This window comes from Tepidamorphus sp. 3E244 (assembly GCF_046159835.1).
Taxonomy (GTDB): Bacteria; Pseudomonadota; Alphaproteobacteria; order Rhizobiales; family Tepidamorphaceae; genus JACKJK01.
In genome coordinates, this window is record NZ_JBJXCY010000001.1 from 410,055 (window position 1) to 465,772 (window position 55,718).

Below are 55,718 nucleotides of genomic sequence, written 5' to 3' on the forward strand. Positions count from 1 at the left end.
CTGGAAAACCTGAAGGGCACGACCTTTCGCAACCTCGACGAGGTTGAGGTTGTTGGGATGTACCCGAGCTACGCCGCTGCCTACGACGCTTGGAAGGGCGCTGCACAGCGCAGCGTGGACAACGCCCACGTGCGGTATTTCATCGTTCACGTGCACCGCTTGCTTGACCCCGAAACGGACACGACTCGCTCCTAGACTGCGTCCGGCAAACGGTTTTCACCGTCCTGAAAACGTCGTGCGCGCGAAAACCGTGCGTGACGCAGGGCTCACACTTCTCTAAAACCTGCGAACAATGAAAAACGCGTCGTTAAACAGCAGGATATTCCGCGAGAAGAACGAGCGGACACGGGGCGACGACACGCTCACCGTGGCGCCGTTGTCAGCCGGTGTGGTCATTCGCCGGATGGTGCGCGACCACCTGCTGCCCATGCGCAACTACCTGTTCATGTCCTTCGGCGCCATGGCGGGTGTCGCTGCGGCGACGGGTGCGCTGCCCTTCCTGATGCAGCTCACGTCCGACCAGATCGTCGTCGCGAAGAACATGAACAGCCTCTATTACCTGCCCGTGCTGGTAATCGTGGTTGTCTGCGTGAAGGCACTTGCCGAGTACGTTTCCGCGATCAGCGAGGAATTTATCGGCCAGCGCATTACGGCATCCCTGCGCGAGAAGATGTTCCACGCGCTGATGCATGCCGACCTGTCCTGGATCCAGCGCACCCATACAGGTCGCTTCACTGCGTCCGTGCTGGGCGATGTCGGCGCAGTCCAGGCGGCAGCCGGTGTCACCATCGTGGGTATCGGCAAGAACCTGCTGAAATGCGTCTTCCTGATCGCCGCCATGTTCTACATGGACTGGGTGCTGACCTTTGCCGCGGCCATCGGCCTGCCGTTTGCCTTCCGGCAAATGGGCAAGCAGCGCAAGAAGATGATCCGCTCCTCGACCCGCGTCTTCCAGGAAAACGGCGACCTGACGTCGTTCATACAGCAGGCGCTGAGCGGCATTCGCGTGGTGAAGGCTTATGGGCGCGAGGACGCCGAGACCAATCGCGTGCGCGAGGTGATCGACCGCACGGTGGAATTCGCCATGCAGGCGCGCCGCGTCAGCGCGGCCTCCGGCCCCATCACCGAGGCCCTGTCGGGCATCGGCATCGCGGCGGCCATCTTCTACGGCGGATACCGGGGCATCACCGGCACGATGACGCCGGGCGAGTTCATGGGCTTCATCACCGCCGCCATGCTGCTCTATCAACCACTGAAGGCGCTGGCGCAGCTTCAGACCACCTTCCAGGTCGGCGTTGCCGCAGCGTCCCGCGTGTTCGCGGTGATCGACCAGATGGCCGAGATCCGCGACGGGGACGACGCCGCGCCGCTGAAGGTCAGTGACGGCGCGATCCGCTTCGAGAAGGTCTCCTTCGGCTACAACGCCTCGACGCTGGTGCTGAAGGATTTCGACATCGACATTCCGCCCAAGCAGAAGGTGGCGCTTGTAGGTCCCTCGGGCGCGGGCAAGAGCACGGTCCTCAACCTCATCCTGCGCTTCTACCAGCCATCTGCCGGTGAAATCCTGATCGATGGCGAGAACGTCAACAACGCGACCGTTGCCAGCGTCCGCGCGGCTTCAGCCCTCGTCACCCAGGATCCGTTCCTCTTCGACGACACCATCGCGGCCAATATCAGCTACGGCACGGACGATGTGACGCGCGAGGGCATCGAGAATGCCGCCCGCATGGCCGCCGCGCACGAGTTCATCATGGAAATGCCGGAAGGCTACGAGACGCGCGTCGGCGAGTCCGGCAACCGCCTGTCCGGGGGGCAGAAGCAGCGCATTTCCTTCGCCCGCGCCATGCTGCGCGATGCGCCGATCCTGCTGCTGGACGAACCGACGTCCTCGCTCGACAGCGAGGCGGAATCCAAGCTCCAGTTCGCGCTCGACAACATGGTCGACGACCGCACCGTCATCATGATCGCGCATCGCCTCTCCACGGTGAAGAAAGCCGACATCATCTACGTGCTGGAAGACGGCCGCATCGTCGACAGCGGCAAGCACGAAGACCTGCTGGCGCGCGGCGGGCTGTATCGCCGTCTCTACGAAAAGCAGTTCGGCGAACTCGAGCCGGTGGAACTCGCAGATGACGAAACCGCCACTCGCCTCGCGGGCGAGTAGGCGCCATGGCCGGAATGCTCAAGAAGCTGGGCCGCTCGGCGGCCTTCCAGAACTTGGCGGGCAGTGCCGTCGCCAACTACCTGCGCCTCGTCCATGTCACCAGTCGCTACGTGATCGACCCGCCGGACCTCTATGACAACATGGTCGACGAGGTGCCGTTCATCTTCGCCATGTGGCACGGCGAACATTTCATGGCCCCCTTCGTGCGCCGGCTGGACTACAAGGTGGACGCGCTGATTTCGCGCCACCGCGACGGAGAGATCAACGCCATCGCCGCCCACAAGCTCGGCATCGGCACGGTGCGCGGTTCCGGCTCGCACGACCGCTCGATCCACCGCAAGGGCGGCGTGCCGGCGTTTCGTGAGATGCTGACGCGTCTGGAGCAGGGAACCATCATCGCCCTGACCGCCGACGTACCGAAGGTCAGCCGCGTCGCGGGACCTGGCATCGTGCGGCTGGCAAGCCATTCCGGGCGGCCGATCATTCCCGTCGCGATTACGACGAGCCGCCATCGCCACCTCAGCAACTGGGACAGATCGGTCATCAACCTGCCGTTCAGCCGCATCGCGATTGCCGGTCGCCCGGCCATCCACGTGCCGAAGAACTGCGACGACGAGACGCTCGAGGAAAAGCGGCAGCTCGTCGAACTCGAACTGAACGCGGCGACGGAACGCGCCTACCAACTGGCCGCAGGTGAGGCATGAGCAAGAAGCGCCGCAGGCCATCGGGAAAGCTGCTCGGGCTCTATCGCCTGCTGACGCGCATCCTGACCCCGCTGGCCGGGCTGATCGTCACCTGGCGCACCAAGCGCGGCAAGGAAGATCCCTCCCGGCGAGGTGAGCGCTTCGGCATGGCGGGGGTCTCGCGGCCCAAGGGTCCGCTCCTGTGGGCCCATGCGGCGAGCGTCGGTGAATCAGTCTCCATGCTGCCGCTGATCCGCAGGCTGCATGACACGTTCCCCGATCTGAACATTCTGGTGACGACGACCACGGTGACCTCGGCACGCATCGTGGAGCGCAGTCTTCCCGCCCGCGCCATCCACCAGTATGTGCCCATCGACATGCCGGTCTTCGTCAACCGGTTCCTGTCACACTGGCGGCCGCAGCTGGTGTTCTTCGCCGAATCCGAACTCTGGCCGAACATGCTGACGACGGCAGCCCGCGCCGGTGCGCACATGGCGCTGGTGAATGCCCGCATGTCACCGCGTTCGTTCTCGCGCTGGCAGCGCTTCCCCAATTCCATCGGCGCGCTTCTCTCCTGCTTCCGCGTGGTGCTGGCGCAGTCGGCGGGCGATGCGGACCGGCTGCGCGAACTTGGCGCGCGCAACGTCATCCAGTCCGGCAACATCAAGTTCGATGTGCCCGCGCCGCCGGCAGACCCGTCCGAACTCGCGATGTTCCGGGCAGCCTTTGCTGCGCGCCCGCGCTGGGCGGCGATCAGTACCCATCCCGGTGAAGAGGAAATCGTCGAGGAAGCGCACAAGGAACTCAGTGCGCGCCGCCAGCGCCTTGTCACGATCATCGCGCCGCGCCATCCCGAACGCGGGCCGGAGATCGCCAACATGCTGACCGCGCGTGGCCACTCGGTCCAGCTGCGCTCCAAGGAACCGCAGCCGCGCCGCGACGCCACGTTCTACATCTTCGATACCATCGGCGAACTGGGTCTGGTGTTTCGCACGGTGCCGGCCTGCTTCATGGGCGGCTCCATGGTGCGCCACGGAGGGCAGAACCCCATCGAGCCAACCAAGCTCGGCTGTGCTGTCGTGCACGGCCCGCACGTGGGCAACTTCAACGAGGTCTACGGCGCGCTCGACATGGGCGGCGGCGCGGAAACCGTCACCGGTGCGATCCAGCTAGCGCAGGCCATGGGCCAGTTGATCGACAATCGCCAGAAGGCACAGCTGCGCGCCAATGCCGCGCAAACGGCGCTGGCGCCTTATTCCGGCGCGCTGGACGCAACCTTCAAGGCCATCGGCCCGATGCTGCGTGCAGTCCTTGCGCCGAAAGGCGAGCAACCGCCGCAGCAACAGGGGTAGCGCGCGTGCAGCCACCGGCATTCTGGAACCTGAAGAAGCCGAACCTGGCCGCACACATGCTCTCGCCGCTGGGCCTGCTCTATGGCTGGGCCGGTGAGCTTCGTCACCTCGTTACAATTCCGCAGCGCCCGCTGGTGCCGGTCCTGTGCGTCGGCAATCTCACGCTGGGCGGCGCCGGCAAGACGCCTGTGGCGATTGAGATTGCCCGCAGGCTGAAGAGCGACGGATGCACGCCGGGCTTCCTGTCGCGCGGTTACGGCGCGCGCATCGTCAAGCCGGTGATGGTCGACCCGAAAGGTGCGTCTGCCAGCTTTGGCGACGAACCGTTGCTGCTCGCGCGTCACGCAAAAACGGTCTGTTCGCCGGACCGGCCTGCCGGTGCGCAGGCGCTCATCGATGCCGGCTGCGACGTGGTCGTGATGGATGACGGCTTCCAGAACCCGACGCTTGCCAAGGACCTCTCCATCGTCGTGGTCGATGCCCGCGCAGGGCTCGGCAATGGCCTTGTTTTCCCCGCCGGTCCCTTGCGCGCCGACCTGTCCCGCCAGCTTGGCCGGGCAGGCGGCATGATCGTCATTGGTGAGGCGAAAGACGCCGATCCCCACCTGCGCATGGGGGAGCGGCGCGGACTGGTGGCCATGCGCGGGCATATCCAGGCCGAGCCTCACGCCGTCGCCAACCTGCGCGGCAAACGGTTGGTGGCATTCGCTGGCATCGGCCTGCCGGAGAAGTTCTTCGCGACATTAAGCGGGCTGGAACTGGACGTCGTCGAGACGCGCGTCTTCCCCGACCACCACGTCTACAGCCTTCGCGATGCGGAAGACCTGCTGGCGCTGGCTGACAAGCGCGATGCGGTCCTCGTCACGACTGAGAAGGACGCGATCCGCTTTCAGGCGAGCGAGGAGCCGGTCATCGCGCGCCTTGCCGCGCAGACGCAGGTTCTCCCGATCACGGTCGGGTTCGACCGGACCGGAGCGCACAATCTCGACAAGTTGCTGAAATCGCTTCGCGCGAACTTCGCTCCGAAGGAGGAGACCGCGCCGCAGGCCTGAAGCCGCAAGGCCGTCAGTTGCCGCGAACGGACTTCTCGCGCTCGCTGGCAGCCTTGGCATCGACATAGGCTTCCTGCCGCTCGCCGCTCCAGTAGCGAAGTTCATCGAGCGGGATGGCCATGCCGGTCACCGCACAACGCACGAACTCACCGGATTTCAGCACCTGGTAGTCGCTGTCGGTGTAACGGAGCTGGGCTTCGCTTCCCGGCTTCGGGTTTTCCATGCGGTTCACGCGTGTGTCCTCTTGGCCATTGCGGCGCGATCTTAAACGTCACGCCGTTGCATTGCCAGTTTCCAAAATCAGTCGAACAGGCTGCCTTGTCCGCCGCGTGGCGGCACCGCACGGCTCGCAGGCTTCGGCCTGGCCTTGGGCGTCGGCGGCGTGTCTGTGGTGCCAGCGACGTCCGCCGTGACCGATCCATCCGCGAATTCGATGGCGATGCGCCTGGCCTTAGCGGCGGCGTCCGCACCGCGTACGAGGTCGCCGTTCAGGTCGCGCACCAGCGCGAACCCGCGCTCCAGAGTGGCCCGGTGGCTCAGCGTCGCGAGCAGGCTCGACACCTGGTCGAGGCGCGCACGCCGCACCTCGTCCTCGCGCCGTGCTGCGCGCGCAAACCGGCCCGTCGCGTTGTTCAGCCGTTCGCTGCCGCGCTCGATCCCGCGTCGCACGCTGACGGGCGAAAGCCGCGTAGCGCAGGCGGTGAAGCCCTGCCGCTGCTGACGCAGGTAGACGCTCTGGGCGCGCGCGAACTGGGCCGACACTTCCGCGAAATGGCGCGTCGGCAGTTGCGTGATGCGGTCGAGCCGCGGCATGGCGCGCGACAGTGCCGTGACCGCCTGCATCCGCTCGCGCAGCAATCGCCGGGTCGCGGCAGGAAGCTGCGTGCTTGCGGTATCGAGCCGCTGGCGGGGAATGGCGAGCAGGTCTTCAAGCTTCGGCAATCCGCGCGCAAGGCCGAGCACGTTGGCGCGCCGCTGTTCCAGCATCTGTACCGAACACCGCCGCAACCGCGCCGCGCGGTCGTCGATATTGGCAAGAAGCTCCGCGCGCACCGGCACCGCCATTTCGGCTGCCGCCGTCGGCGTCGGCGCGCGCCGGTCGGACGCGAAGTCGATCAGCGTGGTGTCCGTCTCGTGGCCGACCGCCGAGATGAGCGGTATGGCACTGCCTGCGGCTGCGCGCACCACCACTTCCTCGTTGAAGGCCCACAGGTCCTCAAGGCTGCCGCCGCCACGCGCGACGATGAGGATGTCGGGCCGCAACCGCTCGCCCGCGCCGTCGGTCTCGGCAAGCGCGTTCATGCCGGCGATGCCACGCGCGACCTCTTCCGCCGCACCTTCGCCCTGCACCCGCACCGGCCAGACCAGCACCCGAACCGGGAAGCGGTCCGCGATGCGGTGGAGGATGTCGCGGATGACCGCGCCTGTCGGCGACGTGACGACGCCGATCACGCGCGGCAGGTAGGGCAGGGCGCGCTTGCGCTCGGCATCGAACAGCCCTTCCGCGGCAAGTTTCTTGCGGCGCTCCTCAAGCTGCGCCAGCAGCGCACCAACACCGGCCGGCTCAATGGAATCGATGACGATCTGGTATCCGGATTTCGCCGGGTAGGTGGTCACCTTGCCCGTGGCGATGACCTCCAGCCCTTCTTCCAGCCAGCGCTCCATCTTGCGGTAGCTGCCGCGCCACACGATGGCGTCGATCTTGGAATTCTGGTCCTTCAGCGAGAAGTAGCAGTGGCCGGAAGAATGCGGCCCGCGAAAGCCGGAAATCTCCCCCCGCAGCCGCACGTGGCCGAAGGTGTCCTCCATCGTGCGCTTGATCGCCTGCGAAATCTCCGAAACGGAGAATTCGGGCAGGTTGCTGATGGGTGCGGGCACGGCGAGTCCTCAAATCCTGGTTGAATCGGTTGCGATTGGTGACCGAATCCCGGTTTCGATGCTACATGACCTGCCAGAGATCGCACGGACAAGTCAGCAGGAGCAAATCGCATATGGCAGCCATCGATGTGTTGTTGATCGGGGGCGGCGGGCGTGAGCACGCGCTGGCCTGGGCGATTGCCAAAAGCCCTATGCTGGGCAAGCTGTTCTGTGCGCCGGGCAACGCGGGAATTGCAGCCGTTGCCGAGTGCGTGACGGTCGACGTGAGCGACCACGCATCGGTCGAGAATTTCTGCAAGATGATGAGCATCGGCCTCGTCGTGGTCGGCCCGGAGGCTCCGCTTGTTGCGGGCCTTGCGGATGACCTGCGTGCGGCCGGTATCCCGGTGTTCGGCCCCTCGAGGGAAGCCGCCCAGCTTGAAGGCTCCAAGGCCTTCACCAAGAGCCTGTGTGATCGCCACAACATCCCCACCGCCCGCTACCGTCACTTCAACGATATCAGCGATGCGCGCGCCTGGGTCGAGCAGGAAGGCGCCCCCATCGTCATCAAGGCGGACGGGCTGGCCGCCGGCAAGGGCGTGACGGTCGCGACCACCGTGGGCGAGGCGCTGACCGCGCTGGACGACTGCATGGCCGGTGGCGGCGAGGTCGTCATCGAGGAATGTCTCGTCGGCGAGGAGGCAAGTTTCTTCGTGCTCAGCGACGGGACGTCGATCCTGCCGCTTGCCACCGCGCAGGACCACAAGCGCGCGTTCGATGGCGATGAAGGCCCAAACACCGGCGGAATGGGGGCCTATTCGCCGGCCCCGGTCATGACGCCGGACCTCGTGAATAAAGCGATTCAACGCATCGTCGAGCCGACCGTGAAGGGCATGGCGGCGGAAGGCATGCCGTTTGCCGGCGTGCTGTATGCCGGGCTGATCCTCTCCGACGAAGGCCCGAAGCTGATCGAGTACAACATCCGCTTTGGCGACCCGGAATGCCAGGTGCTGATGGCGCGGCTCGACAGCGACCTGCTGGAGATCCTGCTTGCCGTGGCCAAGGGCGAACTCGACGGCGTGACGGCGAACTGGCGCGACGATACGGCGCTCACCGTCGTCATGGCCGCGAACGGCTATCCCGGTTCCTACGAGAAGGGTTCGAAGATCGAAGGCGTCGAGGCGATCGACGAGGACGAGGCCATTGTCTTCCACGCCGGCACCGCGCGAAACGGGGAGGATCTCGTTGCCACCGGCGGGCGCGTGCTCTGCGTCACCGGGCTTGGCAAGGACGTGACCGAGGCCGCCGCGAAGGCCTATGCTGGGGTCGGGAAAATCCACTGGCCGGGCGGCTTCAACCGCACCGATATCGGCTGGCGCGAAATCGAACGCGAGAAGAGCAAGCGTTGAGCGAAGAAAACGACGACTTGGCTGACCTGTTTCCGGGCTTCGACAGCGCTTACGTTGAAACCGGCGAGGCGCGCATCTTCTGCCGCACCGGTGGCGAAGGGCCTCCGCTCGTGCTGCTGCACGGCTACCCGCAGACCCATGTCTGCTGGCACAGAATCGCACCAAAACTGGCCGAGCATTTCAGCCTCGTGATCCCGGACATGCGCGGCTACGGCTGGAGTTCGCTCCCCGAGGCTGCCGACGACCATGAAACCATGTCCAAGCGCGCGCTGGCGCGCGATGTCGTCGCACTGATGGAAAAGCTTGGCCACGCGCGGTTTTCCATCGCCGGTCATGATCGTGGCGGGCGTGTCGCCTACCGGCTGGCGCTGGATCATCCCGGCCGCGTGGAACGCATCGCGCTGCTCGACATCGTGCCGACGCTGGCGCAGTGGGAGTCGTTCGGTTGGCGGGAATCCATCAAGACCTACCACTGGCCTTTCCTCGCGCAGCCCTATCCGCTGCCTGAAACGCTCATCGTGCCGAGCGCGGTCGCCTACCTCGACATGACGCTGGCAAGCTGGACCGGAACGAAGTCGCTGGAGGCGTTCGACGCCGCCGCCATGGCGCACTACCGCGCGGGCTATGATGTTCCCGAGCGCATCCACGCCATGTGCGAGGATTATCGCGCGGGCGCGACCTACGACATGGCAGCGGACCGCAAGGACCGCGAGCAGGGCAAGCGCATTTCAGTCCCGCTGCTGGCCATCTGGGGCGAGAGCGGAATTCCTGCTGGCGGCGGCGATGATGCCTTGCTCAACATCTGGCGGCAGTGGGCCGAGGATGTGCGCGGCCATGCCATCGACAGCGGGCATTTCCTTGCGGAAGAAAACCCGGATGCGACCCTCGATGCATTGATGGAGTTTTTCAGCGCATGAGTGACGACAAGCTGGACCGGCAGGAGGCCTTCAGCGGCACGCGCGCCGTCGCCAGGGGCTTCGAGATCGACGTGCAGGAACTGGAAGCCTATCTCGCCGACCGCGTCGAGGGCTTTGCCGGGCCGATCCGCCTGTCCCAGTTCAAGGGCGGCCAGTCCAACCCGACATACGTGGTGGAAACGCCGGCGCGCACCTACGTGCTGCGCAAGAAGCCGCCGGGCAACCTGCTGCCGTCCGCTCACGCCGTCGACCGCGAATACCGCGTCATCGCCGCGCTGCACACGCAGGGCTTCCCGGTTCCGAAGGCCTGGTTCCTGTGTGAGGACGAGAACGTCGTCGGCACTGCGTTCTACCTCATGGACAAGGTGGACGGGCGCGTCGTCTGGGAGCCGCATTGCCCCGGCATGGAGGCAGGCGAGCGCGCGGCGGTCTACGACGCGATGAACGACACCATCGCCAAGCTGCACGGCTTCGACCCGCATGAAATTGGCCTTGGCGATTTCGGCAAGCCGGACAATTACCTCGCCCGGCAGGTCGCGCGCTGGTCGAAGAACTATGTCGCCTCGCGCACCGAGAACGTGCCCGAGATGGACGCGCTGATGGACTGGCTGCCGGACAACCTGCCAGAAAGCGGCCCGGCGCGGCTCGTCCACGGTGACTATCGGCTCGATAACCTCATCCTTGCACCCGACGCGCCGCGCGTCGTCGCCGTGCTCGACTGGGAACTGTCGACGCTGGGCGATCCGCTTGCCGATTTCACCTATCACCTGATGCAGTGGGTGATGCCGCCCACCGATGACGGCTCCGGCACCGGCAGTCTCGTCGGCCACGACCTGGAACGCCTCGGCATCCCGTCGCTGGAGGACTACGTCGCCGCCTATTGCGCGCGCACGGGCCGCGACGGCATCCCCGATCTGGACGCCTATTTTGCCTACAACTTCTTCCGCCTTGCCGCGATCCTGCAAGGAATCGTTGGCCGCGTGCGCGACGGGACGGCAGCCAACGCCAATGCCGCCGCGATGGCGCGGCAGGTCGGGCCGCTGGCCAAGTCCGGATGGCACTGGGCGCAACGCGCCGGGGCAGGAGCATGAGCAAGGGCGTTGCGCTGGCGCTGTCGGGCGGTGGCGCGCGGGGCTTTGCGCATATCCCCGTCTGCGAGGCGTTCGACGATTGCGGCGTCACGCCGTCCTGCATCGCCGGCACGTCCATGGGCGCACTCATCGGCGCGCTCTATGCCAGCGGCATGAAGGCGAGCGATGTCCGCGAACAGTGCATCGCGATGTTCGCCAAGCGCTCTGACGTCATGTCGCGGCTGATGAAGGTGCGCGGGCGCGGGCGGCTGTTGTCGATCAGCTTCACCAAGTCCGGCGCGCTCGACCCCAAGCTGCTGCTGGAAGCCTTCCTGCCAGAGGACCTGCCGCCGCGCATCGAGGACCTGCCCATCCCGTTCAAGGCGGTGGCGGTTGATTTCACCACCGGCAACGAAGTGGTCTTCGAGAAAGGCCCGCTGCTCTCGGCAATCGCCGCCAGCATCGCGTTTCCGCCGGTCATGCGCGGCGTGGTCGATGGCGAGCGCGTGCTGCTCGACGGGGGCATCGTCAACCCGACACCGCACGAAGTGGCTGGGCGTTGCGGCGACCCGGTCATCGCGTCCGACGTCGTGACGCTCCCCAACGCGGTGCCCGGCGAGGTGCCACCACCCATCACGGCGCTGATCGGCTCGGCGCAGATTATGATGCGCGCCATAGCGCAGGCCCGCTACGCGGCACATGTGCCCGCGCTTGTCGTCTATCCCGACATCCGCAACATGACGATGTTCGACTTCTTCCAGGTTGCCGACATCATCGCAAAGGGCGAGGCCGCCGGAGAGGAAGTGTGCGCGTGGCTGCGTGAGAACGTGAAAGCCGATGCCTGATCGCGCGCGCCACACGCGCTTGTGTTTCGCTGTCACTGGAAAGCCGCGATTGGCGGCCCTATTCATCGTGCCATGACAATCGCAAAGCCCTTTCTCGCCGCCGCCGCGCTGGCGCTCGTTTCAACCGTAGCCGTGGCCGACTCCGCGTCCGACTGGTCGCAGGGCGGCTATGCCCGCGTGCGCCTCATCAACGCCGGCAACCCGGAGCCAGGCGTGTGGCGCGCGGGGCTGGAGATCGACCTCAAGGACGGGTGGAAGACCTATTGGCGCTCACCGGGCGAAACCGGCGTGCCGCCGATCTTCGACTGGACACCCTCGGACGGTGTCGCCTCGGTTGAGGTGCATTGGCCCACCCCCGTCCGGTTCGTGGATTCGGGTCTCACCTCCATCGGCTACAAGGGCGACGTGGTGCTGCCCATCGAGATTCGCACGACGGGCGACACGCCGCCGAAGCTGGACCTGGCGCTGAGCTACGCCGTGTGCAGCGACATCTGCGTGCCCGAGGAGGCGACCGTCACGCTCGACCTGTCCGGTGGCGCCAGCCCGCGTGGCCGGGTCGAGGTCGAGGCATCGCTCGCCAAAGTGCCGGAACGCACCATGTCCGGCACGAATATCGCCGTGGCGCGCCCCGGCAAGACGCGGCAGGACCCCATCGAGATCGAACTTGTGTCCGGCACCAGCCCTGAGCGGGTCTTCGTCGAAGGTCCGGAAGACTGGTACCTCCCAGCCCCGGAGGCCGCCACGAACGACGGCACGGTGACCCTGTCGCTGCCGACCGGTGGAATCCCCGACGCGGCAGACCTCGACGGCGTGAAACTGACGGTCACGGCGCTTGGTCCCGATGGCGCGTGGGAAGAGACCGTCGAACTCACCGCGCGCTGAATTTCACAACGCCCCACCTGACATTCTCCCGCGCCGCCATATGTGCTGGTGCAGGATGCGGCCCCTGTGCGGCCGCCAATTTGGGGGAGGACCTTCCACATGATCGCAGTTGGTGACCGTTTGCCGCAGGCGCAGTTTTTCGTGAAGACCGAAAACGGGCGCGAAAAGCGCAGCACGGATGATGTCTTTGGTGGCCGCAAGGTCGTGTTGTTCGGCGTTCCCGGTGCCTTCACCGGCACATGCTCCAAGGCGCACCTGCCGGGCTTCGTGAACAACGCCGAAACTTTCCATGCCCATGGCATCGACGAGATCGCCTGCGTGTCGGTGAACGATGCCGACGTGCTGCACGCCTGGTCGCATATCGGCGAGGCGGACGGGAAAGTGACGATGCTGTCTGACGGCAATGCCGAGTTCACCAAGGCGCTCGGCCTCGACATCGACATGTCCGGCGCCGGCATGGGCACCCGCTCCAAGCGCTACTCGATGGTGGTCGACGACGGCGTCGTGAAGAAGCTCAACATCGAGGAATCCCCCGGCAAGGCTGAAGCCTCCAGCGCCGAAACGCTGCTGGCGCAGCTTTAGGGCTCAGTCCCCGGCGGCCATCCCGGCAAGCTTCGCGACCGTGTTCAAGTTGCGCGCCGTGCCGCGTTCGGCCGCCGGAATTTTCAGCTTCGAACGCCCCATCCCGCTGGGGTAGTGCACGTAGATCTCGTGCTGCCCCAGCTTCATCACCGCATCCTTGCAGCCCTTCGCCTCGTCCAGCCACGCCTGCTTCGGCGCCTCGTCGAGGAAGATCGCCGTCGTGTATTTCGGCTCTTCGTCAGGGAACGGGTTGTCTTTCAGGATGCGCGCCATGTCGGCAGCGGTGCGGATGAAGACATCGACCCGCTTGCCGGCATAAGCCTCGAGGCGCGTTTCCAGCGCGTCGCGCGCCTTGGCGGCGCTCAACTTCGTGTCGAAGACGACGTTTCCGCTGGCGATATAGGCGCGCACGTTTTCAAGGCCCGCGTCCTCGCACATGGCCTTGAGGTCCGGCATGGGCAGCTTGCCGGTCCCGCCGACGTTCACCGCTCTCAGCAAGGCGACATGACGGGTCATCGGCGCGGCGTCCTCAAGGCTTTGCCCGGCTGGGCTGCGCTCATGCGGGTTTTACAGGCTTCTTTTTCTTAGGCTTGAACGGGGCCATGCCCTCGTTGGCTAGCTGGTCGGCGCGCTCGTTTTCCGGGTGCCCCGCATGGCCCTTCACCCAGTGCCAGTCCACGTCGTGGCGGTGGATCGCCTCTTCAAGCCGCTGCCAGAGATCGACGTTCTTCACCGGCTTCTTGTCGGCGGTCTTCCAGCCGCGCGCCTTCCAGCCGCGCAGCCACTGTGTGATGCCGTTGCGCACGTAGGAGGAGTCCGTGAACAGGTCCACCGTGACCGGCCGCTTCATGGCCTCCAGCGCCATGATGGCCGCGGTCAGTTCCATGCGGTTGTTGGTCGTCTCCGCTTCGCCGCCGCACAGCTCCTTCTCGGTGCCGTTGTAGACGAGAAGCGCACCCCAGCCGCCCGGTCCGGGATTCCCGGAGCAGGCGCCATCGGTGTAGACGCTGACCTTCTGCTGGTCGCTCATGCCTCCAGTCCGTATTGAGATGCATCGTCCACGCCGCGATGGAAGCGCAGCTTGCGCAGGTATTCCATCGGGTCCTTGGGCTGCACCATCGCGCCGGGAGGCGTGTTCAGCCAGTCGTACAGCCGCGTGACGAGGAAGCGCATGGAAGCGCCGCGCGCCAAAACAGGCAGCGCCTCGACTTCCGCTTGCGTAAACGGCCTGACGTTTGCGTAAGCCGTCATCAGGGCCCGTGCCTTGGTGACGTTGAAGGACAGATCCGGCTCGAAGCACCACGCGTTCAGGCAGATCGCGACGTCGTAGGCGAAGGCATCGTTGCAGGCGAAATAGAAGTCGATGAAGCCCGAAAGCTGTTCGCCGATGAAGAACACGTTGTCTGGAAACAGGTCCGCGTGAATCACGCCGCTCGGCAACCCGTCCGGCCAGTGGGCCTCAAGCTCGCCGAGCGCCTCGTCCATCTCGCTTGCAAGCCCCGGCGACACGCTGTCGGCGCGTGCGCGGGCATCCTCGAAGATCGGTCGCCAGCCGGAGACCGACAGCGCGTTCTCGCGGTTGCCGGAATAGTCCGCGCCAGCCAAGTGCAGCTTGGCCAGCATCGTGCCCAGTTCGCGGCAATGCTCGGTGCGCGGGCGGCGCACCCACATGCCTTCCAGGAACTCGATCAGCGCTGCGGGACGCCCCGCCAGCTTGCGCAGCATGGCGCCGTCATGGGCGTGGATCGGCTGCGGGCAGCGGATACCGCGCTGGGCGAGATGCTCCATCAGGCCGAGGAAATACGGCAGGTCGGCTTCCGCCACGCGCTTTTCATAGAGCGTGAGGATGAACTGGTCGCGGTCCGTGCGCAGCAGGAAGTTGGAATTCTCCACCCCTTCCGCGATGCCCTTGAACGATAGTAGCCCGCCAATGTCGTAGGCCGCGACGAAAGCGGAAACCTCTTCGTCGGAAACGTCGGTGTAGACGGCCAAGGCGCTACTCGGCGGCTTCGCGCAGGGCGCGCGGGAGATTGAAGATGACGTCTTCGTCAGCGGTGGAAATGGTTTCGAGGTCGAGCTTGCGGCGTTCGCCGAAGGCATTGATGACCTCGTCGACGAGGACTTCCGGTGCGCTGGCACCCGCTGTCAGCCCGATCGTGTCGGCCGCGTCGAAGATCGACCAGTCGATGTCACTGGCCCGCTGCACCAGTTGTGCGTGCTTGCATCCAGCCTTCAGCGCCACTTCCACCAGTCGCTGCGAGTTGGAGCTGTTCGGCGCGCCGACGACGATCATCGCGTCTGCCAGCGGCGCAACGGCCTTCACCGATTCCTGCCGGTTTGTGGTGGCGTAGCAGATGTCTTCCTTGTGCGGCGGCGCAATGGCCGGGAACCGGCGCGACAGCACCGCGACGATCTCGGCGGTATCGTCCACCGAAAGGGTCGTCTGCGTCAGGTAGGCGATGTTTTCCGGGTTGTTCGGCGTGAACGCCTCCGCATCCGCAACCGTCTCCACCAGGTGGATGGTCCCGGGCGGAAGCTGCCCCATCGTGCCGACCACTTCCGGATGCCCCGCATGGCCGATCAGCACGATCTCGCGACCGTACTTTTCATGCACCATCGCTTCCTTGTGGACCTTGGAAACCAGCGGGCAGGTCGCATCCAGGAAGAACATGTTGCGGTCGGAGGCTTCCGCCGGAACCGATTTCGGCACGCCGTGGGCGGAGAAGATCACCGGGGCCTGCGTATCGGGAATCTGGTCGAGTTCCTCCACGAAGACCGCGCCCTTGGCCTTGAGATTTTCGACCACGAACCGGTTGTGGACGATCTCGTGGCGCACGTAGACCGGTGGCCCGAAACGCTTCAGCGTCAGCTCCACAATGCGGATGGCGCGGTCGACGCCGGCGCAGAATCCGCGCGGCGAGCACAACAGCAGCTTCAGGGGTTTGCGGTCGGTCATTCGGTGTCCGGGCTTGGCAGGCGGGGCGGCAGCGGTTAACGCTGTCGCTGCATCGCCTTATCGGGAAGCGACGCGGACTGGTATAGTCGGCGGCGCATTCGCGAGCGAATGTCGGGGGTATAGTGTCGCCGAGCGTTGCGCTGTCAAGCACCGCCGGGAAACTGGATCGCAAGCGCGCCATTTTCTCGCCGGGATAAGCGCGCACAGCAACGCCACGAGCGCGCGTTCACCGCGCGAGCGAAGCGACAGAAGAAGCGCAACTTGGAGACTGTCGGGCGTTCATGCGTAGCTTTTCCAAATCTTTTCGTTCCAATGCACCCCGTCTTGGTGCCGCAGGCCTTGCCTGCGCACTGTTCGGCCTGCTTGCCGCCTGTTCCAGCCCGCCGGCCCAGGGCATCAGCAATGCCAGCAGCAACCTCGCGCAGCGGCTGAACCTCAATTCCACCTCCTCCAGCGATCCGATCCCGAAACGTGCCGAACTGGAAGATGCACGCGGCTGCCCGCGCGCCGTCATCCGCGACGGGACGCAGACGCTGCGTGTCTACGAGCGCGGTGCCGACGGCGACCCGGAATTCATTCGCTATCAGGGCTCGATCATGAAGATCGCCCGCGAGTGCACCTGGTCGGGCGACGAGATCGTCTCCATCAAGTTCGGTGTCTCCGGTCGCGTGGTCATTGGGCCGCGTGGCGGCGAGGGCACCTATTCGTTGCCCCTGCGCGTCGCCTTTGTCGCTCGTGGGGAAGCGCCGATGTGGGGTGACCTGTTCACCCAGTCCGTCACCATCGGGCCGGGCCAGACGAGCGCGGATTACGTGATGGTCCAGCAGACGCCGGGCCTGACAATACCCGCCGGTGCCGATGTCACCCGCTACCTGCTCTATGTCGGTTTCGACGGCCAGGGCGGCTGATCGCACGACTCAGGTTGACTAGCCCTTTCGCGGGCATATGATCTTCTCCGCCGATAATTATCCTGCGGGAGACGCTGACCTTCGGGTCAGGGCCGAAGGCGCAACCGCCCCGGAAACGCTCAGGCAAAAGGACCGCTGGATCATACGGCCTCTGGAAAGCAATCGGGCGCGCCCGATTCACCGACGGGGGTAAGCAGCCGGCGTTCTGCCGGTCGAGCGAATTCTCTCAGGTTCCGTGACAGAGGGGGTGCTGGGCCAGCGCGCATCTGCGCCGGTTCGCGCATGGCCTTGAAGCAACGGAACGGGAGAACCCTATGGCAGGGGCAACCGACGGCGGCGATCTTCTCAAGACACCGCTTCACGCAGTCCACGTCGCGCTTGGCGCGCGCATGGTGCCGTTTGCCGGCTACGACATGCCGGTGCAGTACGAAACGGGCATCATGGCCGAACACAAGGCAACGCGCGAAAGCGCCGGCCTGTTCGACGTGTCCCACATGGGCCAGGCGGTGCTGCGCGCCGAGAACGGCAGCCACAAGACCGTCGCCTCCGCGCTCGAAGCCCTCGTGCCCGCGGGCATCCGCAGGCTCGATCCCGGCCACCAGCGCTACACCCAGTTACTCAATACCGATGGCGGCATCATCGACGACCTGATGGTGACCCGTGGCGCATCGTCTGAGGATGACGGCACGCTGTTCCTCGTGGTGAACGCGGCCTGCAAGGCGGGCGACTACGCCCATATCGAGGCCAACCTCACCGGCGGCGTGCGGCTCGACCCGCTGGAGGGGCGCGGACTGATCGCGCTGCAGGGGCCAAAGGCGGCCGAAGTCCTGAGCGCCCATGTGCCGGGCGCTGCCGACATGGCCTTCATGGACGCGCGGCCTGCCAAGTTCGACGGCATCGACATCCATGTCTCCCGCTCCGGCTACACCGGCGAGGACGGCTACGAGATTTCAACCGCCGGGCGCGATGCCGAGGCGGTCTGGGCCGCGCTCGCGGCATCCGATGCGGTGATTCCGGTCGGCCTTGGCGCGCGTGACACGCTGCGTCTGGAGGCGGGCCTCTGCCTGTATGGCCACGACATCGACGAGACGACCTCCCCGGTTGAAGCGGGTCTCACGTGGTCCATTGGAAAGCGCCGCCGCGAGGAGGGCGGGTTTCCCGGCTTCCAGCGCATCTACCGCGAATTGCAGGACGGCCCGTCGCGCAAACGCGTCGGCATCTTGCCGGAGGGGCGCGCGCCGGCCCGCGAGGGCACCGTCATTGCCGACGAGAACGGCAACGAGATCGGCACCGTCACCAGCGGCGGCTTCGGGCCGACCGTCGGCGGCCCCGTCGCCATGGGCTACGTCAAGACGACCTTCGCCAAGCCGGACACGCCATTGCAACTGATGGTGCGCGGCAAGGCCCAGCCGGCGAGGGTGGTGAAGCTGCCCTTCGTGCCGCCCGGTTTCCACCGCGGATAATTTCAAAGATCAACGAAAACTCGAGGGGTTGAGCAATGCTGCGTTTCACCAAGGACCATGAGTGGGTGCGTGTCGAAGGCGATGAGGCGACGGTCGGCATCACCGATTTCGCCCAGTCACAGCTTGGCGATGTCGTCTATGTCGAGCTGCCGGACGTGGGCCGCAGCGTGACCGCCGGCGGCGAGGCCGCGGTGGTGGAATCGGTGAAGGCCGCCAGCGAGGTTTATGCGCCCCTGACCGGCGAAGTCAGCGCCGTGAACGACGCGCTCGGCGAAGCGCCCTCCACCGTGAACGACGATCCGCAGGGCAATGGGTGGTTCATGAAGATCAAGATGTCCGACAAGTCCCAGCTCGACGAGCTGATGGACGAGGATGCCTACAAGAAGTTCGTCGAAGAGCAGGAGTAGCGCGTGGCGCATATCTACACCGCCGGGATCCGCTGGGCGCTGGAGGGCGCGGACTTCGCCTCCAACGACTATTCGCGCGGCCACACCTGGTCTTTCGACGGCGGCGTCGAGGTTCCGGCGTCGTCTTCACCCAGCGTCGTGCCGGTGCCGAAGTCGCGCGAGGATGCGGTCGACCCGGAAGAAGCCTTCGTCGCCAGCCTGTCGAGCTGCCACATGCTGTGGTTTCTCGATCTCGCGCGCCGCGCGGGCTTCGTCGTCACGGCTTACGAGGACAATGCCGACGGCGAGATGAAGAAGAACGGTGAGGGCAGAATCGCCATCACCTCGGTCACCTTGCGCCCCAAGGCGACCTTCGAGGGTGACGCGCCGGATGCCGCCAAGCTCCACGCCCTGCACCACGATGCGCACGAGGCGTGCTTCATCGCCAATTCCGTGAAGACCGATATCTGGCTCGAACCGAGAACCTGAAGGAAGCCAGCCGATGCGCTACCTGCCGCTGACCGATGCCGACCGGGCCGAGATGCTGGCCGATGTGGGCGTCGATTCGATCGACGCGCTGTTTGACACGATCCCGAAGAAGGCACGCCTCGACGACCTGCTGGACCTGCCGCGCACCAAGGGCGAACTGGAGGTCGAGCGACTGCTCGGCGCCATGTCGGCGAAGAACGTCGCCGCCGGCTCCGTCCCCTTCTTCGTCGGCGCCGGGGCCTATCGCCACCACGTGCCCGCAAGTGTCGATCACCTGATCCAGCGCTCGGAATTCCTGACCTCCTACACGCCGTACCAACCGGAAATCACGCAGGGCACGCTGCAATACCTGTTCGAATTCCAGACGCAGGTCGCGCGCCTCACCGGCATGGATGTGGCCAACGCCTCCATGTACGACGGCTCCACCGGCACCGCCGAGGCCGTGCTGATGGCGCACCGCGTCACCCGCCGCAACAAGGCGGTGCTGTCCGGCTCGCTGCACCCGCACTACCGCGACGTGGTGGAAACGGTCTCGCGCATGGCCGGCGACGAGGTCGTGGCGCTGCCCGCCGACCCGGCGGGGGCCGAGGATATCCTCTCGCAGATCGACGACACGGTCTCCTGCGTCGTCGTGCAGACGCCCGGCGTCTTCGGCAACCTGACGGACCTGACCCCTATCGCTGAGAAGGCGCACGAGCACGGCGCATTGCTGATCGCGGTGTTTACGGAAGTCGTCAGCCTCGGCCTGATCCAGCCGCCCGGCGAGATGGGTGCCGACATCGTCGTCGGCGAAGGGCAGGGCATTGGCAACGGGCTGAACTTCGGCGGGCCGTATGTCGGCCTGTTCGCCACGCGCCAGAAATACGTGCGGCAGATGCCGGGCCGCTTGTGCGGCGAGACGGTGGATGCGGAAGGGCGGCGCGGCTACGTGCTGACGCTCTCGACCCGCGAACAGCACATCCGCCGCGACAAGGCGACGTCCAACATCTGCACCAATTCGGGCCTTTGCTGCCTCGCCTTTACCATCCACCTGTCACTCATGGGCGATCTCGGGCTGACGCGCCTTGCCGAGTTGAACCACGCAAACGCGGTACAGCTTGCCGATGCGCTGGACGGGGTGAACGGTGTCGAGGTCCTTTCCGAGACCTTCTTCAACGAGTTCGCGATTCGGGTGCCGCGTGACGCCGCGCAGGTGATCGAGCAGCTTGCATTGCGCAACGTGCTGGGCGGGGTGCCCTATTCGCGCATCGACCCGAATGCCGGGCTGGACGACGTGATCCTCGTCGCCGCCACCGAGGTCAACACCGATGCCGACCGTGTCGCCTACACGGTCGCACTGAGCGAGGTGCTGGGATGAGCATGAACAACCAGGGACGCCCCTCTGCCCCGACGCAGGGCGACAGCAGCGCGCCCGACACCTACACCGGCAATGCCGCGCTGATGATCGAGGAGCCATTGCTCTTCGAGATCGGTCAGACGGACAATTGCGGCGTCGACATTCCGCCAGCCCCTGAAGTCAGGTCCCGGCTCGGCAAGCTGAAGCGAAAGCAGAAGGCCGGACTGCCGGCCCTGAGCGAGCCGGAGGCCATGCGCCACTATGTGCGGCTGTCGCAGAAGAACTACGCCATCGACATGGGGCTCTATCCGCTCGGCTCCTGCACGATGAAGCACAACCCGCGCCTCAACGAGAAGATGGCGCGGCTGCCCGGTTTTGCCGACGTGCACCCGTTGCAGCCGGTCTCCACCGTTCAGGGCGCGATCGAACTGATCGACACGCTCGCTGAATGGCTGAAGACCATGACCGGCATGGCGGCCGTTGCCATGAGCCCCAAGGCCGGCGCGCATGGCGAACTGTGCGGGATGATGGCGATCAAGGCAGCGCTGGAATCACGCGGCGAAGGTGACACGCGCACCGTGGTGCTGGTGCCGGAATCCGCCCACGGCACCAACCCGGCGACCGCAGCCCTGCTTGGCTACTCCGTGAAGGCCATCCCCGCCCGCAAGGACGGCACCGTCGATCCGGCATCGGTGAGGGAACTGCTGGATGACACGGTCGCCGGCATCATGCTCACCAACCCCAACACCTGCGGGCTGTTCGAGCGCGACGTGATCGAGATCGCCGACGCGGTGCACGAGGCAGGGGCCTACTTCTATTGCGACGGTGCGAACTTCAACGCCATCGTCGGCAAGGCGCGTCCCGGCGACCTCGGCATCGACGCCATGCACATCAACCTGCACAAGACGTTCTCCACGCCTCATGGCGGTGGCGGGCCGGGCGCAGGCCCGGTGGTGCTGTCGGAAGCGCTGGCACCCTTCGCGCCGGTCCCCTTCGTCAGCCGGGCGGAAGACCTGTTCGGTCTCGTCGAACACACGAAGGACGAGGCCAAGCCCTTTGGCCGCATGACCGCCTTCCACGGGCAGATGGGCATGTTCGTGCGCGCGCTGTCCTACATGCTGGCGCATGGTTCGGACGGCATGCGGCAGGCCTCCGAGGATGCCGTGCTCAACGCCAACTACGTGCGCACGAAACTCTCCGACGTGATGACCCAGCCCTTCGGCAACCAGGTCTGCATGCACGAAGTGCTGTTCGACGATTCCTTCCTGAAGGATACCGGCGTCTCGACCCTCGACTTCGCCAAGGCGATGATTGACGAGGGCTACCACCCGATGACGATGTATTTCCCGCTGGTGGTGCATGGCGCGATGCTGATCGAGCCGACCGAATCGGAATCCAAGGCCAGTCTCGATCTGTTCATCGCCACCATGCGCGACCTCGTCTCGGCCGCGAAGGCAGGCAAGACCGGGCGCTTCTCCGGCGCGCCCTACTACGCGCCGCGCCGCCGCCTCGACGAGACGCAGGCCGCCCGCAACCCGCGCCTCAAGTGGACGCCGCCGGAACCGGCGCAGGAAGCGGCCGAATAGAGAAGGCGGAAACGAAAAAGGCCCCGGTGTTTCAACCGGGGCCTTTTCAAACTTGTCGATGGTCGGCGTCCTTACTGGAGCCGTGCCTTGATCTCGGAGATGGAGTCGGTGATCTGCTTGTTGGCAGCCGTACCGGTCATCTTGTCGGCGAGGATCTTCTCGGCCGCTGCAACGGCAACTTCGGCGGCAACCGAACGCACGTCCTGGACGGCCTGTGCCTCGGCCTGCGCGATCTTCGTCTCGGCCATCTTCTGGCGGCGGGTGATGAGTTCCTCGACCGCCTGCTTGGCTTCCTCGGCCATGCGCGCTGCGTTGGATTCAGCGGCGGACACGATGTCGGCTGCTTCCTTCTCCGCATCGCGCTGCTTGCGCTGATACTCGGCCAGGAGCGCCTGCGCCTCCTCGCGAAGCTTGCGGGCTTCCTCAAGCTCGTCGGCGATGCGCACAGCGCGCTTGTCGAGCGCCGAGGTGATCTGGCCCGGCACGCGGACATAGATCACGATGCCGAGGAAGATGATGAGGCCGATCAGTGCCCAGAATGTTGCATCCATGGTGCTGTCCTTATCCGGCGCCTAAGCGCGAACGTCCGCGACGGTCTTGCTCAGTTCCGCCTTGGTGGCCTTGCCGCCGCCAAGTGCCGAGACGATCTCTGCCGCAGCTTCGGTCGCGATCTCGTCGACATTGCTCATCGCCTGCGCCTTCACCTCGGCGATTCGCGCCTCGGCTTCCTGCATCCGCGTCGCAAGCGCGTCCTCCGCCTCGGTGCGCTCGGCATCGATGGACGACTGGACACGGTCTCGCGTGGATTTGGCGATCTCGTTGGCGCGCTGGCGCGCCTCGGCAAGCGACTGCTCGTAGGCTGCGATCGCCTCGTCCGTCTCGGACTTGAGGCGCTCGGCTTCCGCCAGGTCGCTGGCAATGCGGTCGTGACGCTGCTCGAGAGTCTGCGCGATGCGCGGCAGCACCATCTTCGACATCAGGTAGTAGAACAGGCCGAACGTGATCGCCAGCCAGACAAGCTGGGAGGCGAAGGTCGAGCTGTCGAACGGCGGGAAGGTTGCCCCGTGTTCGCCACCGTGGTCCGCGGCGGTGCCGACGGCGGTGTGCGTGTCGCCTTCGCCGTGGCCGGCTTCGCCCACCTGCGGCTCGCCTGCCGGCGGCAGGGCTTCGCCCGCGGCCGGTTCGTCGGTCTGGGTCAGTTGAATGTAATCGCTCGCCATCTCGGCCAACCGTTGCTGGATTTCATGCACGTCTCTCCCGCACGGCTGGTGCCGGGCGGCGAGTCGCTGGAATCAGGTCCGGCGCACGCCCGTTTGATGGGGCGCGCCGGAGCCGGTGTCGAATTCGCCGATTAGACGAACAGCAGGATGAGCGCGACGAGCAGCGAGAAGATGCCCAGCGCTTCCGTGACGGCGAAGCCGAAGATCAGGCGGCCGAACTGGCCGTCAGCAGCCGACGGGTTGCGCAGTGCGCCCGCCAGGTAGTTGCCGAAGATCTGGCCCAGGCCGATGCCCGCGCCGCCCATGCCGAGGCATGCGATGCCGGCACCGATGTACTTTGCTGCTTCCGCTTCCATTTTGTTGCTCCTTGACGAATGAACCGTGTTGGTTGGTAACCGCTGTTTCGAGATGACGCCGCAACCGGCGCCGGTGAAAGTCGTCTCGCCGCCCCGCCTAGTGGCTCGGGTGCAGCGCGTCGTTGAGATACATGCAGGTCAGCACCGCAAACACATAGGCCTGCAGGAACGCGACCAGGAATTCCAGCGCCGTCAGGCCGACCGTCATGGCCAGCGGCAGGATCGAACCGACGATGCCGACCGCGCCCGCCGTGCTCAGCGACACGATGAAGCCCGCGAAGACCTTCAGCGTGATGTGACCGGCCAGCATGTTGGCGAACAGACGCACCGAAAGGCTGATCGGGCGCGACAGGAACGAGATGACCTCGATCATCGTCACCAGCGGGATCAGGAGTGCGGGAACGCCATCGGGCACAAACAGCTTCAGGAAGCCGAGACCGTGCTTGTAGAAGCCGTAGATTACCACGGTCAGGATCACGACCATCGCGAGCGCGAACGTCACGATGATGTGGCTGGTGACCGTGAAGAAGTAGGGGAACATGCCGAGCAGGTTCGCCACGAGGATGAACATGAACAGCGAGAACACCAACGGGAAGAAGCGCAGGCCCTGGCTGCCGGCCGCGTCTCGCAACATGCTGGCGATGAATTCGTAGGACATCTCGGCAATGGACTGGAGCCGCGTCGGCACCATGCCGCGCCCGGAGGTCGCCAGCATGAAGAAGGCAGTCGTCACGGCCACGGTCGCCACCATGAACAGTGCCGAGTTCGTGAACGACAGGTCCAGGTCGCCGACCTCGATCGGAACGATTTTCTGGATCTGGAACTGGTGGATCGGATCGTTGGCCACGCGCCCTCAAGCCCCTGTTCGCGTCGGAGGAACGGTCTGCCCGCTCACCCTCATATTCATTCGCCCTTTTCCGGCGGCTCGTTGAGCCGCGAAGCCGGGTCATCGACGAGTTTGGCTGCGCGAAGAATGTTGAGAATCCCCGCACCGAACCCAAGCATCAGGAAGACGATCAGCCCCCACGGAGCCGTGTCGAACACGCGGTCGATCAGCCACCCGAGCCCCGCACCGACGAGAATGCCGGCAACGAATTCCGAACTCATGCGCAGCGCTTGACCGAAGCCGCTGGCCGACGATCCGCGCCCCTTGGGTTCCGGGCTGGATTTGCCCTTCGCCTTGGACAGTGCTTCGCCGAGCCTGTCGAGACGGTCGTCTCCACCGGTGCGGCCTGCGCTGTCGCGCTCGTTCGTCTGCTCTGGCATCGCGCTTCGGTCTGGCCCTGCGCTTTGCGCTGATGCAACCGCCCGACCACATTCTAACCGTGATCTGCGACGCTTGCTCGGGAAAGGGTCCTAGTGGTCCCTCGCCCCCCTGAAACCGCGCGCAACATAAAGAGCGGTCTGGACGGTGTCAAGAACCGCCACAATGGACCTAAGTCTATGAAACCTTTGAATAAATGCCTGTTTTTGCACCGCCGTTGTGCGGCATGGGCGCACAGGACCCAAATCCTTATCCCGCTTCGCGAAGCTGTTCGGCTTCCGAAAGGTCCACCGAAACCAGCTGGCTGACCCCGCGCTCGCCCATTGTGACGCCGAAAAGCCGGTCCATCCGGGCCATCGTGATCGGGTTGTGGGTGATGAGCAGGAATCGGGTCTCGGTGGAGCGGACCATCTCTTCCATCAGGTCGCAGAAGCGCTCCACGTTTGCATCGTCCAGCGGCGCGTCAACCTCGTCCAGCACGCAGATCGGCGAGGGATTCGTCAGGAACACCGCGAAGATGAGCGCGGTCGCCGTCAGCGCCTGCTCGCCGCCCGAAAGCAGGGTGAGGACCTGCGGCCGCTTGCCCGGCGGGCGCGCGATGATTTCAAGCCCCGCTTCCAGCGGATCGTCGGAGCCCTCGAGCTTCAATTCCGCCGTGCCGCCGCCGAATAATGTCGTGAACAGCCTCTGGAAATGGTTGTTCACCGTGGAGAAGGAGGCGAGCAGGCGTTCGCGGCCTTCCTTGTTGAGACTGGCGATTCCCTGCCGCAGCCGGGCGATGGCCTGTTCCAGGTCGGCCTTTTCCGAGACCAGCCCGTCATGTTCCTTCTGGGCTTCCTCGGATTCAATCTCGGCGCGCAGGTTGACCGCGCCGAGCCGGTCGCGGTCGCGCTTGAGCTGTTCCAACGTGCGTTCCAGCTGGCCGCGCTCGGGCAGCGTGTCGTCCGGCCCGTAGCCGGTCATGGCGAAGACCTCTGACGGTGCACATTCCAGTGTTTCGAGGATGTGCTCCTCGATGTCGGCAAGCCGCTGCCGCAATCCTTCCAGCGTTGCTTCGCCGCGAGCCTGCGCCTCGCGCGCCTCCGCCACGGCGGCATCGGCTTCGCGCACGCCCCGGTCGGCCTCGCGCAGCACGCTTTCGGCTTCGGCCAGGGCGTCGGCGGCACCGCGCCGCTTGCCTTCGCTCTCGCCGATCTCGACATTCAGCCGGTCGCGCTTTGACTTGATTTCCTCGGGGATGCGGGCGAGTTCGTCGCGCTCGGCGGAGAGTTCCTCGGCCCGTTTCACCAGCGCCTCGTTCTGGGCATTGGCATCGTCGCGCCGCTTGGTCCACTGGGCGCTTTCGCGCTCGATGGCAGCAAGGCGCTGCGCCCGCATGGCGGTTTCGCGGGCATGGCTCTGGGCCGCGGCCCGCGCCTCGGCATATTTGCCGCGCGCGTCGTTCACCCGTTCTTTTAGCGTCGTGATGCGCCCTTGCAGGGCCTCGTCGTCCTCGAAGCCGGTCAGCGCATCGATGGCGGATTTCTTGGCGGTTTCCGATTCGGCGATGCTGGAATTGATCCGTACCTGCGCTTCCGCCAGCGCCGAGAGCCGTGCCACGTCCTGCGCGGCTGCGCGCTCGGCCTTGGCGAGCGCTTCCTGCGCGTCGCTCAGCGCGCTCTGCGTGCTGCGCCGGGTGCGGCGGGCTTCTTCTTCCGCGGCGCGCGCTTGCGCCAGTGCGCTGGAGGCTTCCTGCGCCTCGGCCTTGGCATCGTCCAGTTTCGCGCTTGCCGAGGTGATCTCGTCGGCGAGTTCCGCCAGCCGGTTCTGCTGTTCCAGCCGCACCGCCGCTGGCGTCTTGGCTTCAGCCGCTGCCGTGTAGCCATCCCAGCGCCACAGGTCGCCCGCGCGGCTGACGAGTCGCTGGCCGGGCTTGAGCAGCTTCTGCATGGCAGGCCCGTTGTCTGCATCGACGACGCCGATCTGGCTCAGCCGGCGCGCCAGCACCGCCGGACCGCGCACGTGCTTGCTCAGCGGCTCGCACCCATCCGGCAGGGCCGGGTCGGTTTCACCCGGCGCAACCTGCCGCCAGTGGATGACCGCGCCTTCGTCCGCAGGCACCGACAGGTCGTCGCCCATGGCAGCGCCAAGCGCCGTCTCGTAGCCCGGCGCGGCGGAGACCGAATCGATCACCGGTGCAAACAGGTCGGCACCGTCAACGGCGAGGATCTTGTCGAGCGTGCGCTTCTCCGCATCCAGCGAACGGATCGACTGCTCGATCTCGCGCACCGGTTCGGCTGCATTGCGCTCACGCTCTTGTGCAGCCGTCACGGCGGCAGTCGCTTCCTCGGCGGCGCGCTCGCTGGCTTCCAGCGCGGCGCGGGCCTGTTCCACGGCCTCCGCCGGATTGCCCGCCTCGCTGGCAGCGCGCGCCTGCTTCTCGTTGAGCGTGTTGGTTTCGGCCTCGATATCGCCGATCTGCCCGGCAAGCCGCGTCAGCCGCTCGCTTTCGGTGCGGATCACGCGTTCAAGCTGCTCGCGCCGCGCGGTGAGGTCGGCGGCATCGGCCTGAAGCTGCGAGAGTTCCGCTTCCAGTTCGCGCAATTGCGCCTCGGTGCGCGTCTCCGCCTCGCGCAGGGCTTCGCCGCCATCGCCGGTCTGCGGCTCCTGCGCCTTCAGGCCCTCGGCTTCCGTGCCGAGCCGCTCCAGCGCTTCACCCGCATCGGAAATGGCGGAGGCCTCGCGCTCGCGGTCGCGGCGAATTTCGACGATGCGCTGTTCCAGTTCGCCCTGGCGGGCCGCCGCGCGGTCGGCCTCTTCCTGCAACTGGTCGCGCATCAGCGTGACGTGCCGCAGGATGGCGGCTGCCTTTGCCTCGTTCTCGCGAAGCTGCGGCAGTGCGTTTTGCGCGTCGGCGCGGGCGGTTTCCGCCACTGCTGCTGCCTTCATGCGCTCGCCAACGGCGCGCACCGCCTCTTCCTGCGCCTTCCCGTGGCGGGTGATCTCGTCGCGCGCATCGGCCCAGCGCAGGTGAAGGACGCTGGCTTCCACCTTGCGGATCTCACCCGACAGCACGCGGTAGCGGTTGGCTTGGCGGGCCTGCCGCTTCAGCGATTCCAGCTGGCTGGCGATCTGCGAAATGACGTCGTCGAGGCGTTCAAGATTGGACTCAGCTGCCCGCAGCCGCAGTTCCGCCTCGTGGCGGCGGGCGTGGAGACCCGCGATGCCAGCGGCATCCTCGAGAATGCGGCGGCGCTGCGCGGGCTTGGCGGCGATCAGTTCGCCGATCTGCCCCTGCCGCACGAGGGCAGGCGAATGCGCGCCGGTCGCAGCATCGGCAAACAGGATTTGCACGTCGCGGGCGCGCACGTCCTTGCCGTTGATGCGGTAGGCGGAGCCAGCCTCGCGCTCGATGCGCCGGGAAATTTCAAGCTGGTCGGAATCGTTGAACTGCGCCGGTGCGAGGCGGTCGGAATTGTCGAGCAGCAGGCTCACTTCCGCCGTGTTGCGTGAAGGCCGCGTGCCCGAACCGGAGAAGATGACGTCGTCCATCCCCGAGCCGCGAAGGCTCTTGTGGGAGTTCTCGCCCATCGCCCAGCGCATGGCCTCGACGAGGTTGGACTTGCCGCAGCCATTCGGCCCGACGATGCCGGTCAGCCCCGACAGGATCGGGACCTCGGTCGGATCGACGAAGGTCTTGAAGCCAACGATGCGGAGCCGGTCGAACTTCATCGCCCGTCGCCCCGCATTGTCAGGCAAAAGCGGCGCGCACGGATGCGCACGCCGCCCGTTTCATCAGGAAGCGTTAAGTGCCGCGTCGATCTTTGAACGGAATTCGTCGATGGGCAGGTTCCCACTGACTTTTTCCCCGTTGATGAAGAAGGTCGGCGTCGAGTCCACGCCAAATTCGGTGGACGCGCGTTCCTTCACCCAGTTGACCCCGTCCAGCAGTGACTGATTCTCCCGGCACGCGTCGAATCTCTCCTGTGAAAAACCCGCCTGTTTGGCGACGCGCTGCAGGCCGGCGACCGGATCGTCGGCGATCCAGCTGCGCTGCAGCTCGAACAGGGCATCCACGAAGGGATAGTAGCGGTTCTCGTCGGTGCAGCGCGCGATCATCGAAGCGAGCGTCGCGACGGGATCGAGCGGGAACTCGCGGAAGACGAAGCGCACCTTGCCGGTGTCGATGTATTCTTCCTTGATCGTGGGATAGGTGTTGTCGTGGAAATCGCGGCAGTGCCCGCAGGTGAACGAGGCGTACTCGTAGATCGTCACCGGTGCACTTTCCTCGCCAAGGGCGCGGTCGCCGAGCGGGCCGGCCACGGCCAGCTGGTCGGACGCGGTGCCGCCGCCCGTCGCGGGGGACTGCGCCTGGGTGGTGAAGTAGTAGCCGCCTGCGGCTGCTGCTGCGATGACGACGGCGCCGCCGATGATCAGGGTCCTGCGATCCATGCGAATGTCTTTCCGTGTTCGAAGCCGCGCTGGCGCGCGGCGGTCCATTTGATGGGGATATAGCAGGAATTGGGGCGTTGTTGCGACAGGGCGAACACGATTGCGTCAGTCGTCGGCCTGCCGCACGAACCCGCCCAGTTCCGACAAGGCATCGCTCAGGCCCTCGTCGGAAAACCCGCTGACCTTCTCCCGGTGCTCCGGCTGCCGGGGCAGGGCGTCGCCCTCCGGCTCGCTGGCTGCGGTTTCGCGCCGGTGCACGACCACCTTCTCGATGGCTTTGTAGCCGAAGAATGCGTTGACGCGTTCCGCCACCAGCGTGGTCTCGTGGCTTGCCCGCAGCACGTGTTCGGGGGGAACGCGCAGGTGCAGGGTCGCTGCCGCCTTGGCCGAACCGTCCTCCGGGTCGGGTGCCTGCCGGGGCCACTGGATGCGGTCGGGCGCGCAGATCTCGGCAATGTCCTCGCCAACGATGACGCTCCACTGGGCGATGAGGTCCGAGGAGGCGAAGCCGAACTTGCGGGCGGACGGCGCGACGAGGCCGGGCACGATCTGCCCCACGGCGCGCACGCCGAGCTTCTTCTTGACGTTGCCGCTCTCGTTCCTGCTCATGGCCCTGCTATCTGAAGCGAATGGCGCGCGTTGCGCCACTTGCGAATCCTACCAAATCCGACCGTGGCCCGCACCCGTATCCCGCCGATGCCCGAACCCGCCACAAAAGCCCGCGCCGACCTGCTCGCCTGGTACGACCGCCATGCGCGGGTTCTGCCGTGGCGCGTACCGCCGGGCAAGACGCCGGACCCGTATCGCATCTGGCTCAGCGAGATCATGCTGCAGCAAACGACGGTGCAGGCGGTGAAGGGCTATTTCGAGGCCTTCGTCGCGCGCTGGGGCGATGTCGCCGCTTTGGCTGCCGCACCGGAGCAGGACGTGCTCTCCCAGTGGGCGGGGCTTGGCTATTACTCGCGCGCGCGCAACCTGCACGCAGCCTCCAAGGTGCTGGCCGCGACCGGTGGCAAATTCCCAGAAACGCCCGAAGGCCTGTCGGACCTGCCGGGCATCGGGCCGTACACGGCATCGGCCATCGCGGCGATTGCCTTCGATCACCCAACCGTCCCGCTGGATGGCAACATCGAGCGCGTCACCGCGCGCTATTTCGCCATCGAAGAGCCGCTGCCGGGTTCCAAGAAAGTGCTGCGCGAGGCCGCACAGGCCTTCAACGGGACCGAGCGTCCCGGCTGCGTGGCGCAGGCGCTGATGGATCTCGGCGCGACGATCTGCACGCCGAAGCGACCGGCCTGCGTGCTCTGTCCGCTGAATGAGAATTGCGAGGGCTTCCGACTTGGGATTGCCGAAACCCTGCCGCGCAAGGCACCGAAGGCGGAGCGGCCCACCCGGCGCGGCGCGGCCTTCGTCGCGAGCAGACCGGACGGGGCGCTGCTGGTGCGCTCAAGGCCCCGAAAGGGCCTGCTGGCAGGAATGAGCGAGGTGCCGGGCAGTGAATGGACGCAAGGCTTCAAGCCGGAAGCCGGTCTCGCCCATGCGCCAATCGATGCGACATGGCGCAAGCTCACCGGCCCGGTGCGCCACGGCTTCACGCATTTTCAGCTGGAACTGGACGTCTATGCCGCGAGCGTTCCTGAAAGCACGCCCGCGCCCGATGGCATGCGCTGGGTCGCACCCGGCGACATGCACCGCGAGGCGTTTCCCACGGTGATGCGCAAGGTGCTGGCCCACGCTGGCGTGGAATAGTCCTCTAAGCGGCTTTCGCTCGGGAGCGGAATTCGCTGCGCAGCGCGTCGATCGGCAGGCGCTTGCCGCCCTGCTCAAAGTGCCAGAACGTCCAGCCGTTGCACGCTTCCAGACCTTGAACGTGGGCACCGGTCTTGTGGATCGACCCGGTGAAGCCGTTGACGTCCAGCGTGCCATCGATGCGAACCATCGCCGCGTGGCGGCCCTTGGCGTCGCTCAGCGTCATGCCCGGCGTCACCAGCCCGTTCTCGATCAGCGACCCGAAGGCCACGCGCGGTTCGGCGCGCTTGCCAGCGGTCATTTGAAGCGAGCTTGCATCATGCGGCTCGATCTCGGCGATGCGCTTGTTGGCGACCTTGGCATAGGCCTTCTCGCGCTCCAGCCCGATGAAGTGGCGGCCAAGCTTCTTGGCCACCGCACCCGTCGTACCGGTGCCGAAGAACGGGTCGAGCACCACGTCGCCGGGCTTGGTGGAAGCCATCAGCACGCGCGCCAGCAGAGCCTCGGGCTTCTGCGTCGGGTGTGCCTTGTTGCCGTCCTCGTCCTTCAGGCGTTCGCCGCCAGTGCACAGCGGGAACAGCCAGTCGGAGCGCATCTGCACCCCGTCATTCAGTTCCTTCATCGCTTCGTAGTTGAAGGTGTAGCCCTTGGCATTGGCATCGCGCGACGCCCAGATCATCGTCTCGTGGGCATTGGTGAAGCGCATGCCACGAAAGTTCGGCATCGGGTTCGATTTGCGCCACACGATGTCATTCAGCACCCAGAAGCCCAGGTCCTGCAGGCTCGCGCCGACGCGGAAGATGTTGTGATAGGAGCCGATCACCCACAGCGTGCCGGTGGGCTTCAGCACGCGGCGGCAGGCCAGCAGCCAGGCGCGCGTGAAGGCGTCGTAGTGCTCGAAGCTGGAAAACTTGTCCCAGTCGTCGTCCACAGCATCGACCTTGGAATTGTCCGGCCGGTGCAGCGCGCCGTCGAGTTGAAGGTAGTAGGGCGGATCGGCGAAGACGAGATCCACCGATTTTTCCGGCATCTTCGCCATCTCGGCGATGCAATCGCCCACGTGAATCTTGTCGAGGAACGTGTCGAGGGCGGGATGAAGGCCGCAATCCGAAGACGGACCGCCAGCCTTCGCCTTGGAGAGCGAACGCATGAACAACTGACCCTTACGCAATACAAAACAGGTACTGCCCGACAGGGTAAATGGTTGTGGTAAAGCGGTGATTAACCGCGACGCGCCGCAACCAGCGCCGCGACGGGGGCGAAGGTTTCGCGGTGGAGCGCGCAAGGACCGAGCCGCGTCAGCGCGTCCATGTGGGCCGGCGTGCCGTAGCCCATGTGCCGGTCGAAGCCGTAGCCCGGAAAGGCGCGCTCGGCCCGCGTCATCAGCCTGTCGCGGGCGACCTTGGCGACGATGGAGGCCGCCGAGATGGCGGCGTGGCGCGCATCGCCCTTGATGATGGCGATGGACACACTCTCGCGACCGGGCAACTGGTCGCGCCCGTCGACGAGGATGGTGCGCGGGGCGCGGTTTAGGCCCGAGACAGCCCGGTTCATCGCCCACAGGGTCGCGCCGCGAATGTTCAGGACCGCGATCCGGCGCGGTGAGGCGGCGCACACGCTCACCGTCGCGCAGGCCATGATCTGCTTGAAAAGCTCTTCGCGGCGTTCGGCTGTCAGGACCTTGGAATCGTCGAGGCCGTCCGGCACGCAATCGGGGTCGAGGATGACGGCCGCCGTCACCACCGGGCCTGCGATGGGACCGCGACCGGCTTCATCCACGCCGGCCGTCTGCGCGCAAAGTTCCGGCACCGGGTCGCATTCGCGCCGGATATCACGGAAGAAATCGCCAGTGCGGGCAGGTGCGGTCATCCCCGCACTGGGCCAGACTCGCTTTCGATTTTCAAGATCAGCGCTCTTTTCGGGATCGGCAAAAGCCGATCAGAACAGCGCCAGCTGCGCCCCGCGCTTCAATGGCTTCTCGAACAGGTCCGTGCGCAGGCTCACCCGCTCCCGGTTCATCTTGTTCCTGTCCGTCGCGATCTCGAAGCGCCGTCCGATGGACCATGCGACCGGTCCGGTGCCGCGCATCCGGCTGCCGAAATCGGCGTCGTAGTCCTTGCCGCCGCGCATCTGCCTGACCAGCGACATGACCTTGCCCGCGCGGTCCGGCACGTTGCAATTGAGCCAGTCGACGAACAGGTCGCGCACCTCAAGCGGCAGACGCAGCATGACGTACCCGGCCTCGCGCGCACCGGCGGCGGAGGCTGCCGCCAAGATCGACTCGATCTCGCTGTCGTTGAGCCCCGGAATGACCGGCGCGACCATGACCGTCGTCGGAATACCGGCCTCCGTCAGCCGCAGGATAGCCTCCAGCCGTCGTTGCGGGGTGGATGCACGCGGCTCCATGTTGCGGGCAAGCTCGCGGTCCATGGTGGTGATCGACAGCGCCACCTTGGCCAGACCCTTCTCCGCCATCGGCCCGAGGATATCGATGTCGCGGGTTACCAGGTGGTTCTTGGTGACGATGCCGACGGGGTGGTTGTGCCGCGCCAGCACCTGCAGGACCTTGCGCGTGATGCGGTGCGTCCGCTCGATGGGCTGGTAGGGGTCGGTGTTGGTGCCCATGGCGATGGTGCGCGGCTCGTAGCCTTCTGCCGCCAGTTCGGTTTCCAGCAGTTCTGCCGCGTTCGGCTTGGCGAACAGCTTGGTTTCGAAATCCAGCCCCGGCGACAGGCCCATATAGGCGTGCGTCGGGCGCGCGAAGCAATACGAGCAGCCGTGCTCGCAGCCGCGATACGGGTTGATCGACCGGTCGAAGGAAATGTCGGGCGACTGGTTGCGGGTGATGATCTTGCGCGGGGTCTCGGTCGTCACCTGCGTCTTCACGCCGGGCAACTCGGCAAGGCTCTCCCAGCCGTCATCGAAGCTTTCCAGCCGGAACCGCTCGTAGCGACCGGACGCATTGGTCCCGCTGCCGCGCCCGCGGCGCAGGTGGGGCTCGATCCGTGCGGCAGGCCCGCCCGCCGCCGGGCTGGAACCGCCGGGGGAAGTGGTGCCACGGGTGCCGGCGGCGGTGCGGTCTGCGTCGGCCGGGGGGAGGCCGGAAAGGGATTGCCTTGCGCTCATTGCGATTCCATCTCGTTGGAACGAGAACATAACAGGAACATAAACGCTATACAAACAGTTTCGTGGCGGCGGGCTTGCCGGTGCTGCGACGCAACATGCTATAAGTTCGACATGCTGAGCATCGTCATCCCGACACTGAATGCCGAACGCACCCTGGGCGCGTGCCTCTCTGCACTCGTCAACGCGGCTGCGGACGGAATGGTTGCCGAAGTGGTGATCGCCGATGGCGGATCGACGGATATGGGTCCGCGCATTGCCGACGAGATGGGCTGCGAACTCGTGACCTGCGAGCGCGGGCGCGGCCAGCAACTGGCAGCCGGGGCCGGTGCCGCGCGCCGTGGCGACTGGCTGATGTTCCTGCACGCCGACACGGTGCTGGAAGACGGCTGGCACCACGAGGTGAAGTCCTTCATCGAGACGAGCCAGATGCGCGGTCGTGAGCAGGCGGCGACCTTCTCGTTCCGGCTGGACGATTTCGGCTTCGCGGCACGCTGGCTGGAGCGGATGGTGTCGCTGCGCTGCGCGCTCTTCGCGCTGCCCTATGGCGACCAGGGCCTGCTGATGCCGCGCCGCATGTATGAAAGCCTCGGCGGCTACCGCGAACTGCCGCTGATGGAGGATGTGGACCTCGTGCGCCGCATCGGGCGCTCGCGCCTCGTCATGCTGCGCTCCGGTGCGGTGACCAGTGCCGAGCGCTACCGCGAGAACGGCTATGTCCGCCGCTCCCTGCGCAATCTCGGCTGCCTCGCACTCTACTATTTCCGCGTGCCGCCGCGCGTCATCTCCCGCATCTACGGCTGATCACTTCCATGTTGGGCCGCGAACGCCGCCTCGTCATCATGGCGAAGGAGCCACGCATGGGCCGCGTGAAGTCGCGGCTGGCGGCATCCATCGGCACCGTGCCGGCGACCATGTTCCAGCGCGTCACGCTGGACCGCTTGCTGCGCGCTCTCTCCGCCGACCCGCGCTGGCAAACCGCCATGGCCGTCGCGCCGGATACCGCGCTCCTGTCGCCCATGCTGCCGCCGGGTGCGCGCATCGCACAAGGGGGCGGCGACCTCGGCGCGCGCATGGCCCGCGTTTTCGCGAACTTCCCGGACGAAACGGTCCTGATCACCGGGGCCGACATTCCCGCCATGACCCGCGCCCATATCGACCGCGCGTTCCGCCTTGCCGAGCGGCACGGCGCGGTGCTGGGTCCCTCGGGCGATGGCGGCTACTGGTGCGTGGGCCTGTGCGGGGGCTTGCGCCCGCCGCACATCTTTCAGGGTGTGCGCTGGTCCACCGAACACGCAATGGCCGACACGCTCAAAACCCTGCCTAAGGGCTGCGTCGGTTTTGCCGACCAACTGGATGACGTGGACGGCTGAAACCCGTTCTCAGCAGTAGCGCTCCGGGCCGATCCACTGCGCATCCGAATAGCGGTCTCCATGTGCCCACCCGACGGGCAGCACCGCCTCGATCCGCGCAAGGTCGTCAGCGGAGAGTTCGAGGTCCGCCGCCGCGACGCATTCCTTCAGGTGCTTCACTGAGCGGGTGCCGGGGATCGGGATGACGTGGTCGCCGCGCGTCAGCAGCCAGGCATTGGCGAGCGCGGCAGCAGACGTGCCCATCTCGCGCGCCAGTGCGCGAAAGCCCTCGGTGATCCGCAGGTTCTCCGACAGGTTCGGCTCCATGAAGCGCGGGTTCTCCGCCAAAAACGGCAGGTCCGGCACGCGCTCCTTGGGGATGGGGCTGTCGGTCAGCAGCGAGCGGCCCACCGGCGAGAACGCGACCATCGCGACGCCGAGTTCCGCGCAGGCCTGCACGAGGCCGAGATCGGGGAAGCGCGTCGACAGCGAGTATTCCGACTGCACGGCGGCGACCGGGTAGGCGGCCATCGCGCGGCGCAGGGTGACGGGCGAAATCTCCGACAGGCCGATGGCGCGCGCCTTGCCCTTCTCGACCATGCGGCCGAGATTGGCGGCGGTCTCCTCCGGCGTCAGGCGCGGGTCGCGCCGGTGCGCGTAGAACAGGTCGACGCAATCCACCCCCAGCCGCTCAAGCGACTTATCGAGTTCCTGTTCGAGGTGCTCGGCGGAATTGTCGAAGGTGCGGTTGCCGTCCTTGTCGCGGGTGATCGTCGCCTTCGTCGCGATGACGAATTCGTCCCGCGCGCCCGGGTTCTTGGCGAGGTAGCTGCCGATGGCGCTTTCCGACTTGCCCATCCCGTAGATGTTCGCCGTGTCGAGATGGGTCACGCCCATGTCGCGGCAGGCATCGAGGATCGCGTGGCTCTCCGCCTCGTTGGTCGGCCCGTACATGTCCGAAAACGACATGGCGCCGTAACCGATGGCGCTGATTTCGGGCCCGTTCGCGCCCAACTTGCGTTTCTGCATTCGACTTCTTCCTTTTCAACCGTCTTCTTTCCGCAGCGAACGAAACTTTGGCCGCTGCCACGCTGCGCGGCAACCGCCGGGCCTGTTCGCGCGTTGGTGCTGGCACAGGTAGCAGCCCCACGCCGAGGAGACGAGAGATGGCAGCCAAGACCGTGAAGGACGTCGCCGAGATCATGGCGAAGATCGACTTCTGCATGATGGAGACCCACAGCGACGATGGACGCATCGCCGCCCGCCCGATGAGCAACAATGGCGACGTGGAATATCGCGGCCAGAGCTGGTTCTACAGCTTCGAGGACACCCGCAAGATCCGCGACATTCAGCGCGACAACCGCGTCGGGCTGTCCTTCCAGGGGTCAGGCGGGCTGATGGGCTTTCTCGGCAAACCCGGCGCGATGGTTCACGTGCAGGGGCAGGCGAGCCTGACCAGGGACCGCGCCACGCTGGAGGAGCACTGGGTGCCGGACCTGGAGTACTGGTTCAAGGACGGGATCGACACGCCCGGCCTGATCCTCATCCGCGTCGATGCCGACCGCATTCACTACTGGGATGGGGATGAGGAAGGGGAGGTGCGGGTGTGACAGACTTGTCTCTTGAAGGCGTACGAAGTCGAACATAAGCGATAGTAATGAATACTCATTATGACTCCTATCACAACCGGACGGCGCGCTACTGGCTAAAATTACGCCAATGTTTGTGGAAAAAATCCTTACACCGAGATTCAGGCTCGACAATTATTCGTGACAAATATTTCTCAACTGGCTCCCTCTGCAAAAAATTTTTCATAATACGCTTCGATAGATTGTCAACCTGCTGCGGATAAACGTCAGCCCCAGTGGAGTAAATTTGCTTAGGATTTTTGCTATTGCTTAGATACAAAATATCCAAATTTTGCCTATGAAACGCAGATCCTAAAAATATCAATGTTTCACATTTATCTATAAGAGGGGTAATCTGAGTAGAGATAAAATTACTATCAAGCCTTTCACCATATGTTTTTATTCTCTGAGAGGCCTTGAAAACGTTTAAACCACTCTCGACTGTAACTCCAAATCCAACGAAATCGTCTTGATATTGTTTTCCTTCGAGCTTAGGAATTTTGCCCACCGTTCCAAACGGGTGAATGATATCAAGACGGTCAACAATTTCCCAAGATTCCTCATAGTTAAACCCGAATGTTTGAATAAGTGACCTAAGTAACAAATATTCAAAGATCCTATCATAGTTAAAAATAATAAAAGATAAAGATTCAAGAATTTCTGCAATATTATTTTTAGTAGCTCCATCAAACAATAAGCGAAAAAATTGGACATACCAGCTGTTCGAGAGTTTCGGAAAATAAACTTCACCCGTGCTCAATTGGGTATTTCTATATACAGAAGATTCCTGCTCTTTCAAAAGAATTGAATCGGCGATAGCAAATTTACCCATATGTTTAATATATTCATTATCTTTATGAATTTCGATAAAATTATCAATCGAGCTAGCTAGGTATATATGCTTATAAATAAAGTGAGCAGCATCCTTCAGGCAATTTAGCTCCTCCCTATCATCGTTAAAAGAAACGCTCAGATTCTTAAACAACGACAAATGGCGTGAATGTTTCTTATTCCCATGTACCGCGAGAGCGGTTTCGGAAATCAATTTTATTAAGTCCAACCCGAGTGGCATATCTAGCTCGGCACTGGCGCCTGCCCCAAGAACGAAGAGAGTTCTCTCTCTAATCATCAGCCCCCTCCCGCAACTTCCCCCTTTTCAAATGCTCATCAAGCCGCGGCATGATCTCCACGAAATTGCAGGGCATGTGGCGGTAGTCGAACTGCGGCTTGAGGATGCCGTCCCAGGCGTCCTTGCAGGCGCCGGGTGAGCCGGGCAGCACGAAGACGAAGGTCGTGCCGATCAGCCCCGCCGTGGCGCGGCTCTGGATCGTCGAGGTGCCGATCTTCTCCCGCGAGATCGCGTGGAACAGGGCGGAGAAGCCGTCCATGTGCTTGTCGAACAGCGGTTCGATGGCCTCCGGCGTCACGTCGCGCCCGGTGAAGCCGGTGCCGCCGGTGGTGATGACGGCATCGACCGTCTCGCAGTCCACCCAGGCGCGAACCTGCCGGGCAATCCGGTCGGTATCGTCGGTGACGATGTCGCGGTCGGCGAGGTGGTGGCCGGCCTCCTCGATGCGCGCGGCGAGCGTCGCGCCAGAGCGGTCCTCTTCCAGGCTGCGCGTGTCCGAAACCGTCAGCACGGCGAAGGAAACGGGGATGAAGGGGCGGCTCTCGTCGATGCGGTCGGTCATTTGGTCTCTTGGTCGTTGTGCACGGCAGTGAGCTTGTCGCGGATGGCGCGCAGGTCCTTCCACGCGAGCTTCTTCTGCGCCGGCTGGCGCAGCAGGTAGGCCGGGTGCAGCGTGGCGATGGCCGGAATGGTGCGCTTGCCCGTGTCGAAGTCGCGCCAGCGCCCGCGCAGCTTCAGGATGCCCTGCGTCGTCTCCAGCATCTCCTTGGCCGAAACGCCGCCGAGGAAGACCAGCACGTCCGGATCGACCAACTCGATCTGGCGGCGGATGAACGGCTTGCAGGCGAGAAGCTCTTCCGGGTTCGGGTTCCGGTTCCCCGGCGGGCGCCAGTAGATGACGTTGGCGATGTAGCAGGTGGTGCGGTCCTGACCGATCGCGGCGAGCATCTTGTCGAGAAGTTGGCCCGCGCGCCCGACGAAAGGCTCGCCCTGCAGGTCCTCCTCGCGGCCTGGCGCCTCGCCCACGAACATCAGCTTGGCGGCCGGGTTGCCGCTGGCAAAGCACAGGTTGGTCGCCGTCTTGTGGAGCGAACAGCCGCGATAGGTCTCCAGCGCCGCCCGCAATTCATCCAGCGTCTCAGCCCGCGCCGCGATCTCCTGCGCGCTCTCGCCGTCATCCTGCGCAGGGGCTGCGACGACGCCTTCGTGCTCGGCGGCGGCTGCCGCGTGCACGTGCGAGGCCGGCTCGCGCGCGATCGTCGCAGCTTCGCCCTCCGCAAACCGGTCCACGCCCATGTCCGCCACGTCGCCCTCGATGCCGAGTTCGTCGTGGTAGGCCAGGATCGCGGCTGCCGCAGTGCGGGCGTCGGTCACGGTGTGCATCTGTCCTGTCTGTTCGCGGCTCAGGCTCGCGGCTGAGAGCGTTCCAGTGGTGCGCGCTCGGGCCTGAAATGTCGATACCAGAACGTATTTCGCCGCAGGCGAAGCGGCAATCGTTGCGGGCGCGTGTCGCAATTCGCGCGCGCCGCGATGCCAGCTTTTGTCGTAGCGGGCATTCCTTGACTTGGCCACGCTGCACCGCGAAACAAGATGCAGGCACGTGTGAACGCCGAACCGAACCGGAGAGAACCGACCATGAGCGAAGCCGAACTGCCCGAACGCGAGGCGATGGAATTCGATTGCGTGATCGTCGGTGCCGGCCCTGCGGGGCTTTCCGCCGCGATCCGTCTCAAGCAGCTTGCGGCAGAGCGCGGCGAGGAGATTTCCGTCGTCGTGCTGGAGAAGGGCTCCGAGGTCGGCGCGCACATCCTGTCGGGCGCGGTGGTCGATCCGACCGGCATCGACAGGCTGCTGCCGGGCTGGCGCGAGGAGGAGGGCCACCCCTTCAAGACGGAAGTGACCGAAGACCGCTTCCTCTATCTCGGCCCGGCGGGCGGCATGCGCCTGCCGAATTTCATGATGCCGCCGCTGATGAACAACCACGGCAATTTCGTCGTCAGCCTTGGCAATGTCTGCCGCTGGCTGGCGGAAAAGGCGGAAGCGCTCGGCGTTGAAATCTACCCGGGCTTCGCCGCAGCCGAGGTTCTTTATGACGATGCGGGCAATGTCGTCGGCGTCGCCACGGGCGACATGGGTATCGGCAAGGACGGCCAGCCCACCGCCAACTTCATGCGCGGCATGGAACTCCGCGCGAAATACACGCTGATCGGCGAGGGCGTGCGCGGCTCGCTCGCAAAGATGCTGATTTCCAAGTTCGCGCTGGACGAAGGCCGCGAGCCGCCAAAATTCGGCATCGGCCTGAAGGAGCTGTGGGAGGTCGCCCCGGAAAAGCACAAACCGGGCCTCGTGCAGCACTCGTTCGGCTGGCCGCTGGACGGCTCCACCGGTGGCGGCTCGTTCCTCTACCACCTGGAGGACAACCAGGTCGCCGTCGGCTTCGTGGTGCATCTCAACTACACCAACCCGCACCTGTCGCCGTTCCAGGAATTCCAGCGCTTCAAGACGCACCCGCTGATCGCCGACACCTTCGAGGGCGCCAAGCGCGTGTCCTACGGTGCGCGCGCCATCACCGAGGGCGGCTACCAGTCGGTGCCGAAACTGACCTTCCCCGGCGGCGCGCTGATCGGCTGCTCGGCCGGCTTCGTCAACGTGCCGCGCATCAAGGGCAGCCACAATGCGGTGCTGTCGGGCATGATGGCGGCGGACCACGTCGCCGACGCGCTGGCCGCCGGCCGCGCCCATGACGAGATTTCAGGCTACGAGGAAAGCTGGCGCACGAGCGACATCGGCAAGGACCTGAAGAAGGTCCGCAACGTGAAGCCGCTCTGGTCGAAGTTCGGCACGGCGGCGGGCGTCGTGCTCGGCGGTCTCGACATGTGGACCAACACGCTTGGCTTCTCGTTCTTCGGCACGATGGGTCACGGCAAGCGCGACTTCGAGACGCTGAAGCCCGCCGACAAGGCGAAGGAAATCGACTATCCGAAGCCCGATGGCGTGCTGACCTTCGACAAGCTGTCGTCGGTCTTCCTGTCGGCCACCAACCACGAGGAGGCCCAGCCGGCCCACCTAAAGGTTCTCGACATGGAGCTGCAGAAGCGCAGCGAGCTTGGCGTTTTCGACGGACCGTCGAACCTGTACTGCCCCGCGGGCGTCTACGAATGGGTGGAGGAGGGCGGCGAACCGCGCTTCCAGATCAACGCGCAGAACTGCGTCCACTGCAAGACGTGCGACATCAAGGATCCCAACCAGAACATCGTCTGGACGGTCCCCGAAGGCGGCGGCGGACCCAACTACCCGAACATGTGATCGGGGCGTGAGGCGCAACAATCTGTGCCTCAAGCCGGACTTTCGCTAACGTTTGTTGCAGTTCTGTTGGCAAATCTTATTGACGTGACCGCGTCAAACTGTCCTGCGCATTGCCCGAATGCCGCAATTCAGCCATGCTGACACGGTGATTTGCTCGCGAATTCGGCTCAGGGGTGGTCGAATCGTATCTCAAACGCAAGCGAAGGTGGTCATGGCAGGCATTGGCAGGCATAGGACGATTTCGGCGTTCGGACGCAAGATGAAGAACACGGTGGCGGTGGGGCTTCTCGCCTGCATGGTCACCCAGCCCGTCCTCGCCGAGATTCGCGTCACGGAAAAAGCCGCCCCGACCCAGTCCTTCGTCGGCAATTATCTCGCCGGCCGCTTCGCGGTCCAGCAGCGCGACAAGGAAGCCGCCGCGCTGTTCCTTGGCGCAGCCCTCGACCAGAGCCCGGAAGACATGAGCCTGCTCGATCAGGCGTTCGTCGCAGCGCTTGGCGCCGGTGAATTCGAGGTTGCCGTCGACCGCGCCCGCGACCTTCTCAAGGCCGATGCCGGCAATCGGCTGGCCCGCATCGCGGTTGCAGCCGATGCGCTGCGCGCCCGCAAGTATGCGCAGGTCGGCAAGCTGATGGACGGCCAGTTCGAAAACCCGCTCGCCAAGATCACCGGCACCTTCATCCAGGCATGGGCCGAGATCGGCGCGGGACGCAACGCCGAGGGCATCCGCATCGCCGCCGAGATGGATGACCTGAACAACGGCGATATCCGCCGGATCAAGGACTACACCATCGGCATGTTGGCGGAGGCCGCCGGCGACAACAAGCAGGCGCTCGCGGCCTACGAGCGCGCCTACGATTCGCCCGCTATCAACGTGCGCGTCGTCGAGGCGCTCGCCCGCGTCCATTGCAAGAACGGCGATTTCGGCAAGGCGCGCGAATACGCCGACGCCTTCGAAGAGCGCGCCCCCGGCCACTCCATCATCCGCCGCACCTACAAGGCCATTGCCGGCAAGCGCCCGACACCGTTCACGGCGAAGACCCCGCAGGCCGGTGCCGCCGAGACGATCTATTCCATCGGCGCAGCGCTCGGCCGCGATCCCGGCGACGAGATGGCCGTCATGTTCTACCAGATGGCGCTGCTGCTCGACCCCAAAGCGCCGCTGCCGCTGATCGGCCTTGCCGGCTATTACGATGCCGTCGACCAGTACCAGTCCGCCATCTCCGTGCTCGACCGCATGCCTGTGGACTCGCCCTATTACGTGAACTCGCAGGTCTCCAAGGCGCGCGTTCTCGATGAGGTCGGCCAGACCAAGGATTCGCTCGAGATCCTCGATTCGCTCGCCATCGCCTCGCCGACGCGCGAGGTCTTCGTGGCGCGGGCGTCCGTCCTGCATGACAAGAAGCGCTATGCCGACGCGGCGCGGGCCTATTCGCGGGCCATCGCGACGCTGGACAAGGTGCGCAACGTCGACTGGTACCTGTTCTACTACCGCGGCATGGTGCGCGAGCGCGCCAAGCAGTGGCCGCTGGCCGAGGGCGACTTCAAGAAGGCGCTGGAACTGAACCCGGAACAGCCGCATGTCCTGAACTATCTCGGCTACACCTGGATCGATCAGGGCAAGAACCTCGACGAGGCGCTCAAGCTCGTGAAGCGCGCCGTCGAACTGCGCCCCAAGGACGGTGATATCGTCGACAGTCTCGGCTGGGCCTACTACCGGCTGGCGCGTTACGAGGAATCGGTGAAGACGCTGGAACGCGCCATCGAACTTCGCCCCGAGGAGCCGATCATCCACGATCACCTCGGCGATGCCTACTGGCAGGTCGGGCGGCGCTTCGAAGCCTACTTCCAGTGGCAGCATGCCATCGACCTGAAGCCGGAAGACGCCGACCTGCTCGACAACCTGCGCGAGAAGCTGAACAACGGCCTGCAGGAAGACAACGAGCAACAGGCAGCGGCGCAAGTCACCGAGTAAGCCCTTGGACATCGACGAACCGCTCCCCGCGGGTGCGCTGAGAACGCGCGCCTGCGCCAAGGTGAACCTGTGCCTGCACGTGCTTGGGCGCCGCGAGGACGGCTACCACGAGCTGGAAAGCATCGTTGCCTTTGCCGACGCCGCCGACACGCTGACGCTGTTCCCCGGCGGCGTGACGGTGCTGGACGTTCACGCGAAATCAGGCCCCACGGACCCCGGCGTCGTCGGGCCGGACAACCTCGTCCTGCGGGCAGCACGCGCGGCAGCCGAGCATCTCGGCCTGACGCGCGCGGGCCGCTTCGTGCTGGACAAGCATCTCCCCGTTGCAGCCGGCATCGGTGGCGGCTCGGCGGATGCCGCCGCAGCCCTTCGCCTGATCGTTGCAGCAGCCCAAGCCGACCCCGACGATCCGAAACTGGCGCAGGCCGCACTCAGCATTGGCGCGGACGTGCCCGTCTGCGTCGAGAGCGTGGCGAGCCTTGTCACCGGCATCGGCGAAACCATCACGCCCATCGAGGGCTTCCCGGAAATGTTCGCCGTGCTGGTCAATCCGCGCGTGCCAGTGCCGACGTCAAAGGTCTTCACCGCACTCGGACTGGAACCGGGAAAGCCGCGCAATCCGCAGGCCTTCGAGGCGCTCGATGGCGCGACCGTGCGCGATGCGATCGCCTGCGGGCGCAACGACCTTCAGAAAGCAGCCATCGAGATTTGTCCGCAGATTGCAGACTGCCTCGCGGCACTGGAAGCAAGCGGTGCCGCCCCGGCGCGCATGTCCGGGTCCGGCGCGACGTGCTTCGGGTTGTTCGATGATCTGCGCGCCGCCCGCCACGCGGCGGTGAAGCTCGCTGAAATCCAGCCCGGCTGGTGGGTGAAAGCTGTAACGCTCGGCTAGGCCGCGTTCACGTGGCGCGGGCGACCGCGAAATCGACCGCTTCCATCATCGCCTCGCGCTCCGCACAATCGGGTGCGGCAGCCAGCGCGGTCTTGGCTTCCTGCGCGTAGTGACGTGCCCGCGACAGCGTCTCGGCAATCGCGCCGTGGCGCTCCATCAGCGAAATTGCGTGAGCCAAGTCGGCATCGGCCACGTCGCGGTCGCGCAGGCAGCGCGTCCAGAAGGCGCGGTCCTCGTCGTTGCCACGCTGGTAGCTGACGATCACCGGCAGGGTGATCTTTCCCTCACGCAGGTCGTCACCGACATTCTTGCCAAGGGCTGCCTGCGAGCCGGAATAATCAAGTGCATCGTCCACGAGCTGGAACGCGACGCCCAGCGCGCGTCCGAAATCCCGCATCGCCTTGCGGGCGTCGTCGCCCGCTTTCCCAAGGATTGGACCGACTTCGGCAGCTGCTGCAAACAGCGCGGCGGTCTTGGCGTCGATCACCTTGAGATAGTCTTCCTCGGTGGTCGCAAGGTTCTGCGCGGTGACAAGCTGCATCACCTCGCCCTCCGCGATCACGGCCGACGCCGTAGACAGCACGTCGAGAGAGTCCATGGAACCGGCTTCAACCATCATCTTGAAGGCCTGCCCGAGCAGGAAATCGCCCACGAGTACGCTTGCCTGATTGCCCCACACCATGCGCGCGGCAGGCTTGCCGCGACGCAGGTCGCTCTCGTCGACCACGTCGTCGTGCAGCAGGGTGGCAGTGTGCATGAACTCGACGGAGGCCGCCAGCAGGATGCGCGCGTCGGACCGGTTGCCATAGGCCTGCGCGGTCGCCAGCGTCAGCATCGGGCGCAGGCGCTTGCCGCCGGAATCGATCAGGTGGTTCGCCAGTTCCGGGATCAGGTCCACGTCCGAGCCGGTGCGCGACAGGATCATGTCGTTGACCGCGCCCATGCCGTCTTTCACCGTCTCCATGAGCGGTTCGATGCGTGGTGCGGACTGCTGTGACAGTGTGTGTGCTGCCTGGGCCAAGGAGGCGAGACCTTTCCGTGGTTTCTGCGATTGTGTGTATCGGTTTATATGTCCAGCACAATAGGTTTGCCGCACCGGCGCGGCAACCAGCCGCAATAGAATGCGTGTTTCATGGTGGAATTGCTCCGAACCAACGACATCGTCGCGCTGAGTTATATCGGTGCGCTTCTGCGCGAGGCGGGCATCCCCCATCTCGTGATGGACGAGAACATGTCGATCCTCGAAGGCTCGATCGGAGTCATCCCGCGCCGCGTCCTGGTGGACGAGGACAGTCGTGACCAGGCCGCCCGCATCCTGAACGATGCCGATCTCGGACACCTGCTGCCGCACAAGGGCGGCAAGCCGGTATGAGCGGCTTTGAAGGCGAAACCACCGACGATGCCTTTCTCGGCGGCGCGCTGACGCTGACACAGCCACGCCGCGGTCACCGCTCCGGTCTCGATGCTGTGCTTCTCGCGGCGAGCGCACCCGTCGCGCCCGGCGAAACCGTGCTGGATCTCGGCTCCGGGGCAGGGGCAGCGGGACTGTGCGTGCTGGCGCGGGTCGAGGCCGCGAGCGCGGTGTTTCTGGATCGGGATGCCGCCATGCTTGACCTCGCCGCCCGCAATGCGAGCGCAAACGGGTTCTCGGAGCGTGTCACCACTGTCTGCTTCGATCTCGATTCTCCCGGCGGCGTGGAGGCAGCCGGCCTGCGGCAAGGCAGCATCGACCACGTCATCGCCAACCCGCCCTTCTTTCAGGACGGGCAGACCCGCGCCACGCCGGACGAAAATCGTCGCGCGGCGCATCTCGCCGGTGCCTCGCTCGAGGCGTCGCTGGAGCGCTGGGCGTCCTTCGCCGCCGGCGCCCTGCGCAAGGGCGGCAGCGTCACGTTCGTTCACCGGGCCGATGCGCTTCCGGCCATCCTGAGCGCGTTCGAGGGGCGCTTCGGCAACGTGGCGGTGACGCCGATCCATCCGCGCCCCGGCCTTCCGGCCATTCGCGTGCTGGTGCGCGGCCTCAAGGGCAGCAAGGCGCCGCTGAACCTTGCCCCCGCCATCACGCTGCATGGGGCGGAGGGGGAAACCTTCCTGCCCCAGGTCGAAGCCGTGCTGCGCCGTCCCGCCGCGCTGTAGCCACCTTGTCGCGGGCCTTCAGCGGAACCAAATAAGCCTCTCCCCGCTTATTCTTGCGAACCCGCAGAAACCCAAGGTGAATTCATGGCACTGGAGCGTTTGCGCGCCCTTCTTCCCGGCCCCCTGTCCTCGAATGCGCCCATCGTGCCCGTCTTGCGGCTCGTTGGCCCCATCGGGGTGCGCCAGTCGCCGTTTCAGCAGGCGCTGTCCATGGCTTCCGTCGCCGGGCCGCTCAAGAAGCTGTTCGCCTATAAGAAGGCGGCAGCGGTCGCGATTTCCATATCCTCGCCCGGCGGTTCGCCCGTCCAGTCGAACCTGATCTTCAAGCGCATCCGCCAGCTGGCGGAGGAAAACGACAAGAAGGTCTATGTATTCGTCGAGGACGTGGCCGCATCCGGCGGCTACTTCATCGCCGTTGCCGGTGACGAGATCATTGCCGATCCGTCTTCCATCGTCGGCTCCATCGGCGTGGTGGCGGCGAGCTTCGGCTTCGTGGAAGCCATCGACAAGCTCGGCATCGAGCGCCGCGTCCACACCGCCGGCAAGAAGAAGTTCATGTTTGACCCCTTCCAGCCGGAAAAGCAGGAAGACATCGAGCGGCTGAAATCCATCCAGCAGGACATCCACGACACCTTCATCGAGGTCGTGAAGTCCCGCCGACGCGAGAAGCTGCGCGGCGAGGGAGACATGCTGTTCTCCGGCGAGTTCTGGACGGGCCGCCAGGGCATGGCTCTTGGCCTCGTCGACCGCATAGGCGACCTTCGCTCGGTGCTGCGAGAGGAATTCGGCGAGAAGGTCGTCACGCCGCTCGTTTCCAGCCAGCGGCGCGGGCTGTTCGGCTTCGGTCGTGCACCCTCGTTCGGCGGGTCGGGGAGCGAAATGGCGCACGCCGCCGCCAACGGCCTGATCGATGCGGCGGAAGCGCGCGAGATGTGGGCCCGCTATGGCCTTTGAAGACGAAGGAAGGCATTCTCCGGCGATGTTCAATCCGTGGACAATCATCATCGCGCTCGGCGCGTTCGTGGCGTGGCGCTGGATCGCCTCGGAGAAAAAGCGCGTCTCCGGCGAACTGGAAAAGACGCGCCGCTCCCGCAAGCAGGTTCCCGTCGAACTGCAGCGCGACGAGGACGGGGTCTATCGGCCCCGCGACGAACGCTGAGCGGTTCCGGCACTTGACGCTTCGGCGCGCCTCTTCCACAACGCGGCGCAACCCGTCTTCAAGCCGCGATAGATGCCGCCCAGGAACGCCGCCGACATGACCACGCCCGACCACATGGACCCGACCCGCTCCTTCCAGGGGCTGATGCTGACGCTGTCGCGCTACTGGGCCGACAAGGGCTGCGTTGTGCTCCAGCCCTACGACATGGAAGTCGGCGCCGGCACGTTCCATCCGGCAACCACGCTGCGCTCGCTGGGGCCGAAGCACTGGAAGGCGGCCTACGTGCAGCCCTCCCGCCGCCCCAAGGACGGGCGCTACGGCGAGAACCCCAACCGGCTTCAGCACTACTACCAGTATCAGGTGATCCTGAAGCCTTCGCCCCCGGACCTGCAGCAGCTCTACCTCGACAGCCTGTCGGCCATCGGCATCGATTCCGCCAACCACGACATCCGCTTCGTGGAGGATGACTGGGAAAGCCCGACGCTGGGTGCCTGGGGCCTCGGCTGGGAAGTTTGGTGCGACGGCATGGAGGTGAGCCAGTTCACCTACTTCCAGCAGGTCTGCGGGCAGGACTGCCACCCCGTCTCCGGCGAACTGACCTACGGTCTGGAGCGCCTCGCCATGTACGTTCAGGGCGTCGACAACGTCTACGACCTGAACTTCAACGGCCGCGATGGCGAAGAGAAAGTCACCTATGGCGACGTCTTCCTGCAGGCCGAGCAGGAATATTCCCGCCACAACTTCGAGTACGCCAACACCGAAATGCTGTTCACCCACTTCCGCGACGCCGAGGCCGAGTGCAAGGCGCTGCTGGAGCAGGGCAGGGAGGCAGACGGCGCACTGCACAAGTGCGTGCTGCCAGCCTACGACCAGTGCATCAAGGCAAGCCACGTCTTCAACTTGCTGGATGCGCGCGGCGTCATCTCCGTGACCGAGCGCCAGAGCTACATCCTGCGGGTGCGTGAATTGTCCAAGGCTTGCGGAGAAGCCTTCGTGCAGACGGACGCAGGCGGGGCCGCGGCGGCCTGAATCGGTTCCCGGTTGAAGGGGCACCAACCTGCAGGCCGTGTGATACGGTCGATAAGTCCACATCAACCGCGGCGATAGATCCATCCAATCACCGAAGTCGACTTCACACGCCGCATTGCATGGGCCGTTGCCTTCGTTGTTGCGCTGACGGCGCTCGCCCTGGGCGTGCTGTGGCAGGTCGCGACCGTTTCGTTCGACACCAGCGCCCTGCGTGCGTCCATTGTCGGCGCATTCGGTATGGCACCGAACGATCCCTCCGAGCGCATCGACTATCTCGTCTACGTCTCGTTCTGCGGCATTGTCTCGCTCGTCGCCGTGGCCTTCGCTGCCAGGGAGCAGCCGTGGAAATTCCTCAGCGGGAAATCGTCGCTGCTCACGGACTTGGCCGCCGCCGCCGGCCTGATCGCGATCTTCTTCACGATCGAATGGCTCGATGTCACGACGAAGACCGTCCGAAACACGTTCGCCCCGTTCGACAATGTGTCACGGGAACGCTTCACGTTCACCAATGTCGCCACATCGGCCATCGCGCTGTCGGCCGGCTATCTCATCTTCAAGGAGCGCCTTTCCAACCGGATCCTGGGCTGGATCGCGGTGGTTGCGGTGGGCCTCTACGTGTCCAGTTTCACGATCGTCTCGAACGCGGACTGGATCATCTATTCCTATCACCTGGAGCCGCTGCTTCACCCGATTGCACAGGTTCTTCACGGGGCCGAGATCGGCGTCACCACGCGCAGCCTCTACGGCATGTTCCCGCATTTCCTCGAGCCGTATTTCATGCTCTTCGGGGTGTCGACGCTCTCGTTCTCGATGCTCTACTCTGCGGTCACGGCAGCCTACATGCTCGCCTGCTATGGGCTGATCGAGCGCGTCGCGCACACGTTGCCGATCCGGCTGACGGCGTTCCTGGCGCTGATCTACATCACCTATTTCGTGAACCCGCGGTGGCCGGAAGATCCCTATCCGCAGCTGTTCTTCCTGCGGTTCGCATTTCCCATCATCCTGATCTGCCTTGTTCTGGTAAAGGGGCGCCTGTCGCGGCTCACGCCGCCGGGACTGGCCGTGTGGACCGGCATTTTCGCACTCGGCCCGTTGTGGAACCTGGAATCCGGCCTGATTACCCTTGTCGCCTTCACAGCGGTGTTCTGGGTGTCTGTGGTTGCCGATCAGGCCGGTTGGGATGCCCTGCGCCGCCGAATCATGCGCGACCTGCCCGTAGCGATCCTGGGCGGAGCGCTCGCGCTCGGACTGGCTGCCGTCTACCTCCTGCTGCGGTACGGCGCGGTGCCGGAACTCGACGAGATCACCCGCTACACGAGCCTGTTCACCAACCAAGGCCTGGGCTTCGGCACGCATCCGATCCGCGAATGGTACTCACCCATCATCCTCGTGTTTCCGTTGTTCGCGGGCACGATCATCGCCGGCTTCTGGGCTGCGGTTCACAAGCCGTTCGGCGAAGGCTGGGAAGCACTTTTCCTGTCGGCGCTTCTGGGGCTCGGATTGCTGGCCTACTGGTGCGGCCGCTCCAACATGGAACTGTTCTCTTCCTGCGCTGGGCCGTACGCCGTCATCATTGCCGCCGCCTTCGTTTCCAACGCCCTCCGCCGACAGGATGCGTGGTGGAAGGACGCCGCGTTTTTCACCAGTGCCGGCCTGTCCGCCTTCCTGATCTGTTTTGCAGCGGCGGGGTTCGTCATGGAATTCCGCAACCAGCAGCAGTTCCAGTATCCGCAGGGCTCCAGCCCGAACAACGTGCCATGGCGTGCGCAGATCGAACGCGTGGAAGCAGTCGCGCAGGAACATCCCGGCGACGCCTTCATCATGTCGCCCATCGACGCGCTGTTCTACGATGCGCTGCGGCAGCGCGAACCGATTCCGACCTCCGGCTTCCGACACGACATGTGGAAGCAGGATGCTGCCGACCGCCTCGCGTATATTCGCTCCGGCGAAGCCTCCGTTATCGTCCTCCACACGATGGGCTCCGACTACGAACTCATCCAGTTCGCCGACGAGGCGGAGCTGGCCGAGATCAAGGCGGCAATCGCCTCGCAATACGTGCTGCTCGAAACGGTCAATCAGATCGACAAGGAAAGTTTCGAGATTTACGTAAGGGCTGACGGTTCGGCCCAATGACTGCAACCCGCGAGCTTCGGCCATGATCTACCTCTATCTCGCGGTCGCCATCGCAGCCGAAGTGATCGGCACCAGCGCGCTCAAGGCATCCGACGTCTTCACCCGGCTTGGTCCCTCGGTGATCGTCGTCGTGGCCTATGCGGTCGCGTTCTTCTTTCTCGCCATTGTCGTGCGGCAGATGAATGTCGGCATCGCCTACGCGATCTGGTCGGGTCTGGGCATCGTGCTCATCACCATCATCGGAACGATCTGGTTCGGCGAGCGGCTGGACACGGCCGCGATCATCGGCCTTGGCCTCATCATTGCTGGCGTGGTGACCATCAATCTGTTTTCCAATACTGTGCCGCACTGATTTGAGGCGGTGCGCGTGAAGACGCTTTGTCCGCCTGCTGGCAGCATCCGGGGAACCTGAATGACCATGCTCATCCTTCTTGCCGTCATCGCCGCGGCCGTTCTCTACGCGATCGTCCTCTACAACACGCTGGTGAAGAAGCGGCAGATGGCCAACGAGGGCTGGAGCGGCATCGACGTGCAGCTCAAGCGACGCGCCGACCTGATCCCCAACCTGCTGGAATCGGTGAAGGGTTACATGTCCCACGAGCAGGACACCCTGCGCGAAGTCACCGAACTGCGCACCCGCGCGCAGGCCGTGCCGGACGACAACGTCGCCGAGCGCGCCAAGGTGGAAAACATGCTGTCGGGCGCACTTGGCAGGCTTCTGGCGGTGGCGGAAAACTACCCCGACCTGAAGGCCAGCCAGAACTTCATCGATTTCCAGGATGCGCTGGAAGACACCGAGAACAAGCTGGAGATGGCCCGGCGCTACTACAACGGCACTGTGCGCGAACTGAACGTGATGATCGAGCAGTTCCCGTCGAACCTCATTGCCGGCCAGTTTGGCTTTGAAAAGCGCGAGTATTTCGAGATCGAGGAAGCAACCGACCGGGAAGTCCCCAAGGTCAGCTTCAGCTGAAATAGCGGATCTCCCGCCATGCAACGCCTGCTCGCCACGCTCTGCCTGATCGCGACTTTCCTTGCCGCGCACACCCTGCCGCTCGCGGCACAGGGTGCGGAAGAGATCACGCTGTTTGAATCGCGCATCTCGGTGGATGAAGACGGCGCGCTGACGGTCACCGAACTCATCACCGTCAATGCCCAGCACATCCAGGTGAAGCGCGGCATCTACCGCGACTTCCCGACCCGCTACTACGACGAGGACAACGGCCTGCTGGAGACTCGGCCCTTCGAGGTGCTGAGCGTCAAGCGGGACGGCGTGGACGAGCCGTACCACACCCAGTCCATGGGCGGCGGCGTGCGCATCTATATCGGCAACGAGAACTTCTTCGTTTCGCGTGGCATCCACACCTACGAGCTGACCTACCGCACCGAGCGCCAGCTTCGCCATTTCGAGGATTTCGACGAGGTCTACTGGAACGTCACCGGCAATGCCTGGGCGTTCCCGATCCGGCTGGCGCGGGCCCGCGTGACGCTGCCGCCAGATGCCGAGGTGCTGCAATGGGCGGCCTATACCGGCCCGCGCGGTTCCACCGAGCGCGACGCGGAAGTCATCGCCCAGTCGGGGCGCGCCATCACCATCGAGACGACCCGCCGGCTCAGTAGCGGCGAGGGGCTGACGGTTGCCGTCGCCTTCCCGAAGGGCTTCGTGCCGGACGTGACACCGAACCAGGCGCTCTTCCGCAAGATATGGGACAATCTCGGGTTGTTCACGTTCCTGGCCGCCGTGCCGCTGATCTTCGGCTACCTGCTCCACCACTGGGCGCGCGTTGGGCGCGATCCGCCGCGCCGGGCGGTCATTCCCCGCTTCGGGGCGCCGCGCGGCCTGTCGCCGGGGGCTGTCAGCTATCTCTACTTTCGGGGCTTCCGGAAGGGCTTCCGCTCGGGCGCATCGAAAGCCTTCGTCGCCGCGCTGACTGCGCTGGCGGTCAAGGGCCGGATCATCATTGACGAGACCGGCAAGCACATGAAGGTCAAGTCGCGTCCGGGGTCGCGCCAGCCCATGACCGATGACGAGCGCGCGCTGTCCAATGCGTTGCTCGGCCAGTTGAGCGAACGCGAGTTCAAGAAGGAAAACGCGAAGACGATCCGCAACGCCATCACGCGCTTCCGCTCGGCCATCGAGAGGAGCTATGCGGACGTCTACTACACGACCAACCGGCGCTACGTGATCGTCGCCTTCATCATGCTGGTGTTCGCAGCGGTGTTCTTCCTCATCGTCGACCGCCCGCCGGAAACGGTGCTGATACCGACGATCTTCGCCATGGCATTCGGCGGCGTCGGACTGACGATCTTTTCTGTCGCGCTGACGCGCATTCTCGGCATCGCGGGCGAGGGCAGCCTCACCGGCGCAATATTCATGCTGCTGTTCTCGATCCCCTTCGCAACCGTACCGCTGCTGATGGTGCTGCTGACGCCGGGCGGATGGGTCACGCTGGTGCCGCTGCTCGCTTATCTCACCATCGCGGCAATCGTTACCTTCGCCTACCTGATGCCGGCCCCCACGGAGGACGGCCAGCGCCTTGCCGAGGAGATCGAAGGCTACCGGCTCTATCTCTCCGTCGCAGAGGCTGAACGTATGAACATGGCCGGCGCGCCACGCATCACCCCGCAGGTCTACGAGACGCATCTGCCCTTCGCCATCGGGCTTGGTGTCGAGAAGCAGTGGTCGCACGCTTTCGAGGAAGCGCTGACCGAGGCCGGCAAGACCGACCGCACCTACAGGCCCGGCTTCTATCGCGGCAATGCGTGGAACGCGGGAACCCTTTCGCGCGCAGCCGGCGGCATGGCGGCGGCCATCGGGTCATCCATCGCCAGCGCAACGCCTGCCCCCTCGTCCTCTTCAGGTTCCGGCGGCGGCGGTTTTTCCGGCGGCGGTGGTGGTGGTGGCGGCGGTGGCGGCTGGTAGTCTCGGCAACAGCGAACCGGGAAGGGTTAACATTTATTAACTCATGTGCGAGTGTGCTTTCCGTTACGTCAGACAACTGCCGTTTGAGGGGGGCAGCATGACGATCCGGAAAGAACTTCGCCGTCACGCGCGGGTTATCGCTCTTTCGCTCTCGATAGCATGCGTCTGGCACGGCACTGGACTTGCGGTTCCCGCAGGCCCGTCCGCGTCTTCCAGCGGCATCGGTGAGGGGCCGAGCGAACTCGGTGAACCGAGCCGCATCCAGTACGACATCCCGTGCAGTCCGCGCCTCTATGAGGAGTGCTACCGCCAGCCGCCGGAGCAAGGAACAGCGGGCGGCAACATCAGCTTCCTCGGCTTTGTCGCGGGCTTCTTCACAACCCTTTTCTCCGCCGGGCGCTGAAACGAAAACGGCGCCCGTTCGGGCGCCGCTTGAAAATGTCCGGGTGCTTGCCGGCAGCCCTTACCTGTTGGTGATCAGGCCCCACAAGTCGAACTTCCGCTTCAGGCCGACGCGCACGAGGTGGATGTCGTCGAAGTCGGTGGTAACTGCGGTAGGAACTCCGGGGCTGACATTGTCGCCCAGATCGATGTGCAGATACTCGATCTTGGCCGACCAGTTCTGGTCGAACGCCATCTCGACACCGGCACCGATGGCAAGCCCGGCGCTGATATCATCCGACTCGCCAAGGCTGCCAGTACCAAGGACACCGGACTGGACCTCGCCATAGGCAAGGCCCGCCGTGCCATAGAACAGGAACATGCCGGTGGCGTAGCCGATGCGCCCGCGAATGGTCGAGAACCAGTTCACCTGGGCATAGCAGTTCGCCGGAGCGCAGCCGCCCACTTCTCCGCTGATATCGCCGAAGGACGTATCGCTTTCATAGCCCCAGACCCAGGCACCGTTTTGCCAGTTGGCGCCGGAGGTCCAGCCGATAAAGCCGCCGTCGATGCCGTAGGTCCCGGTCGACGCCGAACCGACGCTTTCGCTATCGCCCCAGGCGCCGCCGCCCTGGATGCCGATGAAATGGCCGGACCAGTCGTGGGCCGTGCCGGTGAAGCGGTCGTCAGCATTGGCCGTGCCGCACAGAAGTGCCGCGCCAACTGCGCCTGCCGCGATCTTCGCATTGATTGATTTCATGGAACCCCGAGCCCCCTGGGTGTTCGTGCGCGCGCCCCGCGCAAATGGAATTGCATCAGGTCTAAGTCGCACGGGGTAACAAAACAACTGACCGGCCGTGATTCACGGGCGAATGCTTTCCGCTAGGTCCGGTTTTTCTGCGACTATGGCGAAACGGCCACACGCGCCGCGAACAGCCGGCGGTGCTGGACATGGCAGCCCGCGCGCGATACGCCGTGCCCAATCATCCGTGAACCGCCGCGAACCCCATGCCAGACCTTCTGCTTGAACTCTTCTCCGAAGAAATTCCCGCGCGCATGCAAAAGCGCGCGTCCGACGATCTGAAGAAGCTCGTCACCGATGCCATGGTCAATGCCGGGCTGACCTACGAGGCCGCCCGCGCCTTCGCCACGCCGCGCCGGCTGACGCTGTCCGTCGTCGGCGTCCCGGTGAAGAGCCCGGACACGCTGGGAGAGCGCAAGGGCCCCCGCGTCGGCGCACCGGAACAGGCGCTGGCAGGCTTCCTGAAGGCAGCCGGCCTTTCCAGCATCGAGGAAGCCGAGACGGTCGAGGACCCCAAGAAGGGCGCGTTCTACGTGGCGCGCACCAGCAAGCAGGGCCGCGACGCAACCGCGATCATCGCCGAGATCGTGCCGGACTTGATCCGCAAGTTCCCCTGGCCAAAATCCATGCGCTGGGGGTCCGGCTCCCTGCGCTGGGTGCGCCCGTTGCACTCGATCCTGTGCACCTTCGGTCCCGAGACCGAGGAACCGGAGGTCGTATCCTTCGAGGTCGACGGGATCAACTCCGGCGACACGACGCGCGGCCACCGCTTCATGGCACCGGGCGAGATCAC

At 65.0% G+C, this 55,718-nt stretch carries 57 protein-coding genes, 1 pseudogene and 1 riboswitch (2 of these 59 cut by a window edge); of the genes and pseudogenes, 35 read left to right on the top strand and 23 right to left on the bottom strand.

What is annotated here, in order from left to right; all coding sequences use genetic code 11:
- The 5 genes and pseudogenes from ACKTEK_RS01915 to lpxK all read left to right on the top strand — a co-directional run.
- Positions 1–195, top strand: the 3' portion of a protein-coding gene (locus tag ACKTEK_RS01915) for a DUF4170 domain-containing protein (RefSeq protein ID WP_409163550.1). 60 nt of this gene lie to the left of the window's left edge; 195 of the gene's 255 nt are visible here — the last part of the coding sequence; its start codon lies off the left edge, out of view; its stop codon occupies positions 193–195.
- Between the two features lie 172 nt (positions 196–367).
- A complete protein-coding gene (locus ACKTEK_RS01920; RefSeq protein ID WP_409163551.1) occupies positions 368–2,164 on the top strand; it encodes an ABC transporter ATP-binding protein in 1,797 nt (598 codons plus the stop codon).
- A 5-nt stretch (positions 2,165–2,169) separates the two neighbouring features.
- Positions 2,170–2,868, top strand: coding sequence for a lysophospholipid acyltransferase family protein (locus tag ACKTEK_RS01925; RefSeq protein WP_409163552.1), 699 nt, complete (start codon positions 2,170–2,172; stop codon positions 2,866–2,868).
- Between the two features lie 146 nt (positions 2,869–3,014).
- A pseudogene (locus tag ACKTEK_RS01930) lies at positions 3,015–3,464 on the top strand (3-deoxy-D-manno-octulosonic acid transferase); the annotation flags it as partial.
- Positions 3,465–4,204: 740 nt separating this feature from the next.
- The gene (lpxK, locus tag ACKTEK_RS01935) at positions 4,205–5,251 is read left to right on the top strand and encodes a tetraacyldisaccharide 4'-kinase (RefSeq protein ID WP_409163553.1); all 1,047 of its coding nucleotides are present in this window, start codon (positions 4,205–4,207) and stop codon (positions 5,249–5,251) included.
- A 13-nt stretch (positions 5,252–5,264) separates the two neighbouring features.
- Here lpxK and ACKTEK_RS01940 read toward each other — a convergent pair whose 3' ends face one another.
- Both ACKTEK_RS01940 and xseA read right to left on the bottom strand, forming a co-directional pair.
- Positions 5,265–5,474, bottom strand: a complete 210-nt coding sequence (locus tag ACKTEK_RS01940; RefSeq protein ID WP_409164869.1) for a DUF2093 domain-containing protein — start codon at positions 5,472–5,474, stop codon at positions 5,265–5,267.
- A gap of 77 nt (positions 5,475–5,551) precedes the next feature.
- On the bottom strand, positions 5,552–7,129 hold the full coding sequence (gene xseA, locus ACKTEK_RS01945) for an exodeoxyribonuclease VII large subunit (protein WP_409163554.1): 1,578 nt from the start codon (positions 7,127–7,129) through the stop codon (positions 5,552–5,554).
- Between the two features lie 122 nt (positions 7,130–7,251).
- Here xseA and purD point away from each other — a divergent pair, with 122 nt between their 5' ends.
- The 6 genes from purD (at position 7,252) to ACKTEK_RS01975 (ending at position 12,813) form a co-directional block, all read left to right on the top strand.
- Positions 7,252–8,517 (top strand): phosphoribosylamine--glycine ligase, encoded by a 1,266-nt coding sequence (purD, locus tag ACKTEK_RS01950; protein WP_409164870.1) that lies wholly within the window; start codon positions 7,252–7,254, stop codon positions 8,515–8,517.
- A complete protein-coding gene (locus ACKTEK_RS01955; RefSeq protein ID WP_409163555.1) occupies positions 8,514–9,434 on the top strand; it encodes an alpha/beta fold hydrolase in 921 nt (306 codons plus the stop codon). The genes purD and ACKTEK_RS01955 overlap by 4 nt, the downstream gene beginning before the upstream one ends.
- Entirely contained in the window at positions 9,431–10,525 is a 1,095-nt protein-coding gene (locus ACKTEK_RS01960) for a phosphotransferase family protein (RefSeq protein ID WP_409163556.1), read from the top strand. The genes ACKTEK_RS01955 and ACKTEK_RS01960 overlap by 4 nt, the downstream gene beginning before the upstream one ends.
- On the top strand, positions 10,522–11,349 hold the full coding sequence (locus tag ACKTEK_RS01965) for a patatin-like phospholipase family protein (RefSeq protein WP_409163557.1): 828 nt from the start codon (positions 10,522–10,524) through the stop codon (positions 11,347–11,349). Before ACKTEK_RS01960 ends, ACKTEK_RS01965 begins: the two co-directional genes overlap by 4 nt.
- Before the next feature lie 72 nt (positions 11,350–11,421).
- Entirely contained in the window at positions 11,422–12,231 is an 810-nt protein-coding gene (locus tag ACKTEK_RS01970) for a protein-disulfide reductase DsbD domain-containing protein (RefSeq protein WP_409163558.1), read from the top strand.
- A gap of 99 nt (positions 12,232–12,330) precedes the next feature.
- A complete protein-coding gene (locus tag ACKTEK_RS01975) occupies positions 12,331–12,813 on the top strand; it encodes a peroxiredoxin (protein WP_409163559.1) in 483 nt (160 codons plus the stop codon).
- Between the two features lie 3 nt (positions 12,814–12,816).
- On the opposite strand, the gene ACKTEK_RS01980 is transcribed toward ACKTEK_RS01975, so the two are convergent.
- The 4 genes from ACKTEK_RS01980 to ispH are packed head-to-tail and all read right to left on the bottom strand — an operon-like array spanning position 12,817 to position 15,769.
- On the bottom strand, positions 12,817–13,329 hold the full coding sequence (locus tag ACKTEK_RS01980; protein WP_409163560.1) for a DUF1697 domain-containing protein: 513 nt from the start codon (positions 13,327–13,329) through the stop codon (positions 12,817–12,819).
- A gap of 40 nt (positions 13,330–13,369) precedes the next feature.
- Positions 13,370–13,843 (bottom strand): ribonuclease HI, encoded by a 474-nt coding sequence (gene rnhA / locus ACKTEK_RS01985; RefSeq protein WP_409163561.1) that lies wholly within the window; start codon positions 13,841–13,843, stop codon positions 13,370–13,372.
- Positions 13,840–14,805, bottom strand: coding sequence for a homoserine kinase (locus tag ACKTEK_RS01990; RefSeq protein WP_409163562.1), 966 nt, complete (start codon positions 14,803–14,805; stop codon positions 13,840–13,842). The genes rnhA and ACKTEK_RS01990 overlap by 4 nt, the downstream gene beginning before the upstream one ends.
- A 4-nt stretch (positions 14,806–14,809) precedes the next feature.
- Positions 14,810–15,769 (bottom strand): 4-hydroxy-3-methylbut-2-enyl diphosphate reductase, encoded by a 960-nt coding sequence (gene ispH / locus ACKTEK_RS01995; protein WP_409163563.1) that lies wholly within the window; start codon positions 15,767–15,769, stop codon positions 14,810–14,812.
- A gap of 281 nt (positions 15,770–16,050) precedes the next feature.
- Between ispH and ACKTEK_RS02000 the strand changes: the two genes are divergently transcribed.
- From ACKTEK_RS02000 to gcvPB, 6 genes are all read left to right on the top strand, one after another.
- A complete protein-coding gene (locus ACKTEK_RS02000; RefSeq protein ID WP_409163564.1) occupies positions 16,051–16,677 on the top strand; it encodes a hypothetical protein in 627 nt (208 codons plus the stop codon).
- A 55-nt stretch (positions 16,678–16,732) separates the two neighbouring features.
- Positions 16,733–16,822, top strand: a riboswitch (glycine riboswitch).
- Between the two features lie 169 nt (positions 16,823–16,991).
- The gene (gene gcvT / locus ACKTEK_RS02005) at positions 16,992–18,140 is read left to right on the top strand and encodes a glycine cleavage system aminomethyltransferase GcvT (RefSeq protein ID WP_409163565.1); all 1,149 of its coding nucleotides are present in this window, start codon (positions 16,992–16,994) and stop codon (positions 18,138–18,140) included.
- A 35-nt stretch (positions 18,141–18,175) separates the two neighbouring features.
- Entirely contained in the window at positions 18,176–18,547 is a 372-nt protein-coding gene (gene gcvH / locus ACKTEK_RS02010; protein WP_409163566.1) for a glycine cleavage system protein GcvH, read from the top strand.
- A 3-nt stretch (positions 18,548–18,550) separates the two neighbouring features.
- Positions 18,551–19,015, top strand: a complete 465-nt coding sequence (locus ACKTEK_RS02015; RefSeq protein ID WP_409163567.1) for an OsmC family protein — start codon at positions 18,551–18,553, stop codon at positions 19,013–19,015.
- Between the two features lie 13 nt (positions 19,016–19,028).
- Entirely contained in the window at positions 19,029–20,372 is a 1,344-nt protein-coding gene (gene gcvPA / locus ACKTEK_RS02020; protein WP_409163568.1) for an aminomethyl-transferring glycine dehydrogenase subunit GcvPA, read from the top strand.
- Positions 20,369–21,937: an aminomethyl-transferring glycine dehydrogenase subunit GcvPB gene (gene gcvPB, locus ACKTEK_RS02025; protein WP_409163569.1), complete on the top strand. Its 1,569-nt coding sequence runs from the start codon at positions 20,369–20,371 to the stop codon at positions 21,935–21,937. Before gcvPA ends, gcvPB begins: the two co-directional genes overlap by 4 nt.
- A 71-nt stretch (positions 21,938–22,008) precedes the next feature.
- Here gcvPB and ACKTEK_RS02030 read toward each other — a convergent pair whose 3' ends face one another.
- The 8 genes from ACKTEK_RS02030 to ACKTEK_RS02065 form a co-directional block, all read right to left on the bottom strand.
- Positions 22,009–22,488, bottom strand: a complete 480-nt coding sequence (locus ACKTEK_RS02030; RefSeq protein ID WP_409163570.1) for a F0F1 ATP synthase subunit B — start codon at positions 22,486–22,488, stop codon at positions 22,009–22,011.
- Between the two features lie 21 nt (positions 22,489–22,509).
- Positions 22,510–23,157, bottom strand: coding sequence for a F0F1 ATP synthase subunit B (locus tag ACKTEK_RS02035; protein WP_409163571.1), 648 nt, complete (start codon positions 23,155–23,157; stop codon positions 22,510–22,512).
- Positions 23,158–23,288: 131 nt separating this feature from the next.
- Positions 23,289–23,513, bottom strand: a complete 225-nt coding sequence (locus ACKTEK_RS02040; protein WP_409163572.1) for a F0F1 ATP synthase subunit C — start codon at positions 23,511–23,513, stop codon at positions 23,289–23,291.
- Between the two features lie 97 nt (positions 23,514–23,610).
- Positions 23,611–24,360, bottom strand: a complete 750-nt coding sequence (locus ACKTEK_RS02045; protein WP_409163573.1) for a F0F1 ATP synthase subunit A — start codon at positions 24,358–24,360, stop codon at positions 23,611–23,613.
- A 56-nt stretch (positions 24,361–24,416) separates the two neighbouring features.
- A complete protein-coding gene (locus tag ACKTEK_RS02050; protein WP_409163574.1) occupies positions 24,417–24,779 on the bottom strand; it encodes an AtpZ/AtpI family protein in 363 nt (120 codons plus the stop codon).
- A 247-nt stretch (positions 24,780–25,026) separates the two neighbouring features.
- Positions 25,027–28,488, bottom strand: a complete 3,462-nt coding sequence (locus ACKTEK_RS02055) for a chromosome segregation SMC family protein (RefSeq protein WP_409163575.1) — start codon at positions 28,486–28,488, stop codon at positions 25,027–25,029.
- A gap of 63 nt (positions 28,489–28,551) precedes the next feature.
- On the bottom strand, positions 28,552–29,208 hold the full coding sequence (locus tag ACKTEK_RS02060) for a DsbA family protein (RefSeq protein ID WP_409163576.1): 657 nt from the start codon (positions 29,206–29,208) through the stop codon (positions 28,552–28,554).
- A 105-nt stretch (positions 29,209–29,313) separates the two neighbouring features.
- Positions 29,314–29,817 (bottom strand): DUF721 domain-containing protein, encoded by a 504-nt coding sequence (locus ACKTEK_RS02065; protein ID WP_409163577.1) that lies wholly within the window; start codon positions 29,815–29,817, stop codon positions 29,314–29,316.
- Positions 29,818–29,904: 87 nt separating this feature from the next.
- On the opposite strand from ACKTEK_RS02065, the gene ACKTEK_RS02070 reads away from it, so the two are divergent.
- The gene (locus tag ACKTEK_RS02070; RefSeq protein ID WP_409164871.1) at positions 29,905–30,957 is read left to right on the top strand and encodes an A/G-specific adenine glycosylase; all 1,053 of its coding nucleotides are present in this window, start codon (positions 29,905–29,907) and stop codon (positions 30,955–30,957) included.
- A 4-nt stretch (positions 30,958–30,961) separates the two neighbouring features.
- Here ACKTEK_RS02070 and ACKTEK_RS02075 read toward each other — a convergent pair whose 3' ends face one another.
- From ACKTEK_RS02075 to ACKTEK_RS02085, 3 genes are all read right to left on the bottom strand, one after another.
- A complete protein-coding gene (locus tag ACKTEK_RS02075) occupies positions 30,962–32,107 on the bottom strand; it encodes a site-specific DNA-methyltransferase (protein ID WP_409163578.1) in 1,146 nt (381 codons plus the stop codon).
- Between the two features lie 71 nt (positions 32,108–32,178).
- A complete protein-coding gene (locus tag ACKTEK_RS02080; protein ID WP_409163579.1) occupies positions 32,179–32,826 on the bottom strand; it encodes a ribonuclease HII in 648 nt (215 codons plus the stop codon).
- A 69-nt stretch (positions 32,827–32,895) separates the two neighbouring features.
- Positions 32,896–34,083 carry a PA0069 family radical SAM protein gene (locus ACKTEK_RS02085; RefSeq protein ID WP_409163580.1) on the bottom strand — a complete coding sequence of 396 codons (1,188 nt, stop codon included), beginning with the start codon at positions 34,081–34,083 and terminating at the stop codon, positions 32,896–32,898.
- A 111-nt stretch (positions 34,084–34,194) separates the two neighbouring features.
- Here ACKTEK_RS02085 and ACKTEK_RS02090 point away from each other — a divergent pair, with 111 nt between their 5' ends.
- The gene (locus tag ACKTEK_RS02090; protein WP_409163581.1) at positions 34,195–34,884 is read left to right on the top strand and encodes a TIGR04283 family arsenosugar biosynthesis glycosyltransferase; all 690 of its coding nucleotides are present in this window, start codon (positions 34,195–34,197) and stop codon (positions 34,882–34,884) included.
- 8 nt (positions 34,885–34,892) lie between these two features.
- Positions 34,893–35,453 carry a DUF2064 domain-containing protein gene (locus tag ACKTEK_RS02095; RefSeq protein ID WP_409163582.1) on the top strand — a complete coding sequence of 187 codons (561 nt, stop codon included), beginning with the start codon at positions 34,893–34,895 and terminating at the stop codon, positions 35,451–35,453.
- Positions 35,454–35,462: 9 nt separating this feature from the next.
- Here ACKTEK_RS02095 and ACKTEK_RS02100 read toward each other — a convergent pair whose 3' ends face one another.
- Positions 35,463–36,461, bottom strand: a complete 999-nt coding sequence (locus ACKTEK_RS02100) for an aldo/keto reductase (protein WP_409163583.1) — start codon at positions 36,459–36,461, stop codon at positions 35,463–35,465.
- Positions 36,462–36,598: 137 nt separating this feature from the next.
- Between ACKTEK_RS02100 and ACKTEK_RS02105 the strand changes: the two genes are divergently transcribed.
- Positions 36,599–37,042: a pyridoxamine 5'-phosphate oxidase family protein gene (locus ACKTEK_RS02105; RefSeq protein WP_409163584.1), complete on the top strand. Its 444-nt coding sequence runs from the start codon at positions 36,599–36,601 to the stop codon at positions 37,040–37,042.
- 88 nt (positions 37,043–37,130) lie between these two features.
- On the opposite strand, the gene ACKTEK_RS02110 is transcribed toward ACKTEK_RS02105, so the two are convergent.
- Genes ACKTEK_RS02110 through ACKTEK_RS02120 form a run of 3 tightly spaced genes read right to left on the bottom strand, consistent with a single transcriptional unit; the run spans position 37,131 to position 39,572 of the window.
- Entirely contained in the window at positions 37,131–38,189 is a 1,059-nt protein-coding gene (locus ACKTEK_RS02110) for a hypothetical protein (protein WP_409163585.1), read from the bottom strand.
- Positions 38,182–38,751, bottom strand: coding sequence for a molybdenum cofactor biosynthesis protein B (moaB, locus tag ACKTEK_RS02115; protein WP_409163586.1), 570 nt, complete (start codon positions 38,749–38,751; stop codon positions 38,182–38,184). The genes ACKTEK_RS02110 and moaB overlap by 8 nt, the downstream gene beginning before the upstream one ends.
- On the bottom strand, positions 38,748–39,572 hold the full coding sequence (locus tag ACKTEK_RS02120; protein WP_409163587.1) for a uracil-DNA glycosylase family protein: 825 nt from the start codon (positions 39,570–39,572) through the stop codon (positions 38,748–38,750). Before ACKTEK_RS02120 ends, moaB begins: the two co-directional genes overlap by 4 nt.
- A 252-nt stretch (positions 39,573–39,824) precedes the next feature.
- On the opposite strand from ACKTEK_RS02120, the gene ACKTEK_RS02125 reads away from it, so the two are divergent.
- The 3 genes from ACKTEK_RS02125 to ACKTEK_RS02135 all read left to right on the top strand — a co-directional run bounded on the left by ACKTEK_RS02125 (position 39,825) and on the right by ACKTEK_RS02135 (position 44,362).
- Positions 39,825–41,495, top strand: coding sequence for an electron transfer flavoprotein-ubiquinone oxidoreductase (locus ACKTEK_RS02125; protein WP_409163588.1), 1,671 nt, complete (start codon positions 39,825–39,827; stop codon positions 41,493–41,495).
- Positions 41,496–41,754: 259 nt separating this feature from the next.
- The gene (locus ACKTEK_RS02130) at positions 41,755–43,470 is read left to right on the top strand and encodes a tetratricopeptide repeat protein (protein WP_409163589.1); all 1,716 of its coding nucleotides are present in this window, start codon (positions 41,755–41,757) and stop codon (positions 43,468–43,470) included.
- Between the two features lie 4 nt (positions 43,471–43,474).
- Entirely contained in the window at positions 43,475–44,362 is an 888-nt protein-coding gene (locus tag ACKTEK_RS02135) for a 4-(cytidine 5'-diphospho)-2-C-methyl-D-erythritol kinase (RefSeq protein WP_409163590.1), read from the top strand.
- A 7-nt stretch (positions 44,363–44,369) separates the two neighbouring features.
- On the opposite strand, the gene ACKTEK_RS02140 is transcribed toward ACKTEK_RS02135, so the two are convergent.
- Positions 44,370–45,326 (bottom strand): polyprenyl synthetase family protein, encoded by a 957-nt coding sequence (locus ACKTEK_RS02140; RefSeq protein ID WP_409164872.1) that lies wholly within the window; start codon positions 45,324–45,326, stop codon positions 44,370–44,372.
- Positions 45,327–45,494: 168 nt separating this feature from the next.
- Here ACKTEK_RS02140 and ACKTEK_RS02145 point away from each other — a divergent pair, with 168 nt between their 5' ends.
- The 10 genes from ACKTEK_RS02145 to ACKTEK_RS02190 all read left to right on the top strand — a co-directional run bounded on the left by ACKTEK_RS02145 (position 45,495) and on the right by ACKTEK_RS02190 (position 54,145).
- A complete protein-coding gene (locus ACKTEK_RS02145) occupies positions 45,495–45,734 on the top strand; it encodes a DUF2007 domain-containing protein (RefSeq protein WP_409163591.1) in 240 nt (79 codons plus the stop codon).
- Positions 45,731–46,498, top strand: coding sequence for a tRNA1(Val) (adenine(37)-N6)-methyltransferase (locus tag ACKTEK_RS02150; protein WP_409163592.1), 768 nt, complete (start codon positions 45,731–45,733; stop codon positions 46,496–46,498). Before ACKTEK_RS02145 ends, ACKTEK_RS02150 begins: the two co-directional genes overlap by 4 nt.
- A gap of 90 nt (positions 46,499–46,588) precedes the next feature.
- Complete coding sequence (locus tag ACKTEK_RS02155) at positions 46,589–47,452, top strand: S49 family peptidase (RefSeq protein ID WP_409164873.1); 864 nt, start codon at positions 46,589–46,591, stop codon at positions 47,450–47,452.
- 25 nt (positions 47,453–47,477) lie between these two features.
- Entirely contained in the window at positions 47,478–47,657 is a 180-nt protein-coding gene (locus ACKTEK_RS02160) for a hypothetical protein (RefSeq protein ID WP_409163593.1), read from the top strand.
- 96 nt (positions 47,658–47,753) lie between these two features.
- Entirely contained in the window at positions 47,754–48,686 is a 933-nt protein-coding gene (locus ACKTEK_RS02165; protein ID WP_409163594.1) for a glycine--tRNA ligase subunit alpha, read from the top strand.
- Positions 48,687–48,851: 165 nt separating this feature from the next.
- The gene (locus ACKTEK_RS02170; RefSeq protein ID WP_409163595.1) at positions 48,852–50,819 is read left to right on the top strand and encodes a hypothetical protein; all 1,968 of its coding nucleotides are present in this window, start codon (positions 48,852–48,854) and stop codon (positions 50,817–50,819) included.
- Positions 50,820–50,841: 22 nt separating this feature from the next.
- Positions 50,842–51,171 carry a DMT family transporter gene (locus ACKTEK_RS02175; protein ID WP_409163596.1) on the top strand — a complete coding sequence of 110 codons (330 nt, stop codon included), beginning with the start codon at positions 50,842–50,844 and terminating at the stop codon, positions 51,169–51,171.
- A gap of 66 nt (positions 51,172–51,237) precedes the next feature.
- Entirely contained in the window at positions 51,238–51,792 is a 555-nt protein-coding gene (locus tag ACKTEK_RS02180; protein ID WP_409164874.1) for a LemA family protein, read from the top strand.
- Positions 51,793–51,810: 18 nt separating this feature from the next.
- Complete coding sequence (locus ACKTEK_RS02185) at positions 51,811–53,742, top strand: DUF2207 domain-containing protein (protein WP_409163597.1); 1,932 nt, start codon at positions 51,811–51,813, stop codon at positions 53,740–53,742.
- Positions 53,743–53,839: 97 nt separating this feature from the next.
- Positions 53,840–54,145 carry a hypothetical protein gene (locus tag ACKTEK_RS02190; RefSeq protein WP_409163598.1) on the top strand — a complete coding sequence of 102 codons (306 nt, stop codon included), beginning with the start codon at positions 53,840–53,842 and terminating at the stop codon, positions 54,143–54,145.
- Positions 54,146–54,205: 60 nt separating this feature from the next.
- Here the strand turns inward: ACKTEK_RS02190 and ACKTEK_RS02195 are convergent, their stop codons facing one another.
- A complete protein-coding gene (locus ACKTEK_RS02195) occupies positions 54,206–54,883 on the bottom strand; it encodes an outer membrane protein (RefSeq protein ID WP_409163599.1) in 678 nt (225 codons plus the stop codon).
- Between the two features lie 248 nt (positions 54,884–55,131).
- Between ACKTEK_RS02195 and glyS the strand changes: the two genes are divergently transcribed.
- Positions 55,132–55,718, top strand: partial view of a glycine--tRNA ligase subunit beta gene (gene glyS / locus ACKTEK_RS02200; protein WP_409163600.1) — the start only. The gene runs 1,882 nt beyond the window's last position; the window shows 587 of its 2,469 coding nt (coding positions 1–587); it begins with the start codon at positions 55,132–55,134; the stop codon falls past the right edge of the window.

Coding starts and splice junctions, on each gene's coding strand:
- ACKTEK_RS02075 (WP_409163578.1), bottom strand. CDS start 32,107: ATGCGTTCGCTCTCCAAGGCGAAGGCTGGCGGTCCGTCTTCGGATTGC.
- ACKTEK_RS02090 (WP_409163581.1), top strand. CDS start 34,195: ATGCTGAGCATCGTCATCCCGACACTGAATGCCGAACGCACCCTGGGC.
- gcvH (WP_409163566.1), top strand. CDS start 18,176: ATGCTGCGTTTCACCAAGGACCATGAGTGGGTGCGTGTCGAAGGCGAT.
- ispH (WP_409163563.1), bottom strand. CDS start 15,769: ATGACCGACCGCAAACCCCTGAAGCTGCTGTTGTGCTCGCCGCGCGGA.
- ACKTEK_RS02095 (WP_409163582.1), top strand. CDS start 34,893: ATGTTGGGCCGCGAACGCCGCCTCGTCATCATGGCGAAGGAGCCACGC.
- ACKTEK_RS02125 (WP_409163588.1), top strand. CDS start 39,825: ATGAGCGAAGCCGAACTGCCCGAACGCGAGGCGATGGAATTCGATTGC.
- ACKTEK_RS02000 (WP_409163564.1), top strand. CDS start 16,051: ATGCGTAGCTTTTCCAAATCTTTTCGTTCCAATGCACCCCGTCTTGGT.
- ACKTEK_RS02030 (WP_409163570.1), bottom strand. CDS start 22,488: ATGGATGCAACATTCTGGGCACTGATCGGCCTCATCATCTTCCTCGGC.
- gcvT (WP_409163565.1), top strand. CDS start 16,992: ATGGCAGGGGCAACCGACGGCGGCGATCTTCTCAAGACACCGCTTCAC.
- ACKTEK_RS02085 (WP_409163580.1), bottom strand. CDS start 34,083: ATGAGCGCAAGGCAATCCCTTTCCGGCCTCCCCCCGGCCGACGCAGAC.
- ACKTEK_RS02035 (WP_409163571.1), bottom strand. CDS start 23,157: ATGGCGAGCGATTACATTCAACTGACCCAGACCGACGAACCGGCCGCG.
- ACKTEK_RS02180 (WP_409164874.1), top strand. CDS start 51,238: ATGCTCATCCTTCTTGCCGTCATCGCCGCGGCCGTTCTCTACGCGATC.
- ACKTEK_RS02120 (WP_409163587.1), bottom strand. CDS start 39,572: ATGCACACCGTGACCGACGCCCGCACTGCGGCAGCCGCGATCCTGGCC.
- ACKTEK_RS02110 (WP_409163585.1), bottom strand. CDS start 38,189: ATGATTAGAGAGAGAACTCTCTTCGTTCTTGGGGCAGGCGCCAGTGCC.
- gcvPA (WP_409163568.1), top strand. CDS start 19,029: ATGCGCTACCTGCCGCTGACCGATGCCGACCGGGCCGAGATGCTGGCC.
- ACKTEK_RS02080 (WP_409163579.1), bottom strand. CDS start 32,826: ATGACCGCACCTGCCCGCACTGGCGATTTCTTCCGTGATATCCGGCGC.
- ACKTEK_RS02050 (WP_409163574.1), bottom strand. CDS start 24,779: ATGCCAGAGCAGACGAACGAGCGCGACAGCGCAGGCCGCACCGGTGGA.
- ACKTEK_RS02175 (WP_409163596.1), top strand. CDS start 50,842: ATGATCTACCTCTATCTCGCGGTCGCCATCGCAGCCGAAGTGATCGGC.
- ACKTEK_RS02160 (WP_409163593.1), top strand. CDS start 47,478: ATGTTCAATCCGTGGACAATCATCATCGCGCTCGGCGCGTTCGTGGCG.
- ACKTEK_RS01975 (WP_409163559.1), top strand. CDS start 12,331: ATGATCGCAGTTGGTGACCGTTTGCCGCAGGCGCAGTTTTTCGTGAAG.
- moaB (WP_409163586.1), bottom strand. CDS start 38,751: ATGACCGACCGCATCGACGAGAGCCGCCCCTTCATCCCCGTTTCCTTC.
- ACKTEK_RS01980 (WP_409163560.1), bottom strand. CDS start 13,329: ATGACCCGTCATGTCGCCTTGCTGAGAGCGGTGAACGTCGGCGGGACC.
- gcvPB (WP_409163569.1), top strand. CDS start 20,369: ATGAGCATGAACAACCAGGGACGCCCCTCTGCCCCGACGCAGGGCGAC.
- ACKTEK_RS02100 (WP_409163583.1), bottom strand. CDS start 36,461: ATGCAGAAACGCAAGTTGGGCGCGAACGGGCCCGAAATCAGCGCCATC.
- ACKTEK_RS02040 (WP_409163572.1), bottom strand. CDS start 23,513: ATGGAAGCGGAAGCAGCAAAGTACATCGGTGCCGGCATCGCATGCCTC.
- ACKTEK_RS01940 (WP_409164869.1), bottom strand. CDS start 5,474: ATGGAAAACCCGAAGCCGGGAAGCGAAGCCCAGCTCCGTTACACCGAC.
- ACKTEK_RS02150 (WP_409163592.1), top strand. CDS start 45,731: ATGAGCGGCTTTGAAGGCGAAACCACCGACGATGCCTTTCTCGGCGGC.
- ACKTEK_RS01960 (WP_409163556.1), top strand. CDS start 9,431: ATGAGTGACGACAAGCTGGACCGGCAGGAGGCCTTCAGCGGCACGCGC.
- ACKTEK_RS02130 (WP_409163589.1), top strand. CDS start 41,755: ATGAAGAACACGGTGGCGGTGGGGCTTCTCGCCTGCATGGTCACCCAG.
- ACKTEK_RS02140 (WP_409164872.1), bottom strand. CDS start 45,326: ATGGAGACGGTGAAAGACGGCATGGGCGCGGTCAACGACATGATCCTG.
- rnhA (WP_409163561.1), bottom strand. CDS start 13,843: ATGAGCGACCAGCAGAAGGTCAGCGTCTACACCGATGGCGCCTGCTCC.
- ACKTEK_RS02060 (WP_409163576.1), bottom strand. CDS start 29,208: ATGGATCGCAGGACCCTGATCATCGGCGGCGCCGTCGTCATCGCAGCA.
- ACKTEK_RS02105 (WP_409163584.1), top strand. CDS start 36,599: ATGGCAGCCAAGACCGTGAAGGACGTCGCCGAGATCATGGCGAAGATC.
- ACKTEK_RS02190 (WP_409163598.1), top strand. CDS start 53,840: ATGACGATCCGGAAAGAACTTCGCCGTCACGCGCGGGTTATCGCTCTT.
- ACKTEK_RS01970 (WP_409163558.1), top strand. CDS start 11,422: ATGACAATCGCAAAGCCCTTTCTCGCCGCCGCCGCGCTGGCGCTCGTT.
- ACKTEK_RS02165 (WP_409163594.1), top strand. CDS start 47,754: ATGACCACGCCCGACCACATGGACCCGACCCGCTCCTTCCAGGGGCTG.
- ACKTEK_RS02145 (WP_409163591.1), top strand. CDS start 45,495: ATGGTGGAATTGCTCCGAACCAACGACATCGTCGCGCTGAGTTATATC.
- ACKTEK_RS01965 (WP_409163557.1), top strand. CDS start 10,522: ATGAGCAAGGGCGTTGCGCTGGCGCTGTCGGGCGGTGGCGCGCGGGGC.
- ACKTEK_RS02185 (WP_409163597.1), top strand. CDS start 51,811: ATGCAACGCCTGCTCGCCACGCTCTGCCTGATCGCGACTTTCCTTGCC.
- ACKTEK_RS02055 (WP_409163575.1), bottom strand. CDS start 28,488: ATGAAGTTCGACCGGCTCCGCATCGTTGGCTTCAAGACCTTCGTCGAT.
- ACKTEK_RS02195 (WP_409163599.1), bottom strand. CDS start 54,883: ATGAAATCAATCAATGCGAAGATCGCGGCAGGCGCAGTTGGCGCGGCA.
- ACKTEK_RS01925 (WP_409163552.1), top strand. CDS start 2,170: ATGGCCGGAATGCTCAAGAAGCTGGGCCGCTCGGCGGCCTTCCAGAAC.
- ACKTEK_RS02070 (WP_409164871.1), top strand. CDS start 29,905: ATGCCCGAACCCGCCACAAAAGCCCGCGCCGACCTGCTCGCCTGGTAC.
- ACKTEK_RS02065 (WP_409163577.1), bottom strand. CDS start 29,817: ATGAGCAGGAACGAGAGCGGCAACGTCAAGAAGAAGCTCGGCGTGCGC.